Origin of the sequence: Marinobacter sp. UBA2688 (assembly GCF_002352785.1) — a bacterium.
GTDB lineage: Bacteria > Pseudomonadota > Gammaproteobacteria > Pseudomonadales > Oleiphilaceae > Marinobacter > Marinobacter salarius.
Genome location: NZ_DELU01000023.1, coordinates 160,721 through 211,745, shown reverse-complemented (window position 1 = coordinate 211,745; position 51,025 = coordinate 160,721). Strand labels below are relative to the sequence as shown.

The 51,025-nt window shown below is 58.2% G+C and carries 46 protein-coding genes (1 of these 46 only partly in view); 26 read left to right on the top strand and 20 right to left on the bottom strand.

The window, feature by feature from the left end:
• The 6 genes from B3M52_RS12605 to B3M52_RS12580 all read left to right on the top strand — a co-directional run.
• Window positions 1-1,138, top strand: a 1,138-nt coding sequence (locus B3M52_RS12605; RefSeq protein ID WP_286749647.1) for an HDOD domain-containing protein, incomplete at its 5' end; no start/stop codon positions are given.
• A 216-nt stretch (window positions 1,139-1,354) separates the two neighbouring features.
• Window positions 1,355-2,008 carry an adenylate kinase gene (gene adk / locus B3M52_RS12600; protein ID WP_075195973.1) on the top strand — a complete coding sequence of 218 codons (654 nt, stop codon included), beginning with the start codon at window positions 1,355-1,357 and terminating at the stop codon, window positions 2,006-2,008.
• Window positions 2,009-2,012: 4 nt separating this feature from the next.
• Window positions 2,013-2,708, top strand: coding sequence for a tRNA (adenosine(37)-N6)-threonylcarbamoyltransferase complex dimerization subunit type 1 TsaB (tsaB, locus tag B3M52_RS12595; RefSeq protein ID WP_075195972.1), 696 nt, complete (start codon window positions 2,013-2,015; stop codon window positions 2,706-2,708).
• 36 nt (window positions 2,709-2,744) lie between these two features.
• Window positions 2,745-3,542, top strand: coding sequence for an undecaprenyl-diphosphate phosphatase (locus tag B3M52_RS12590; RefSeq protein ID WP_036204238.1), 798 nt, complete (start codon window positions 2,745-2,747; stop codon window positions 3,540-3,542).
• Between the two features lie 85 nt (window positions 3,543-3,627).
• Window positions 3,628-3,990 (top strand): UDP pyrophosphate phosphatase, encoded by a 363-nt coding sequence (locus B3M52_RS12585; RefSeq protein WP_075195971.1) that lies wholly within the window; start codon window positions 3,628-3,630, stop codon window positions 3,988-3,990.
• Window positions 3,990-4,799, top strand: coding sequence for a class I SAM-dependent methyltransferase (locus B3M52_RS12580; RefSeq protein WP_075195970.1), 810 nt, complete (start codon window positions 3,990-3,992; stop codon window positions 4,797-4,799). Before B3M52_RS12585 ends, B3M52_RS12580 begins: the two co-directional genes overlap by 1 nt.
• Window positions 4,800-4,813: 14 nt before the next feature.
• Here B3M52_RS12580 and plsB read toward each other — a convergent pair whose 3' ends face one another.
• Complete coding sequence (gene plsB / locus B3M52_RS12575) at window positions 4,814-7,282, bottom strand: glycerol-3-phosphate 1-O-acyltransferase PlsB (RefSeq protein ID WP_036204246.1); 2,469 nt, start codon at window positions 7,280-7,282, stop codon at window positions 4,814-4,816.
• 142 nt (window positions 7,283-7,424) lie between these two features.
• Between plsB and nudC the strand changes: the two genes are divergently transcribed.
• Together nudC and murI are read left to right on the top strand one after the other, a co-directional pair.
• Window positions 7,425-8,246 (top strand): NAD(+) diphosphatase, encoded by an 822-nt coding sequence (gene nudC / locus B3M52_RS12570; RefSeq protein ID WP_075195969.1) that lies wholly within the window; start codon window positions 7,425-7,427, stop codon window positions 8,244-8,246.
• Window positions 8,243-9,094, top strand: a complete 852-nt coding sequence (gene murI, locus B3M52_RS12565; RefSeq protein WP_075195968.1) for a glutamate racemase — start codon at window positions 8,243-8,245, stop codon at window positions 9,092-9,094. Before nudC ends, murI begins: the two co-directional genes overlap by 4 nt.
• On the opposite strand, the gene B3M52_RS12560 is transcribed toward murI, so the two are convergent.
• From B3M52_RS12560 to B3M52_RS12545, 4 genes are all read right to left on the bottom strand, one after another.
• Window positions 9,072-10,079, bottom strand: a complete 1,008-nt coding sequence (locus tag B3M52_RS12560) for a DUF2156 domain-containing protein (protein ID WP_036204254.1) — start codon at window positions 10,077-10,079, stop codon at window positions 9,072-9,074. The genes murI and B3M52_RS12560 overlap by 23 nt on opposite strands.
• Window positions 10,080-10,128: 49 nt before the next feature.
• Complete coding sequence (locus tag B3M52_RS12555; RefSeq protein WP_007152042.1) at window positions 10,129-10,782, bottom strand: class I SAM-dependent methyltransferase; 654 nt, start codon at window positions 10,780-10,782, stop codon at window positions 10,129-10,131.
• 239 nt (window positions 10,783-11,021) lie between these two features.
• Window positions 11,022-13,196: an EAL domain-containing response regulator gene (locus B3M52_RS12550; RefSeq protein WP_075195967.1), complete on the bottom strand. Its 2,175-nt coding sequence runs from the start codon at window positions 13,194-13,196 to the stop codon at window positions 11,022-11,024.
• A 23-nt stretch (window positions 13,197-13,219) separates the two neighbouring features.
• Window positions 13,220-15,196, bottom strand: a complete 1,977-nt coding sequence (locus tag B3M52_RS12545) for an HDOD domain-containing protein (RefSeq protein ID WP_151981600.1) — start codon at window positions 15,194-15,196, stop codon at window positions 13,220-13,222.
• Window positions 15,197-15,515: 319 nt separating this feature from the next.
• On the opposite strand from B3M52_RS12545, the gene B3M52_RS12540 reads away from it, so the two are divergent.
• The 4 genes from B3M52_RS12540 to B3M52_RS12525 all read left to right on the top strand — a co-directional run bounded on the left by B3M52_RS12540 (window position 15,516) and on the right by B3M52_RS12525 (window position 21,578).
• The gene (locus tag B3M52_RS12540) at window positions 15,516-16,829 is read left to right on the top strand and encodes a MinD/ParA family ATP-binding protein (protein ID WP_036204262.1); all 1,314 of its coding nucleotides are present in this window, start codon (window positions 15,516-15,518) and stop codon (window positions 16,827-16,829) included.
• Between the two features lie 252 nt (window positions 16,830-17,081).
• Window positions 17,082-18,620 carry a fatty acyl-CoA reductase gene (locus tag B3M52_RS12535; protein WP_151981598.1) on the top strand — a complete coding sequence of 513 codons (1,539 nt, stop codon included), beginning with the start codon at window positions 17,082-17,084 and terminating at the stop codon, window positions 18,618-18,620.
• A 301-nt stretch (window positions 18,621-18,921) separates the two neighbouring features.
• The gene (gene acs, locus B3M52_RS12530) at window positions 18,922-20,868 is read left to right on the top strand and encodes an acetate--CoA ligase (RefSeq protein WP_151981596.1); all 1,947 of its coding nucleotides are present in this window, start codon (window positions 18,922-18,924) and stop codon (window positions 20,866-20,868) included.
• 44 nt (window positions 20,869-20,912) lie between these two features.
• Complete coding sequence (locus tag B3M52_RS12525; RefSeq protein WP_007152036.1) at window positions 20,913-21,578, top strand: LuxR C-terminal-related transcriptional regulator; 666 nt, start codon at window positions 20,913-20,915, stop codon at window positions 21,576-21,578.
• An 83-nt stretch (window positions 21,579-21,661) separates the two neighbouring features.
• On the opposite strand, the gene B3M52_RS12520 is transcribed toward B3M52_RS12525, so the two are convergent.
• Entirely contained in the window at window positions 21,662-22,645 is a 984-nt protein-coding gene (locus B3M52_RS12520; protein WP_075195962.1) for a D-2-hydroxyacid dehydrogenase, read from the bottom strand.
• Window positions 22,646-22,904: 259 nt separating this feature from the next.
• On the opposite strand from B3M52_RS12520, the gene B3M52_RS12515 reads away from it, so the two are divergent.
• The 3 genes from B3M52_RS12515 to B3M52_RS12505 all read left to right on the top strand — a co-directional run bounded on the left by B3M52_RS12515 (window position 22,905) and on the right by B3M52_RS12505 (window position 25,014).
• Entirely contained in the window at window positions 22,905-24,131 is a 1,227-nt protein-coding gene (locus tag B3M52_RS12515; protein ID WP_036204271.1) for a pyridoxal phosphate-dependent aminotransferase, read from the top strand.
• 5 nt (window positions 24,132-24,136) lie between these two features.
• Window positions 24,137-24,328 (top strand): CPXCG motif-containing cysteine-rich protein, encoded by a 192-nt coding sequence (locus B3M52_RS12510; protein WP_007152033.1) that lies wholly within the window; start codon window positions 24,137-24,139, stop codon window positions 24,326-24,328.
• Window positions 24,329-24,444: 116 nt separating this feature from the next.
• Window positions 24,445-25,014: a DUF1439 domain-containing protein gene (locus B3M52_RS12505; protein ID WP_036204273.1), complete on the top strand. Its 570-nt coding sequence runs from the start codon at window positions 24,445-24,447 to the stop codon at window positions 25,012-25,014.
• On the opposite strand, the gene B3M52_RS12500 is transcribed toward B3M52_RS12505, so the two are convergent.
• Entirely contained in the window at window positions 25,001-26,167 is a 1,167-nt protein-coding gene (locus tag B3M52_RS12500; protein WP_075195961.1) for an isocitrate/isopropylmalate dehydrogenase family protein, read from the bottom strand. The genes B3M52_RS12505 and B3M52_RS12500 overlap by 14 nt on opposite strands.
• Window positions 26,168-26,329: 162 nt before the next feature.
• Here B3M52_RS12500 and B3M52_RS12495 point away from each other — a divergent pair, with 162 nt between their 5' ends.
• Window positions 26,330-26,686, top strand: a complete 357-nt coding sequence (locus tag B3M52_RS12495; RefSeq protein ID WP_036204277.1) for a hypothetical protein — start codon at window positions 26,330-26,332, stop codon at window positions 26,684-26,686.
• Between the two features lie 9 nt (window positions 26,687-26,695).
• Here the strand turns inward: B3M52_RS12495 and B3M52_RS12490 are convergent, their stop codons facing one another.
• Window positions 26,696-27,589 carry a LysR family transcriptional regulator gene (locus B3M52_RS12490; protein WP_085681464.1) on the bottom strand — a complete coding sequence of 298 codons (894 nt, stop codon included), beginning with the start codon at window positions 27,587-27,589 and terminating at the stop codon, window positions 26,696-26,698.
• A gap of 120 nt (window positions 27,590-27,709) precedes the next feature.
• Here B3M52_RS12490 and B3M52_RS12485 point away from each other — a divergent pair, with 120 nt between their 5' ends.
• The 5 genes from B3M52_RS12485 (at window position 27,710) to B3M52_RS12465 (ending at window position 32,529) form a co-directional block, all read left to right on the top strand.
• Window positions 27,710-28,921 carry an acyl-CoA dehydrogenase family protein gene (locus B3M52_RS12485; protein ID WP_036204281.1) on the top strand — a complete coding sequence of 404 codons (1,212 nt, stop codon included), beginning with the start codon at window positions 27,710-27,712 and terminating at the stop codon, window positions 28,919-28,921.
• Between the two features lie 210 nt (window positions 28,922-29,131).
• Complete coding sequence (locus B3M52_RS12480) at window positions 29,132-29,947, top strand: SDR family oxidoreductase (RefSeq protein WP_085681462.1); 816 nt, start codon at window positions 29,132-29,134, stop codon at window positions 29,945-29,947.
• A gap of 41 nt (window positions 29,948-29,988) precedes the next feature.
• Window positions 29,989-31,053 carry a phosphotransferase family protein gene (locus B3M52_RS12475; RefSeq protein ID WP_151981590.1) on the top strand — a complete coding sequence of 355 codons (1,065 nt, stop codon included), beginning with the start codon at window positions 29,989-29,991 and terminating at the stop codon, window positions 31,051-31,053.
• On the top strand, window positions 31,053-31,742 hold the full coding sequence (locus B3M52_RS12470; RefSeq protein ID WP_151981588.1) for a histidine phosphatase family protein: 690 nt from the start codon (window positions 31,053-31,055) through the stop codon (window positions 31,740-31,742). Before B3M52_RS12475 ends, B3M52_RS12470 begins: the two co-directional genes overlap by 1 nt.
• Before the next feature lie 16 nt (window positions 31,743-31,758).
• Window positions 31,759-32,529 (top strand): SDR family oxidoreductase, encoded by a 771-nt coding sequence (locus tag B3M52_RS12465; RefSeq protein WP_036204289.1) that lies wholly within the window; start codon window positions 31,759-31,761, stop codon window positions 32,527-32,529.
• A gap of 16 nt (window positions 32,530-32,545) precedes the next feature.
• On the opposite strand, the gene B3M52_RS12460 is transcribed toward B3M52_RS12465, so the two are convergent.
• The 4 genes from B3M52_RS12460 to dacB form a co-directional block, all read right to left on the bottom strand.
• Window positions 32,546-33,415: a DUF6279 family lipoprotein gene (locus B3M52_RS12460; protein ID WP_075195957.1), complete on the bottom strand. Its 870-nt coding sequence runs from the start codon at window positions 33,413-33,415 to the stop codon at window positions 32,546-32,548.
• Between the two features lie 156 nt (window positions 33,416-33,571).
• Entirely contained in the window at window positions 33,572-34,387 is an 816-nt protein-coding gene (locus tag B3M52_RS12455; RefSeq protein ID WP_041336782.1) for an OmpA family protein, read from the bottom strand.
• Window positions 34,388-34,414: 27 nt separating this feature from the next.
• Window positions 34,415-34,789 (bottom strand): DUF4398 domain-containing protein, encoded by a 375-nt coding sequence (locus B3M52_RS12450; protein WP_036204295.1) that lies wholly within the window; start codon window positions 34,787-34,789, stop codon window positions 34,415-34,417.
• Window positions 34,790-35,103: 314 nt separating this feature from the next.
• A complete protein-coding gene (dacB, locus tag B3M52_RS12445; RefSeq protein ID WP_151981582.1) occupies window positions 35,104-36,681 on the bottom strand; it encodes a D-alanyl-D-alanine carboxypeptidase/D-alanyl-D-alanine endopeptidase in 1,578 nt (525 codons plus the stop codon).
• 213 nt (window positions 36,682-36,894) lie between these two features.
• Between dacB and B3M52_RS12440 the strand changes: the two genes are divergently transcribed.
• Both B3M52_RS12440 and B3M52_RS12435 read left to right on the top strand, forming a co-directional pair.
• Window positions 36,895-37,818, top strand: a complete 924-nt coding sequence (locus B3M52_RS12440; RefSeq protein WP_286749641.1) for an aldo/keto reductase — start codon at window positions 36,895-36,897, stop codon at window positions 37,816-37,818.
• The gene (locus B3M52_RS12435; RefSeq protein ID WP_151981580.1) at window positions 37,818-38,504 is read left to right on the top strand and encodes a DUF6064 family protein; all 687 of its coding nucleotides are present in this window, start codon (window positions 37,818-37,820) and stop codon (window positions 38,502-38,504) included. Before B3M52_RS12440 ends, B3M52_RS12435 begins: the two co-directional genes overlap by 1 nt.
• Here B3M52_RS12435 and dkgB read toward each other — a convergent pair.
• On the bottom strand, window positions 38,473-39,282 hold the full coding sequence (gene dkgB, locus B3M52_RS12430) for a 2,5-didehydrogluconate reductase DkgB (protein WP_286749640.1): 810 nt from the start codon (window positions 39,280-39,282) through the stop codon (window positions 38,473-38,475). The two genes, B3M52_RS12435 and dkgB, sit on opposite strands and share 32 nt — an antisense overlap.
• Window positions 39,283-39,405: 123 nt before the next feature.
• Here dkgB and B3M52_RS12425 point away from each other — a divergent pair, with 123 nt between their 5' ends.
• Window positions 39,406-39,819, top strand: a complete 414-nt coding sequence (locus tag B3M52_RS12425; protein ID WP_126810470.1) for a GFA family protein — start codon at window positions 39,406-39,408, stop codon at window positions 39,817-39,819.
• Window positions 39,820-39,843: 24 nt separating this feature from the next.
• On the opposite strand, the gene B3M52_RS12420 is transcribed toward B3M52_RS12425, so the two are convergent.
• The 6 genes from B3M52_RS12420 to B3M52_RS12395 form a co-directional block, all read right to left on the bottom strand.
• Window positions 39,844-40,971, bottom strand: coding sequence for a PQQ-dependent sugar dehydrogenase (locus tag B3M52_RS12420; RefSeq protein WP_151981576.1), 1,128 nt, complete (start codon window positions 40,969-40,971; stop codon window positions 39,844-39,846).
• 319 nt (window positions 40,972-41,290) lie between these two features.
• Window positions 41,291-43,321 carry a Fe(3+)-hydroxamate ABC transporter permease FhuB gene (gene fhuB / locus B3M52_RS12415; RefSeq protein WP_151981574.1) on the bottom strand — a complete coding sequence of 677 codons (2,031 nt, stop codon included), beginning with the start codon at window positions 43,319-43,321 and terminating at the stop codon, window positions 41,291-41,293.
• The gene (locus tag B3M52_RS12410) at window positions 43,311-44,243 is read right to left on the bottom strand and encodes an iron-siderophore ABC transporter substrate-binding protein (protein ID WP_151981572.1); all 933 of its coding nucleotides are present in this window, start codon (window positions 44,241-44,243) and stop codon (window positions 43,311-43,313) included. The genes fhuB and B3M52_RS12410 overlap by 11 nt, the downstream gene beginning before the upstream one ends.
• Entirely contained in the window at window positions 44,233-45,006 is a 774-nt protein-coding gene (locus B3M52_RS12405) for an ABC transporter ATP-binding protein (RefSeq protein ID WP_151981570.1), read from the bottom strand. Before B3M52_RS12405 ends, B3M52_RS12410 begins: the two co-directional genes overlap by 11 nt.
• A gap of 85 nt (window positions 45,007-45,091) precedes the next feature.
• Window positions 45,092-46,882 (bottom strand): ABC transporter ATP-binding protein, encoded by a 1,791-nt coding sequence (locus B3M52_RS12400; protein ID WP_151981568.1) that lies wholly within the window; start codon window positions 46,880-46,882, stop codon window positions 45,092-45,094.
• Window positions 46,883-46,952: 70 nt separating this feature from the next.
• The gene (locus B3M52_RS12395) at window positions 46,953-47,405 is read right to left on the bottom strand and encodes a YaiI/YqxD family protein (RefSeq protein ID WP_041336161.1); all 453 of its coding nucleotides are present in this window, start codon (window positions 47,403-47,405) and stop codon (window positions 46,953-46,955) included.
• A gap of 123 nt (window positions 47,406-47,528) precedes the next feature.
• Between B3M52_RS12395 and B3M52_RS12390 the strand changes: the two genes are divergently transcribed.
• Window positions 47,529-48,113 carry a histidine phosphatase family protein gene (locus tag B3M52_RS12390; protein ID WP_091641784.1) on the top strand — a complete coding sequence of 195 codons (585 nt, stop codon included), beginning with the start codon at window positions 47,529-47,531 and terminating at the stop codon, window positions 48,111-48,113.
• A 38-nt stretch (window positions 48,114-48,151) separates the two neighbouring features.
• Here B3M52_RS12390 and B3M52_RS12385 read toward each other — a convergent pair whose 3' ends face one another.
• On the bottom strand, window positions 48,152-49,156 hold the full coding sequence (locus B3M52_RS12385) for a glycosyl transferase family 90 (RefSeq protein WP_041336153.1): 1,005 nt from the start codon (window positions 49,154-49,156) through the stop codon (window positions 48,152-48,154).
• 105 nt (window positions 49,157-49,261) lie between these two features.
• Here B3M52_RS12385 and B3M52_RS12380 point away from each other — a divergent pair, with 105 nt between their 5' ends.
• Window positions 49,262-51,025, top strand: partial view of an alkaline phosphatase family protein gene (locus B3M52_RS12380; protein ID WP_151981565.1) — the 5' portion only. 207 nt of this gene lie beyond the right edge of the window; only the first 1,764 of its 1,971 coding nucleotides appear in the window; it begins with the start codon at window positions 49,262-49,264; its stop codon lies off the right edge, out of view.

Below are 51,025 nucleotides of genomic sequence, written 5' to 3'. Positions count from 1 at the left end.
CCTGCAGCCGTTAACGGCTCGCCAGTCCGCCCGGCTGTTTGCCGACTGTGATCCGGGCTTCCAGCCGCCGGTCGGGGCTGCCTACGATCTGCCGGTACTCGTTGATGAGGATATCCTGGGATACCCCCGCACCCTCATGTGCTGCGGGACCGACAACACGCTTCTCGAGTTGGACCGCACCTCTCTGGCAAGGGCCCTGGCGGATGCCACTCAGGGCCACCTGGCGATTCGCGGGCAAAACAACGATGAGCGTGATGCCCTGACGCTGGAAGAAGTGGCCGACAAGCTGCAGAAGCTTTACCGTCTGCCGCCCATGCCAGCGCTGGCGCTGCGCATTCTCCGTTTGACGGCCAATTCCGAGGCGACCGCCCGCGAACTGGGCGAGCTGATAGAGTTTGATCCCAGCCTTACCGCGCAGATCATGCGCTATGCCCGTTCTGCCCTGTTCAACTATCCCGGTCAGATCAACTCGGTACAGGAAGCGGTGACCCGGGTTCTTGGGTTTGATCGTGTGGCCCATATCGCGCTGGGTATTGCGTCCGTGCGCGCTTTCGAAGTGCCCCGTCAGGGCATGCTGGGGATGGACCAGTTCTGGCGCCACTCTCTGTATAACGCGTTTGTTTGCCAGCGTATGGCGCCAAAGTGCCATTCCGATAAAGGCCTGGCGTATCTGTGTGGCTTGCTGCACAACTTCGGCCTACTGCTGATCGGCCACCTGTTTCCCCAGGAGTTTGACGAGCTGAATTCGCTGCGGGAAGCCAATCCCGACGCCAGCATGCATTCGCTGGAGCAACAGGTGTTCGGGGCCAGCAACGATCAACAGATGCTGGCGGTTGGCCACGGCGCCATTGGCGGCATCCTTCACCGACTTTGGGAACTGCCTGACCCGGTGGTCAAGGCCGCGGGCATGCATCAGCAGGAGGGCTACCACGGCGAGCATGAGCAGTATGTGCTCATGGTCCAGCTGGCCAATGGGCTGCTGAAGGAAAGGGGGATTGGGGATGAGTTCAACCCGGATGATGTCGCCTCCCTTGCGTCGTCCCTCGGGCTTTCCGAAGGGGACGTTGCTCGTTTGAACGAGGAGATTGACAGCGTTTCCGGGGAGCTGGACGCGCTGGCGTTATCCCTGTCATCCTGACCGTCGAGCTCTATCAGCTACAGCCGCAACTCACAGCCCGATGTAACCTTTTGGTGCATGCTACGGAGGTCCACTTTCTATGAGGGGGCTGAGTTCGTATAATGCGCCTTCCTTGGCAGGGGCTGCGGGCTCGTTGCTGCCGAGAAGCTGTCGCAAAGCCGCCGGGTTTTGCAACAGCTTTTCAAATGATAATGACTACAACGGGAGCACAGCGTTATGAGAATCATCATGTTAGGCGCGCCAGGCGCAGGCAAGGGTACGCAGGCCCAGTTCATCACCGAACGGTTTGAAATCCCGCAGATTTCGACCGGCGACATGCTTCGCGCGGCGGTGAAAGCCGAGTCCGATCTTGGCAAGCAGGTCAAGGAAGTGATGGCTTCTGGCGGCCTGGTGTCTGATGACATCATCATTGCGCTCATCGAAGAACGGGTTAAGCAGCCTGACTGCAAGAACGGCTTCCTGCTCGACGGTTTCCCCCGCACCATTCCCCAGGCCGAGGCCCTGAAAGATCAGGGTATTGTTATTGACTATGTGGTGGAAATCGCCGTTGATGACGAAGAAATCGTAAGCCGTCTGTCAGGTCGTCGGGTGCACGAGGGCAGTGGTCGCATCTATCATGTGAAGTACGATCCGCCCAAGACCGAAGGTAAAGACGACGAGACTGGCGATGCCCTCATCCAGCGCGAGGACGACAAGGAAGAAACCGTCCGTAAACGCCTGAAGATCTACCACGAGCAAACCGCGCCACTGGTCGGTTACTATCAGGACTGGGCGAAAGAAGCCCCTACCGCTGCGCCGAAATATGTGCGCGTAAAAGGCGTGGGCAGCCTGGATGACATTCGCGACCAGATTCTTACCCAACTGAAGTAACCCTGTGAAACTACTGGCACTGGATACCTCATCAGAGGGCTGCTCAGCAGCCCTGCTGGTGGATAACAGCCTGGTGGAGCGGTTCGAGCTGGCTCCCCGCGGACACACCCGCCTGTTGATGCCGATGATCCGCGAGCTTCTCGCCGAGAAGGAACTGGTGCCGGCGGACCTCGATGCGCTCGCATTTGCCTGTGGTCCGGGCTCGTTCACGGGCCTTCGCATTGCTACGGGGGTTGTCCAGGGCTTGGCCTATGGTCTCGGAATCCCCGTTATTCCAGTGTCATCCCTGGCAGCCGTTGCGGAGGATGCGATACAGCATTGGCAAATGCTGGACGGCGACGCCGTTGCAGTGGCCTTCGATGCCCGCATGGGTGAAGCCTATTGGGCCTGTTATATGTGCCGAGATGGGCAACCGGAGTTGATGGGTCACGAGCAGGTCTGCGCTCCGGCGTCTGTGACTCTGGCCGATGGCGCATCCCGGTGGTTTGGTGCCGGTCAGGGGTGGAGCCTGAAAGAAAATTTCCCGGCCGATGTTGCCGCAACCATGGACCGCATCGACGAGACTCTGGTGCCCAGGGCTTCCAGAGTGGCGGAGATCGCCGCCCGTGCCTTTCATGCGGGAGCCGGGGTACCGGCCGAACAGGCACAACCGGTATACATTCGTGATGAAGTGGCCTGGAAAAAACTGCCCGGCCGCTAACAACAACCTCACTGCTACCACCCGGAATCACTGCCGATGGAACTGTGGCACATTATTGTATTGGCCGTTATACAGGGGCTGACGGAATTTCTTCCGATCAGCAGTTCGGCCCATCTGATCCTTCCCTCACAGGTATTTGGCTGGCCGGATCAAGGCCTTGCGTTCGATGTCGCCGTGCATGTAGGGACGTTGGCAGCGGTGATCTGGTACTTTCGCGCGGAAGTGGGCCGTCTCACGGTTGCCTGGGTTGGAGATACGGTTCGGGGCCGTGTCGGGCAGGATAGTGGCCTTGCGTGGGCGGTCATCGCCGGCACCATTCCAGCCGGACTGGCTGGTCTGTTGCTTAATGATTTCATTGAAACCTCCCTGCGTTCCGGGTTGGTGATTGCGGTTTCGACCATCGGTTTTGGTTTGGTGCTGTGGTGGTCGGACGCGGTGGGACGTCGTAACCGGGACCTGCCGGCATTGACCATGAAAGATGCAGTGATCATTGGCGTGGCCCAGGCGCTGGCTCTCATTCCGGGCACCTCCCGATCCGGTATTACCATCACGGCGGCTCTGTTTCTCGGGTTTGGACGGGAGGCCGCCGCCCGATTCTCGTTCCTGTTGTCGATCCCGCTGATTCTCGCCGCCGGTCTGCTGAAAACCCTGGAGCTGGTGGAGCAGGGCGGGGCAACCGACTGGGCGGCTATTGCCCTGGGTGCTGCGCTGTCATTTGTCAGTGCCGTGGTCTGTATCCACCTGTTTCTCAAGTTCCTTGAGAGACTTGGCCTGATGCCGTTCGTTATATACCGCCTGGTACTTGGTCTGCTGTTGCTTGTCATGCTCTGGTAGTGCAAACATTGAACAGCCTGCTTTAAAATTGCTCCAGGATCTTCCATAATCCACTACCTGTGGTCTTTTTAACCGGTGTACCAGAATGATCGGTGGTGTTAACCCAAACAGCAGTCTTCCTTTCCAGTCCGGCAACAGCAGCCCGGTTCGTGAGCGCAGTGACATCGCTCGTGCGCCTGCGTCCGCCCCCGATAACGATAGCCAGGCCGTTCGCCGTGATCTCACCGATGCACGGCCCCCCAACGCCGAACAACGGCCGGTTCCTTCTGCTGAGTCGCTAGAACGCCGTGTCGAGGCACGTCAAGCCGCGGAGGACGTGCGCCTGGAGCGTTTCCGTGCCGATGAAGTTTCCCTGAGCACCTCCAGAGCCCTGTCCACGTTTGCCGATGTCGCCGCCGGAGGCGATGTTGCGGATGCAGGGCTCTCAGGCATCGATATCCTGGTTTGATGTCGCCAGGAAACACCCTGTCTGAACTTGCCGTTGGCTGCAGCCCCCTTGGCGATCTCCACGCTGCACGTTCCCTGTCTGAAGCATTATCGTTGCCTTTGCTGGGTACGCTTCGTCCGCGAGACGTGCGGGATTACCCAGTGCTGCTGTTTCTGGATGAAAATGGTCTTGGCCTGCAGGTTACCGGCAAGGGGGCTCCAGGGCCTGTCAGAGCCGAGTTCGTGACCGGAAAGGCGGGATACCGGAGAGAACACGGCGGTGGCACCGGACAACTGATTGCCAAGGCTGTTGGCCTGAAGAAAGCCCGCCAGCCCCTTCATGTTCTGGATGCAACGGCCGGTCTTGGCCAGGACGCGTTCGTACTGGCCTCCCTGGGCTGCAGGTTAACCCTTTTCGAACGTTCGCCGGTTATCCATGCGTTGCTTAGTGATGGACTTTCCCGTGCGGCCCTGAACGAGCAGAGCGCGCCCATTGTCGCCCGGATGGCATTGCAGTCGGGTAGCAGTATCGACTGGTTATCGCAGGCGGGCGCGGGCGCCGCGGATGTGATCTACCTTGACCCGATGTTTCCCCATCGCGACAAGTCGGCCCTGGTCAAGAAGGAAATGCAGGTGTTTCGCACGGTGGTGGGAGACGACGATGATTCACCAGCGTTGTTGAAGGCCGCGTTGGCAGTGGCAACCTATCGGGTTGTCGTCAAACGCCCGCGCAAGGCGGAGCCAGTGAGTGGCCCCGAACCCACCACCCGTATTGAAGGAAAGAGCAGCCGGTACGATATCTACTCCATCAAGGCGTTTCCTGCCGGATAGGTCACCGGTCGCGTTCAGGCCCCAAGCATGGTCACCTGCTGAATGGCCTGGCGTTTTTCCACACTTAGCACCAACCGTGCGTCTTCCGCTACTTCATCCAGGCCGTCGGTGTAGCACAACAGTCCGTCGTCATCGGTGGTGATAACGCCATTGTGCTGCATGTTGGCGATGAAGTTACGGAACAGGGTCTTGTCGAAGAACTCCGGCGCATTGAGGCCGAACAGGATGGACATACGTTCGGCCAGAAGCGTGCTCTGCTCTTCCAGTTCGCCGGCGGTAATCTTACCCGATCCGTATTTGCGCAGGATGCCGATGGCAATGTGATAGCGTTCTAGGGTCTGGATGATGAACCGTGACAGCACCCGCAGGCGCAGCATGGCATCGGTGCCTTCCTCAGGGCGGCTGATCCTGTCTTCCTCTTCTTCGAACAGCAACCCTTTCTCCAATAGAACGTCGATCCATTGGTTGATGACCCCGTCAATCTCCTCGGCGTCGTATTTGAGGAACAGTTCGGATTTCAGATAGGGGTACGCCACGCTGGCCAGGAACTCAATTTTGTCCCGGCGCAGGGAGTTCTTGTTCTCAAACAGGCTCGCGATCAGAGACGGCAGGGCAAACAGATGCTGGATATTGTTGCGGTAATAGGTCATCAGGATCGCGTTGCTGCCTTCCAGCGCGATGATGTCACCCAGTTTCTGGGGCTGGCGCGTGATCAGGCCCATGTTTTCGCAGTAGTCGACCCAATCCTTGCCACTGCCTTCCGGCAGCGTGATGGTGTCGGCGTAGGGAAAGGCTTTCAGCAGGTCGGCATACTGGTCCATCAGGCGAATCAACTGGCCTTCATCCATAGCCAGGCGATCGGTGCCCAGCAAAACCGTTGCAGTCATGCCAATGGGATTGACGGCGACAGATGCGTTAATGCTGGACGCAACACGATTGGACAGTTCAGACACCGCCTGATTGAGCCATTTTGGCCGGTATTCGGAATCGTAGGCTTCTTCCCGCCAGCTTGGTTCGACTTCGTTCAATACCTCAGCAAGGGGAATGGCTTCACCGAAGTTTACAGCGACCTGGCCAAACGAGTTGCTCAACTTGCGAACGGTCTTGGCAATCGCGAACACGCTCTCTTTCTGTTTTTTCTTGCCCCGTAGTTCACCGAGGTAAGAACGGCCTTCCATCACCTTCTCGTAACCAATGTATACCGGGACGAACACGATGGGCTTGCGATGGTCTCGCAGAAAGCTGCGGACGGTCATGGACAGCATGCCGGGCCGAGGCTGGAGCATGCGGCCCGTGCGGCTGCGCCCGCCCTCCACGAAGTACTCAACGGAATAGCCGCGGGAGAACATCACGTGCATGTATTCGTTGAACACGGTGGCGTAGAGCGGGTTGTCACGGAAGCTCCGACGCATGAAGAACGCGCCGCCGCGTCGCAGGATGGGGCCAACAATAGGCATGTTCAGGTTGATGCCGGCGGCAATGTGCGGGGGCATCAGCCCGTTCTTATAGAGCACGTAGGACAGCAGCAGGTAATCAATATGGGAGCGATGGCAGGGAACATACACCACGGCATTGTCCTGGGCTTCTTCCTTGGCAACGCGGATGTTGTTGATAGCGATGCCGTTGTAGATACGATTCCACAGCCAAGACAGCACCACTTCCAGGAAGCGTATGGTCACGATGGACATGCTGGCAGCGATCTCGTCCGCATATTTGTACGCCTTGGCGCGCACCTTTTCCGGGGGGATGTCATCCTTTCGGGCAGTTTCCCGGATGGCTTCCTTGACCGCCTGGGTCCGCACCAGTCCACCCACCAAGGTGCGGCGGTGAGACAGGTCCGGGCCGAGCACGGCTTGGCGCACCCTGCGGAAATGGGTACGGAGAATGCGGGCGAGCTTACGGTTGGCGCGTTCCTCGCTATGGCGGTATTCGTCAATCACCTGCTTCAGGGACAGGGGCTGATTGAACTGCACGTAAGTGCTACGCCCATGCACCATGATGATCAGGAATTTCTGCAAACGTCCAGCCACGGACCAGGTGTCGGACAGCAGCAGTTTGACCAGCGATTTTTCCTTGTCCGGGGAGCGCCCCCAGAACAGCGACACAGGGACGATCTGAACATCCTGCTCAGGGTGTTCCAGGCCATGGCGAACCAGCGCCCGGAACTCACCGGTGGGAACGGGCGTCTGGCGACGACGGAAAAGACCACCAATCCGACGGTAGAGAAAAAAGAAGGAGTGGTTCGGACCGTTCTTGACCGGCAGGGACGACTCGGCACCAGGCAGGCCAGCTCGCAGCACCTCCTGTTCCAGGACCAATCGGCTGGACAGCGAGCTGTACTGCAGTACGTAGCAAACCGGTTTTTCCGGGTCTACTCCCAGGGCTTCCACGCTGTTGCCGCTCACATCCGTCCGGACCCACAAAAACAGGATTTTGCGGAAAAGGGTCAGGATCAGGCTGCGAAGGCCCAGGAAAAAACGCATAAACGGTCGCTCCGGTTCACAAAACAGGCGGTAAGTTTACTTGGTTGCGTGCAGTGCGGAAAGCCATGCGGTCGTTCTGTTGTGTTGTGCCGCTGTGATACATTTCCAGCTCTACCCACATAATAGCTTCTGGACACGGATTATGGCGTTATGGACTCCCGGCTGGTCTTCGAAAGGGCCCGACGATGACGATCTTGTGTTGGCCATCGACGGTGATGCGGTGCTGAAGCCCGACGTTGGCTGGCTGAAGCCTTGGCGGATGATTGCCCCTAGTACGCACGGTGATATCGGGCCGGTGTATGTTGGCCAGATGGACGGCAAGCCTGTCTACGTAGCCGAAGCCGACGCGGCCAGACTGGCGGGGTCTACAGAACGGGTGACGCTTCGGGAAGCGCTGCTGCTGATGGAGGATGCTCCCGCGGAAATGCTGGGCACCGCGTTCCAGGTGCATCAGTGGTGGCGGGATCACCGCTTCTGCGGCCGCTGTGGTGAATTGACAGAGCTGCACCCGTTGGAAAGGGCCAAGTGGTGCAAGCCCTGCGGCATTCCCTGGTATCCCAGGCTGGCGCCCTGCGTAATTGTGGTTATCCGCCGTGGTGAACGCATGTTGCTGGCCCGGTCATCGCGGACAAAGCGTCATTATTTCAGCCTGATTGCGGGCTTTGTGGAGCCGGGTGAAACCATTGAAGCGGCGGTTGCCCGGGAAGTGAAAGAGGAAACCGGCCTTGAGGTTAGTGGGGTTCGCTACCACTCCTCTCAGCCATGGCCGTTTCCCCATCAGTTAATGCTGGGCTTTTTTGCAGACTACGCCGGGGGCGAGCTGGTGCTGCAGGAAGACGAAATTGCGGAAGCGGACTGGTTTCTGCCGGGCGATATGCCACCTGTGCCGCCGGTGACCACCATCTCTGGCGGCCTGATCCAGGCCATGGTGCGGGAAATTAAAGGGCAGGGGGCATCGTCGTGACTGCGCCAAGAGTGCTGGTCTTTGATTCAGGCGTTGGCGGATTGAGCGTTGCTGCTTGTATCCATCAACAATTGCCGGGGGTGAAGTTGGTGTACCTGGCTGATAACGCTGGCTTTCCTTACGGCGCCCAGCCGGAAGCGGTGGTCATTGAGCGCAGCCAGACACTGATCCGGCTGGCGCTGTCGGAATTTCCCTGTGATGTCATTGTGGTGGCGTGCAACACTGCGAGCACTGTGGTATTGCCGCATCTTCGGACCATGACACCGATACCGGTGATCGGCGTGGTGCCGGCGGTAAAGCCTGCGGCGGCGGTGTCTGAAAACCGCCGTATTGGTCTGCTGGCCACCCCCGCCACTGTTCGTCGGCCCTACCTTGCCGACCTGATTGACGAGTTTGCCAGTGATTGCACGGTGGAACGGCTGGGGCATCCGGACTTGGTGCAATGGATCGAAAATCTGGTGTCCGGTTCGCCAGTCCCCGAACAGGCCTTGTCCGTGGCATTGCAACCATTCCGGGACGTGGGTGTGGACACTGTGGTTCTGGGCTGCACTCATTACCCGCTGATAAAGGATCTGCTGCAGAGCCAGTTGCCGACCGTAAAACACTGGGTGGATTCCGGAGAGGCCATCGCCCGCCGAGCGGCCTGGTTATTCGAACAGCAGGGGCTGGAAGTGAAAAGTCTTATGGCCCTCAACAGCGATGGGGATGTGGTTGATGCCGCCCTGTTTTCCGGGGACATCCCACGAGGTATCGGGGAGTTCCTGGATGGGCTCAGCCTGGCCACCAACGACATCCGTGGTAACTGGTCCTCGTCGGTAGTCGGTGCTATAGCAAGCGGGTCAGCTTGAACATGGCCAGGAACTCCAGTGCCGGTAAGGATCGGCGGTGGCAACAGTAGGTTTTAAAGTTGTCGCCACGGAATCGTGACTTGGTAAATTCCAGGCCCTTGAAGTTGTAAAGGAAGTTCCCCTTCTCATACAGGCCGTGCATGATGCGCTTGAGCAGTCGGCTTTCCTGGTGCTCGGTAGCCGGGTCCAGGGATAGCGGAATTAAACCCAGGTCCAGATAGGGCACGCCTTCGGCCTTGAACACATCCATGGCATGGGCCATCAGGGTGTAGAAAATACCCTGGCGGAAATCCGCGTTGGCCCTTGAGATGTTGGGCACGTAACTGATGATCTCGTTATTGCGGTAGATGGGGTCGAAGTAGATAAAGCCCACGGCCTTGCCATCCTGGTACGCGTAGAAATGGCGTTCGTTCTCCCGGTACTCCATCTCCATGGGACGTATCAGGAAACGGATCTCCTTGCTCTTGCATTTACGGGTGCGAATCCAGGCATCGGAAATTTCGCGGGTGTGGTCATCGCTGAAGCGCTCCTTCACGGTAATGCCGTTTTTTTCCGCCTGGTTGAGGGCCGTGCGCAGGATCTGTTTCTTCTTCCCGCTGAGCGACCAGTTTTTCAGGTTGATACGGGATTCGCTGCCAAACTGGGTGCCAAACAGGCCAAAGCGGCGGTAGAGGTAGTCCACGACAGGTTTGGATACCTGGATGTAGCAGGCGGAAGGGAAGCGTTGGTGAAACTGTTCCAGGATCACCTCAAAGTGTTCCGGTGCGGTGACAGGATCGGAGAGCACGAACGTGCCGCCCCATTTGCGCATATACGCCAGGTAGCCAACGCCGGGCACATCGAAATACTGCATCTCAGGTTGCAACGTCGAGAACGACTGGGAATGGGTGCCGTACTTCTTGAGGTAACTGATGCGCTCCGGAAAGGTAAATACACCTTCGTCCAGAGAGCGTACGCCATCGAGTGAAAGGATCTGGTCTGACATTGTGAAACTCCCCCGTTTATTGTTTTAAATCCGGCGTGAGGCCTCGTGTCTACACCTGTTTCCGTCCCAGGATCGACCAGTAACAGTTCATGTTCAGCAGCTTGAAATGCTTTTTCTCGGTAACGTGCAGGCCAAGGCGCTGCATGTGTTCGGGGTAGTTGTAAATCTTGTGGAAGGCATTGTTGGCGAACAGCCAGAAGATGAAGACGGCCATGTACCAGTACATCTTCTTGAACAGGCGGGCCACAATGTTGCCGGTGGGGTAGCAGAAGTCACCCACAACCACCCTGGCGTCGGCCTTGCCCAGACGGATCAGATGCTCCAGCACCCGCACCATCATGTCTTCGTCAAACACGTTGAGGAAAAAGTTGGCGACCACCATGTCGTACTGTTCGAACTCATCGACCTTCATGATGTCGCTGTGAATGCGGCGGATGGTCAGGTGCGGCGCCTCTTTTTCCTGGGCTTCGGCAAACTTGCGCAGCATGGTCTCGGAGAGGTCCACCACGGTCACGTCCGCGCCCAACTCTGCGGCACGGATCGCGTCACGGCCATGGCCCACGCCTGCAAACAGGATGCGGGCGCCGGGCTTGACGGTTTCCACATCGAGCATGGCAGTCTTGCAGCGATGGATGTTCTTGCCGCTGTAGAGGTTGCTCAGAAAATCGTATACCGGGCCAATGTATTTGTATTTATCGCGCATGGTGACTTCTGCCTGTCCATATCCTGGGGATGCTTCCATTCTTCTTGTGATTGTTGATTCACCGTCAGGTGAATTGAAGGAAGCGCCTGATGGATTTGAGCTTAGAGAAGCCGGTGGGGGAATTATGTGCAGTACCGCGCATTTCCAGATACATAACGTAACGAACAGCAACACTTTGCAAACCAGATCAACATTTTAGATCTGACTGTCCGACAATGGAGTATCGATAATGCGGTAGGTTAGAAAGCGACGGCGCGCGCCGGGGTATGTCCGAGGGTTTTGCCGATGACGTCTGCAGGCCGCGCCGGGCCGTAGAAGAATCCCTGAACCTGGTGGCATCCCAGGCTTTTGAGGTAGGTGAGCTGTTCGTCCGTTTCCACACCCTCCGCCACGATCTGAAGTTTCAGTCCATGGGCCATGGCGACAATGGCGTTTACAATACAGGCACCATCTTCGCCTCTGCGAATGGCTTTGACGAAGGACTGATCCACTTTCAGGGTGTGAATGGGCAGCCGGTGAATGTAGTTCAGGGAGGAGTAGCCGGTGCCGAAATCATCAATGGCAATTCTGACGCCCAATGACGCTAATTCCCGGAGTTTCTGACTGATCTGCTCAAGATCGTTCATGATCACGTTTTCAGTGATCTCGATTTCCAGGTTTTGGGGCGGGAAGCCGTGGGCCTGGAGTTGAGCCATCAGGGTCTCTACAAACCTTGGGTGCTCCACCTGGACCGGGGACAGGTTTACGGCCAGTCGCAGGTCGCTGTGTCCTTCTCGAATCCACTGGCCGACATCATGGCAGGCCTGGTCGAGTACGCATTCACTGAGTTTGGCAATGAGTTTGGTTTCTTCTGCCAGCGGCAGGAAGTCCCGTGGATAGAGCAATCCCCTTTCCGGATGTTGCCAGCGCACCAGCGCTTCCAAACCCACCACGCGATTGCTCGAGGAACAGACTTGCGGCTGATAGAACACCCGCAACTCATCGCGCTCAAGTGCCATCCTAAGGTCTCTTTCCAGGCTCAGGCGGTTGGCCGTGTCAATGCTCATGCTCTCCGAGTAGAAGCGGTAGCCATCCTTGCCCCGTGCTTTGACGTGATACATGGCAATGTCGGCGTTCTGGATCAGTTGATCCATGGATTCGCCGGCTTCCGGGTAGGTGGCAATGCCAATGCTCACACCTACGAAAACTTCGTGTTCGCCCAGTTGGAAAGGCGCGCGCAAGGCCTTGATCAACTTCTTTGAAATCTGTCTTGCGTCCTCGTAACCGTGGATCGACGGCAACAGCAGAGTGAATTCATCGCCACCGAAGCGTGACAGGGTATCCCCTTTGCGCAGACACCGTTCCAGTCGCTGTGTGACAGCCTGCAGCAGGCGATCGCCCATGGCATGTCCCAGCGTGTCGTTGATAACCTTGAAGCGATCAAGGTCCAGGAACATCACCGCCAGCTTCTGCTCACTGCGGCGCGCGTGGGTGATGGCCAGGTCGAGCCGGTCCTTGAACAGGGCGCGGTTTGGCAGTCGGGTCAACAAGTCGTGGTAGGCCTGGAAGTTGATAAAGGCTTCCGCTTCCTTACGCTCGGTCACATCGCGGGCAGTGCCGTAGTAGCGGGCCTCGCGACCATTGTATTTGCCGTCGTCGTGATTGGTGTGGGGCCAGGTTTCCGGGTCAATCGGAAACGCGGTAATTTCAAAGTGTCGGGTGGCTTTGCGGCTGCCTCGGGTCTTGAGCCGAACTTCCAGTGTCCGGGGATTGTCGGCGCTGATATTCGGGCCTTTCAGGGCATAGGTTCCCCGGGCGATGTCCCGGTCATCCAGGATGTGGCGAAAGTGACGCCCGCACAGCTCAGCGGGTTGGTAGCCAAGCAGGCTCTCAATCTTGCTGTTCACAAAACAGAAATGCCCGTCGCCATCGAGCATGAAAACGATATCGGGTGAGCTATTGACGATGTAGCGATGCAGTTCCTCGGACTTTTCCAGGCGCATTCGTATGTGCTCGTGGGCGCGAAGCAGAGAACGCTTGCCGAGCACGCCGTCGACCGTTGCCAGCAGTTCTTCCGGGTCGAACGGTTTGCGGATATAGTCCAGTGCCCCCCGGCGCAGGGCACGGCTGACGGCGCTGAACGAGCTTTCACCGCTCACGACAATCACGCCACATTCTGGTTGTTCCGATGACAGGCGTTCCATCACACCGAATCCGTCCACATCGGGCATGCGAAGATCCAGCATTGCCAGGTCGAACGATTCGGTCTCAAGGATGCGACAGGCCATGCGCCCACCTTCCGCTTCGGTGACCTCGTACCCCTTGCTTCTGAGCAGTGAAGCAAGGCCGGAAAGCAGTCTCGGATCATCGTCGACGACCAGGATGCGCGCCTTTCCGTCGTCGCCGTAAGTCCACTCGGTGCTCGCAGGTTTCATGTCAGTAGCCCGTCGTTTCTTCGTCATTTTTCATCGTTTTTTTTATTTGCCGCCGCGGGAAACAGAATTCGGAATGCTGTCCCTCCGCGCCCCGTGCGGCAACTAATGATGCCCTCCATGTCATCAATCAACTGTTTGACCACGCTCAGACCCAGGCCGCTATGGCCCTTGCCCTTGGTGGATTGAACCGGTGAAAACAAGTGTTTTCGGACCTCGTCGGGAATTCCATTACCGGTGTCCGCCACTTCCAGTTCCACCCAGGTTTTTCCGCTCTGCCAGACTGGTGCCTGTGTGTGAATAGCCACTTCGCCACCGTCAACAAGGCATTCTGCCGCATTACGGACCAGGTTGATAACCACCTGCCGGATGACCGCACCGGGCACGGTAACATCGGTGGGGTCCGCGCACAGGTCAAGCTCCAGCGCCATGTCGTCGCTGCTGAACAGGCTGTCTTCCAGCAAGTCCCGCAGAATTCTCAGTTCGTCATTTAGATTGCAGACGCCGGTCGGGTTTGCTGCATCATGGCCCGGACCCCGGCTGATCTGCAACAGGAGATCTCCCGCGCGATCGAGTTCGTCACGTATGACGTCCAGCTCTTCCTGTACTTCGTCATCATCCAGCCGGTTCCGTAGCTGATAGATATATTGCCGGATGATGGTCAGCGGGTTGCTCACCTCATGGACCTGGCGACGAATGGCCTGTCGGGCCAGTTCCGACTCCATACTGTCCTGGGTACCACTATTGGCTAGCGTGGCAGTGACGGCGTCAGACAGTTTGGCGCTGAACAGGCGACCGATTTCTTCTGTCTGACCGGAACTGTCATGGTCGGTACCGACGACAAAGACGCCAGCACATTGATCTTCCCCCCGAACGGGAATAGCCACCAGAGAAGGGGTTTTCAAGAGAGAAAGCAGCTGGCGGTCCAGCACAGTCGTTGTGCGGTCACCAAGACACAGGGCGGTGCCGCTGCTGTAGGCCTCGGTCAACACGCTGGTGGCCGGCCCGCTGGCAACTGTAAGGTCGGGAGTATCGCCGTTGCTGGCGGATAGCAGTGTCAGCCCGTCTCCGGCCTGGCCAAAATACAGTGCCGGCAGGCCGGTGATCAGTGTCAGGCTGGTGACGGTTGCGGCCAGACTCTCCTGGGCACTGCCGCGAATCGGCGACAGTTCCAACGCCTGGCTGGCCATGGCCTGTTTCAGTATGGTCTGTTTGAGTTTGTGGTTGGAATGGTGGGCGTCGTAGTCTTCCGATAGCGGAATGCCCAGTGACTCGGCCACGCCGCTCACTTCCTGGTCGATCCTGCGGTTGATCTCTCGCGTGAGCTCTTCATTGAGCCCAAAAATGGTCCCCGCCGCCGCAATGCCCGCCGCGTCCGAGAGTGCCAGGCGCGTTGCCAGACTGATCAGTTTGACCAGGTGCCCGGCATCCTGTATTTCCGTTGGCATGGCCTGCTGATAGCGCATAGCGTCAACCGCCATGGGGCCCAGCCCCCATGAATTGACCAGTTCGGCAGCAATATCGGACTGGTGGTCAAAGTAGTATTGCTGGGTTTCTCCAGGCGGTGTTTTCAGTGCGATCAGCTCGCCTACGTTGTGCAACATACCCAGCATGAACGCCTGGTCGGGTTCGGGGTAGCGGGTCAGTGTTGCCAGAGCCCTGGCCGTCAGGGCGGTGGTCAGTGAATGGCGCCAGAAGTCCCGCAGCTGTTGCCACTGGTCTGCCCCGAGTTCGTAAAGAATCTGGCGCAGTGCAGCAGTCAGAACCAGGGTGTGAAAACGTCGGGTTCCCAGCCGGAGCAGGGCCTGGTCAATGGAACGTATTTGCGAGGTGGGGCCGTACAGTGCCGAGTTGGCGAGGGCGAGAACGCGAGTGACCAGAGCGGTGTCGGCAGACACAATGTCACTTATTCGGCGATAGTTTTCATCCTGATGGCAGGCCTCAAGCGCCCGAAGGGTAACCTCCGGGAGACTCGGTAGCTGTATGTCAGGGGCAATCTGCATAGGCCTGCCTGTGTAACGCGCCAGATATTTCGTTAGTATCTGACGACTTGTTCATAAACATTAACCCGATGGAGCTTAGTCAATAACCTGCATTTATTAAACAGTTATTGGTCCTTTTTTAAGCAGAGTATTACCCGTGTTGTGATGTGTGTAAACTTTTTACAGGTTAAATGTCGCAAAACCGTCCATGATCGGGCATTCAACCCGTCTCTTTTTGTCTACAGTTAGAACTCCGTCCGGGTTACACTTTGACACAGTACTCAAATTTTACCCGGATCACGTGTCAGTCGACGGACAAGACAGCGCCTATTAAGCATTCATGACCGATTCCCGCACTTCCAGGCACATTCCGAAGCAACCCAGAACACTGGCCATAACCGGTGGCAAAGGTGGCGTCGGAAAAACATCGGTGGCACTGAACCTTTCCCTGACCCTTGCGCGAGAGGGTTACAGAGTATTGTTGCTGGATGGTGACACGGATCTGGCTAATGTCAGTATCATGCTGGGCCGGTATCCGGAGCGCACCCTGGCCAACGTAATGGCCGGTGAGTGCTCTCTCCGCGACGTGATTATGGAAGCGGAGTGGGGTTTGCACATCATTCCCGGCGCCTCGGGAGTTGAACAATGTGTGGATATGGCCGCTGAAGAAAGCCTGCGTGTTCTCAAGGCTTTGTCGAGGCTGGAGAAAAACTACGACTACGTGATCACAGACACGGCCTCCGGTTTGCAGAAGACCGGCATGCACATGATTGCGGCGGCGGAACTGGCCTGCGTCGTGGTCACGCCAGACCCTGCATCGCTGACCGATGCCTTCTCCCTGATAAAACTTCTGATTCGCCGTGGCTACCGGAGGACGCCGAGCGTGTTGGTGAACATGGCCCAGGGTGCAAGTCAGGCTCGATCCGTGTTTCAGCGCCTTGATGCTGCTGCAGTTCGGCACCTGGGGTTGCAGTTGCATTACCTGGGTGCGATCTGGCGTGACGAAACCTTGCGCCAGTCAGTGATGAATCAACGCCCTGTGGCACTGTTGCCGGCTTCTGATCCGTCCAGCCGTCAATTCCGAACATTGGCTGACATGCTGAACGTGCGGCTGCGCCAGCTGCCGCCGCGAAAGGCGGGGATTGCGGCGTATTGGCACCGGGTGTCGTCCGGTTCAGCGGATACGGCGCCTGCGTCCGGCGGTGGCCAGGCAAAAACGCCAAAAGACCCGGCCCAGGAATGCAAGCGGCTGACTGCAGAACTCGGCGAAATACTGGCTGACAGCAATGACAAGCCGCTGCTGCGTTATGAAGCGTTTCAGGGGCTTTTTGCACTGTTAGGGCGCAAAATGGATGCAGATGCCATCGAGATTATCCAGACCGGTTTAGCCTCTCTCAATTGGGACAAACTGGAAAAGGAACAACGAGAACATATGGCGACTCATCTTCGCCATCTCGCTGCAGAAGTTGACCCTGCGGCAGTTCCCCGTAAGGCGGAAGCAATAGTAAATAAGCCAGAGCGGGAGCCGTACTACGACCGTATCAGTTTTGGTGAACAAAGCCGGTTGATTCGGGCGCTTAAGGAGCAGCCGTCCAATATCTCCCTGGATCAGCTTCTACGCTCGCTGGCGGACACCGACAAGAACGGTTCCTGAGCGCCTTTTGCCCGGTTTTTCTCCATTCCTTGTTTTTGCATTTAGTCACCTTATTTTATGGTCATTTTATTGTTGCAGTTTGTAGCGTAACTTTGCTCTATGTCACCGCACTGTCATTTGGTCTGTGCAAAAATCAGCCCTATCCCCGGAATCGTGGCCCGCAAAATGCAGAGGTAGGAGGCAGATAGTCTCTACTCTGAAAACCTACTGCATTTGATGGTTACACTGTGAATTTGAGAAGGAGTTCTCGCCATGGCAACACAGCAGCAAAAAAACGGAGCGTCAGCGTCCGGTGTTCTTGAGCAACTACGCGGTAAACACGTGCTGATCACCGGCACCACCGGTTTTCTCGGTAAGGTGGTACTGGAAAAACTGATTCGCACGGTGCCGGATATTGGCGGGATCCATCTGCTTATCCGTGGCAATAAAAGGCATCCGGCAGCGCGGGAACGATTTCTCAATGAGATCGCGAGTTCTTCCGTGTTCGAGCGCCTTAGGCACGATGACAACGAGGCGTTCGAAAGCTTTCTTGAGGAACGCGTTCATTGCATCACCGGCGAAGTGACTGAACCCCGTTTTGGGCTTACGCAGGAGCGGTTCCGTGCTCTTGCCGGGCAGGTCGATGCGTTTATCAATTCCGCAGCCAGCGTAAATTTCCGGGAGGAGCTCGATAAGGCGCTGAAGATCAATACCCTTTGCCTCGAGAACGTTGCCGCTCTGGCGGAGCTCAATAGCACTATGGCGGTCATCCAGGTATCCACCTGCTACGTCAACGGAAAAAATTCCGGTCAGATCACGGAGTCCGTTATCAAGCCGGCGGGTGAGTCTATCCCCCGCAGCACCGACGGATACTATGAAACGGAAGAGCTTGTACACCTTCTGCAGGACAAGATCTCCGACGTGAAGGCCCGATACTCCGGCAAAGTGCTTGAGAAAAAGCTCGTGGACCTGGGTATTCGCGAGGCCAACAACTACGGCTGGAGCGACACCTACACGTTTACCAAATGGCTGGGTGAGCAACTCCTGATGAAAGCCCTTTCCGGGCGCTCACTCACAATTGTTCGCCCTTCCATCATTGAAAGTGCACTGGAAGAACCCTCGCCGGGATGGATTGAAGGCGTGAAGGTGGCGGATGCGATCATACTTGCCTACGCCCGTGAGAAGGTCTCCCTGTTTCCAGGCAAACGCAGCGGTATTATCGACGTGATTCCGGTGGACCTGGTGGCCAACAGCATCATCCTGTCCCTGGCTGAAGCCATTTCCGAGCCTGGGCATCGCCGCATCTATCAATGCTGCAGTGGCGGTTCAAACCCAATTTCGCTGGGCACGTTCATTGACTACCTGATGGCCGAAGCCAAGTCCAACTATGCAGCGTATGACCAGTTGTTCTATCGACGGCCCACGAAACCGTTTGTGGCGGTCAATCGCAAGCTGTTTGATGTTGTGGTTGGCGGGATGCGCGTGCCGTTGTCCATCGCTGGCAAGGCACTGAGGCTGGCTGGCCAGAACCGTGAGCTAAAGGTTCTCAAAAACCTCGATACCACGCGTTCACTCGCCACCATCTTTGGTTTCTACACGGCACCGGATTACATCTTCCGTAACGATTCGCTGATGGCCCTGGCTTCCCGCATGGGTGAACTGGATCGTGTCCTGTTCCCGGTGGATGCACGCCAGATCGACTGGCAGCTGTACCTGTGCAAGATCCACCTCGGAGGTCTTAACCGTTACGCTCTCAAGGAGAGGAAACTGTACAGCCTGCGGGCTGCCCAGACCCGCAAGAAAGCCGCCTGACACCCGGTCAGTCGGCTGTCCTTTCTACCCGTCCCCCCCGGTTCCCGGGGGGGCGGAACCTCACTTGTTGTTTCCGCTGGCGGGTCTATCCTTTAGGGCAGGCTCCAGAACATAGGGTCACCCCTCGTGAGACCGTCATTCTAGCTAAAAGTGCTGGCGGATTGGGACGTTAGTCTAATTCATTGTTCACTGGCACGCGTGTTGAACTATGGGTATCCGTCTTCAGGGCTTTTTTGCCCGTCACGCTCTTTATTAAATAACCGATAATGACAACAGACTCTGACTAATAAGGGGGAGCACAATGACTGATAAACAGGTTTATCCGGTAAGTCCGGACGTGGCCAAACGGGCCCTGCTAAACCGGGATCAGTACGAGAAGATGTACCAACAGTCGGTGAATGACCCGGAGACCTTCTGGGCTGAACACGGCAAGCGACTGGACTGGATCAAGCCCTTCTCGAAGGTGAAAAATACCACCTACGACTACGACAACCTATCCATCAAATGGTTTGAAGACGGCCAACTGAACGCCGCCGCTAACTGCCTGGACCGTCACCTGGAAAAGCGCGGTGATCAGACAGCCATCATTTTCGAGGGCGACGACCCGGCCGATTCCCGCAACGTGACCTACCGCGAACTGTACGAAGAAACCTGTAAGTTCGCGAACGTTCTGAAAGATCAGGGCGTCAAGAAGGGCGATGTTGTCACTATCTACATGCCCATGATTGTTGAAACGGGTGTTGCCATGCTGGCCTGTGCCCGCATCGGCGCTATCCATTCTGTTGTCTTCGGCGGGTTTTCTCCGGAAGCACTGGGTGCCCGGATTGCTAATGGTAAATCCCGATTCGTGGTAACGGCTGATGAAGGTGTCCGCGGCGGCCGCAAGATTCCTCTCAAGAAAAACGTCGACGCTGCGTTGAGTAAGGAAGCCGGCGCAGATGTGGACAAGGTTATCGTGGTCAAGCGTACCGGCGGTGATGTGCCCTGGAAAGACGGTCGTGACGAGAGTTACGAGGAGCTGATGAAGGGCGCGTCCACGGATTGCCCTGCAGAACCCATGAACGCCGAAGATCCGCTGTTCATGCTGTACACCTCCGGCTCCACTGGCGCCCCGAAAGGCGTATTGCATACCACCGGTGGCTACATGGTCTTTACCTCCATGACCCACGAATACGTCTTCGATTACCACGATGGCGACGTCTACTGGTGTACGGCGGACTTTGGCTGGGTCACCGGTCACAGCTACATTCTGTACGGCCCGCTTGCCAATGGTGCTGTCACCGTCCTGTTTGAAGGTGTACCCAACTACCCGGATACCTCCCGTATGGGTCAGGTGGTGGACAAGCACAAGGTCAATATCCTGTACACCGCACCTACCGCCATCCGTGCCTTGATGGCCGAAGGTGAGTCCTGCATGAACGGCACCACCCGCGACAGTTTGCGCCTGCTGGGTTCGGTGGGTGAGCCGATCAACCCGGAAGCCTGGGAGTGGTACCATCGCGTAATCGGTAACAGCAAGTGCCCGATTGTAGACACCTGGTGGCAGACGGAAACTGGCGGCATCCTGATTTCGCCGCTGCCGGGCGCCATCGATCTGAAACCGGGTTCCGCGACTGTGCCGTTCTTCGGCGTCAAGCCGGCACTGGTGGATAATGACGGCAATATCCTGGAAGGCAAGACTGAGGGCAACCTGGTGATCCTGGACAGCTGGCCTGGCCAGATGCGCACCATCTACGGTGATCATGAGCGCTTCAAGCAAACCTACTTCAGTACCTACAAGGGAATGTACTTTACTGGCGACGGTGCCCGTCGTGATGAAGACGGCTACTACTGGATCACCGGCCGGGTGGACGATGTTCTGAACGTGTCCGGCCACCGCCTGGGGACCGCTGAGGTTGAGAGCGCCCTGGTAGCCCACAACAAGGTTGCCGAAGCAGCTGTGGTTGGTTACCCCCACGAAATCAAGGGGCAGGGCATTTATGTCTATGTAACCCTGGTTCATGGCGAGGAACCCAGCGACGAGTTGAAGAAGGAACTGGTCCAGTGGGTGCGCAAGGAAATCGGGCCGATTGCGTCTCCGGACGTAATTCAGTGGGCGCCTGGACTGCCCAAGACTCGTTCTGGCAAGATTATGCGTCGTATTTTGCGTAAAATCGCATCCAATGAGCACGATCAGCTGGGCGACACCTCCACTCTGGCGGACCCGGGCGTGGTGGATGACCTGATAAGCGGTCGTGCGAACAAGTAAGGCCTGCTTGCTATCAGGCTGTGACCCTGTGAGGAATCTGTTGAATGACACAAACTATTATCGTCGCCGATGATCACCCGCTGTTTCGGGCAGCTCTGAAACAGGCGGTCAGTCAGGCGGTACCTGATGCCAAGACAGTGGAAGTGGACAGCATCAAGGCGCTGCAGGCGGCGGTAGAGTCGCATCCGGATGCGGATCTGGTGTTGCTGGATCTGAACATGCCGGGCGCCCACGGCTTTTCGGGGCTCGTGTTCATGCGCGGGCAGTACCCCGGCCTGCCAGTGGTGGTGGTGTCAGGATCGGAAGAAATGCAGGTGATGCGCCGTTCGATCGACTATGGGGCGTCGGGCTTTATTCCGAAGTCGGCGCCTCTGCCAACCATCACCGAGGCGATTCAGGCAGTCCTGGAAGGAGACGTCTGGTTGCCGGAGGGTGTGGCGGACAAGATCGAGCGGATGCATTCGGACATGACGGACTTCTCCGAAAAACTGGCGTCACTGACGCCGCAGCAGTTCCGGGTGCTGGGTATGCTGGCTGAGGGGCTTTTGAACAAACAGATCGCTTATGATCTGGACGTCTCAGAGGCTACCATCAAGGCCCATATCACGGCGGTGTTCCGGAAGCTGGGGGTTCGCAACCGGACCCAGGCGGTAATTGCGATCCAGCAAATGGAGATAGATCCTTCGGATACGTCGTTGTCTGGTAGCTGATTGGCCCAGAGGTTCTATTGAATTGAAAAAGCGGAAATCCCTGCGAATGGGATTTCCGCTTTTTTTTGTTTGAGCGGGCGTGCTCACTTTTTACTGGCATACCCCAATTTCTTATCCACCAGATTGAACAGCTCCTCACCCTGATGCCAGCGGTCCAGGTTCTCCAGGAACTGGTCGGTCAGCGCCCGTTTCCAGCCGATAAAATCGCCAGACATGTGGGCGGTCATGATGACATTTTCCATATCCCAGAGCGGATGATCCGCCGGTAGGGGTTCTTCCTCGAACACGTCTAGCGCCGCGCCAGCGATGTCGCCGTTATTCAGGGCGGCAATCAGGTCGTCGGTTTTCACCACGGGCCCGCGACCAATGTTGATCAGGCGGGCGGACTTGCGCATGGCCTTGAAGGCTTTTTCGTTGAATAGGCCTTCGGTCTGGGGGGTCAGTGGGGCGGCGATGACTACGAAATCCGCCAGGCCCAGTTGCTCGGTGAGGTCGTCATTGCCGTGAACCGCGACAAAATCCGGATCGTCTTGGCGGGGTTTGCGGGCAATACCGTGGGGTTTCAGGCCGGCGGCCTTGCATAGCCGGGCAATCTGCCCGCCGATGGAACCGGCGCCAACGATCAGTACCTGTTTGCCTTCAGCTCTTTCGGTGTCCCGGTGCTGCCATTTGTGCTCTGCCTGCAGGCGCAGGGAGCGGGGAAAATCCTTGGCGAACATCAGAATCGTGCACAGCACGTACTCGGCAATGGTGCGGTCGAAGATGCCCCGGGCGTTGGTCACGGTGACATCGCCTTCAATAAGGTCCGGGAACATCAAGGCATCCACGCCGGCACTGGTGGCGTGGATCCACTGCAGTTTGTCCGCTGACGGCCAGGCGGCGGCCAGGGCCTCGGTACGAAAGTCCGTCACCATCATTACGTCGGTGCCCGGCAAGGTGTCCCGCAGAGTGGGCTCGTCAGAGGCAAAGCGAACCTCTGCTCGTGCCCGCAGGGCATCCATGCCAGGAGGCTCGTTTTCACCGGGTGCTGTCAGAACGGTTACAACCGGTTTGCTGTGTTGGGTCATCTGTCCTCCGCCAATGCAGTTTGTCCGCGTCCGGCCGCGGGAATCGACAGTCCGGATGTCGAGTCTACAGTCTGGTATCTGAGCCTGAACTGGTCAACCTGACCCCATATAAGATAAAGGTCGTAGCCCTTGTTATAGCGGGTACTACGGCGTTTCGTTCCGGTAATCCAATCTTTCTGTTTTATGTCTTGTACGGCCCCTGTTTACTGACTAACCTGCAGGAGTAGCTACTATTTTGCCCCGCGTCCAGGAGGTGTTTATGGCAGAAGCCGCCAATCGAGAAACCGGCCAGACCAAACCGCGTAAAGTGAAATACCGGAAGAACAAGGCCAGTTGGAACCCGGCGATGCAGGCGGTTCCGGTGCCGGGCATTCGTCGCATGGTGAATATGGCGGCCACCATGAAGGATGTCATTCATCTTTCCATCGGTCAGCCGGATTTGCCAACCCCCAAGCATGTCATTGACGCTTATATTGACGCGCTCAATGCCGGGCAGACGGGGTACACCATGGACGCGGGCCTGCCCGAGTTATTGGTTGCCCTGCGGGATTACTACGGCGCACGCTACGATCGCAAGCTGACCCGGGACAACATCCTGATCACCAGCGGGGCGACCGAGGCGATGTACCTGGCGATTTCGGCGACGTCTGCGCCAGGCCGGCAGTTCATCGTGACTGACCCGTCGTTCCTGCTTTACGCACCGCTGATTCGCATGAACGGTGGTGAGGTCAAGTTTGTGCCCACCCGGGCGGATAACGACCACCAGTTGGATCCGGACGAAGTAATCCGGGCCATGGGACCGCGCACGTTTGCGCTGATCCTGAACAACCCCAATAACCCCACCGGGGCCGTATACCCCCGCACTACCGTCGAGACCATTCTGGAAGAGTGCGCCTACCGGGGAATCCAGGTATACGCCGACGAGGTCTATGATCACCTCATCTTTGACGATGACGACTTCGCCAGTGTATTGAACTGCTCAATGGACCTGGACAACATCATGTGCATCAGCAGCTTCTCGAAGACCTACAGTATGGCCGGGTTGCGGGTAGGTTGGGTGATTGCAAGCCAGGCGGCGATCAAGTCGCTGCGGCGTTTCCACATGTTCACCACCTCTGTCGCCAACACGCCGTCCCAGTTCGCGGGCGTCGCGGCACTCACCGGAGACCAGCAATGCGTCAAGAACATGGTGGACATCTACCGTGAACGCCGCGACAAGGTGGTGGAATTGGTCGACCAGACACCGTATCTGACAGGGTACAAACCCGGTGGCGCCTTCTTTGCGTTCCCGGATTTGCCGCCCCACGTGGACGGCTCCGATCTGGCGCTGCGAATGCTCAAGGAAACGGGTGTTTGCCTGGTGCCGGGAGATGCCTTCGGGGAAGGGTGCACGAACGCCGTTCGGATCAGTTTCTCGACCACGTGCGAGAAACTGGATGAAGCCTTCGACCGGATCATCCCCTGGATGGCCAAGCAGCAGTTCTGACCGTCATGTCGGCTCTGGACTCAGTGCTTGTGCAATGCCCCTACTGTTGGGAGACGCTGGATCTCAGCGTCGACCCTTCGGTGGAAGATCAGGAGTACGTGGAGGACTGCCAGGTGTGCTGTCAGCCCATCCTGGTCCACGTGGTCCTCGACGAGAACCTGACCCCCTCCGTGACCGTCCGGGCCGAGAACGAATAACCGCCCGCCAACCTTCGGCGGTGTCTATTCATTCCTGAACGATGATTAACCTGCCCGGCTTGCCCGGGCAGCCACCTTGGCTCAGGATAGGAGGAACTGCAAAGGAGAGTCTTTCGATGGTCAACGCATCAACCCGCCTGTTTTCGGCCGTTATTCTGTTATCCATGTTTGTTCTAGGCGGCTGTGCCAGCCTGTCACCCTATTCCATTTCCGAAGCGACGTTGGAGCGCCACTTTCAGGATACCGTCAGTGACTTTGATCGCCGGCAGCTGCAGAGCGGGTCGCCACTTAGCCTGAGCCTGAGCAATGCGGACATTACCCTTGGCCCGGATGGCCGTGACGTGGCGGTCATTGACCTGAGAGGACAGGTCGCCCTGAATGCGCTGATGGCAAAGCTGCCAGTCGATATTGCCCTGAAAGTGGAAGGAGCGCCTGTTTACGACAGTAAGGAGAAAGCGATCTACATTCGGCGGCTGCAACTGTTGGAAAGCAGTATCGATTCGTCGTTTTTCAAAGGGGATCTCAAACCGGTTACGGATAACGTCATGAGGGTGGTTGCCCAGATGCTGGAAACCATGCCGGTGTATCGGCTGGATGAAGCGGACTTCACCCAGCGAATGTTCGGCATGGTGCCCATGGACGTGAGGGTTGCGCCCGGGCGGCTTGAGTTCGTTATGGCCGAGTAAGTGACTCCAGGCGCTCGCGCACGGCGGCGCCGATTTCCTGTGTACCCCTGGATTTGCCGGCGTTCTCCGCCAGATCAGCGGCTACTGCGTCAAACAATTCCCGCCCGGCCGCGGCCACAGCCGGGTCCTTCCGCCCCAGCCACTCCAGCATGCGTGCCGTGGTGAACAGCATTGCTGTGGGGTCGGCCAGGCCCTGGCCGGCAATATCCGGTGCGCTGCCATGGGTTGGCTCGAACATCGAGGGCATGCCGTTTTCGTCGGGATTCAGGTTGCAGGAGGGCGCCACGCCCATGCCGCCGGACAATACGGCTGCCAGGTCGGTCAGGATGTCACCCTGCAGGTTGCTGGCCACCACCACATCGAACGCCCAGGGCGCCTGGACGAACTTCATGCAGGCCGCATCCACCAGTTCGTGGTGCGTTGCTACGTCGGGGTACTGTTTCGCCATTTCTTCGAAGGCTTCGGTGTACATGTCGCCCCAATAGCGCAGGGCATTGCGTTTGGTCACGATGCACACCTGGCTTTCGCAGGTTTTACCTTCCAGAGTACGGAAGTGTCGGGTGCGGCCTTCTTCGGCGCGTGCGGCGGCTCGCAGGCGGGCCTGCTCGAAGCCATAGCGGATAATCCGGTCGGTTGCCCGGCGGGTGAATACTTCCATCTGGGTAGCCACTTCATCCGGTGCGCCCTTACGGAGCCGCCCGCCCTGGCTAACGTACTCGCCCTCGCTGTTTTCTCGAATCACCAGCATGTCGATGTCTTTGGCGCGCTCATCCGCCAGATACTGACGGGCACCGGGAAGCAGTCTGGCGGGCCGTTCGCAAACCCACTGATCAAATCCCTTGCGCATGTCCAGCAGGGGGGCCAGGGAGATGCTGTCTGGCAGCAGGTAACGGTCAGGGTCGTCGACCGGGCCGGGGTCGCCCAGGGCACCCAACAGAATCGCATCATAGGATTTTAATTGGTCCAGAGCATCAGCCGGCATGGATTCGCCATTCTCTTCGTGCCAGGCATGGGATGGCCAGGGAAAGCGTGTCCACTCCATCGGCAAATCGTGTCGTTTGCGCAGGGTCTCCAGGCAGTGTACCGCCTCGGCAACCACTTCAGGACCGATGCCATCACCGGGGGTCACCGCAATTCGGGTTTTCTGGGCCATTCCGGATACTCCTTCCTGTTGCTGTGATCGTAGAGTCAGTCGTGTGATTCAGTGTAGTCATGTGCCATGGGGATTCCACACCATTTAATCCCTCGTTTGTTTTACCAGTTATGGATTGCTGGTTATAGTGCTGTGGTTGACTAATTTTACTGAGGATTTGCCTTGTTCTATCGCCTGATTACCGTCGTTGGCGGACTGTTGTTTGTCATCATCCTGTTCGCGCTGATCTGGTTCTTCTGCAAACAGTTCCTGCTTCGCCATGGCGTCAAGGAGCAGGTATCTGATCGCGCCACGGTGCTGGCCACCTGGACATTTGCGGGCGTCAGTGTGGGGCTGGTGTTTGCGGTGTTGGGTGCCTTTATTCTTGGCCCCTGGGCGTTCTACCGCACCTTGCGAGGGCACGACACTGAGGTGTCTGATGGGGCCGCGATCTGGTGGGGCTTCGGCATTGTTGTAGCGTCACTGGGTATTACCGCCGCCGGATTTCTTGGTTTCCTGAAATTGGTGGGGGCCTACTGAAGGTGGCGCTCACACGATGCTGGCCAACTGCTCCCGGAACCAGATGAGCGCTGGCTCCCTTTCATAGGCCTTGTGCCAGTATAGATGCACATCGATACCGGGTAGGTCCACCGGAGTGGTCAGAATATCGATGTCAGCCCGTTCCGCGATGATCCGCGCGTAGTTTTCCGGCATGGTCAGCAACAGGTCGGTTCCCTCAGCCACCCGGCAGGCGGCGTAGTAGTGCTGGCATCGCAGGCGAATGTTTCGCTGCACTCCGAACCGTGAAAGCTCAAAGTCCTCAATGCCGGGGCCCTCCGACCGGGACGAAACCAGTACATGCTTGGCTTCGAGATACTTGTCCAAGGTCAAGCCGCCGCCGGTAAGCGGGTGGCCCTTTCTCGCCAGCACCACCAACCTGTCGTGTCGCAATAGTTCATGGCCCGTCTGATTGCTGACCGGCAACAGCACATCCACCGCAAAATCCAATTTGCCCGCTGCTAGCTGGGTTTCCATATCCCGCCGGGGCACCCGCTGGCTGACAATCTCCAACTCAGGGTAGCTTTCCAGCCGGCCCATCAGTTTGGGCAGGAACGTCGACTCGAGGATGTCCCGCAAGGCCAGCGAATAGGTTTTGCGCTGATTGGCCGGGTCGAAGGCGTGGAACTGGTTCACCGCACTCTGTATCTGGGTCAACCCTGGGCGCATGGACTCCAGGAAACGACGGGCCAGGGGAGTGGGCACCATCTGGTTGCCCTGACGACTGAACAATGGGTCATCAAAATGCTCCCGCAGACGTGACAGGGAATGGCTGACCGCCGGCTGGGTGAGGTGGAGGGCCCGGGCGGCACGGGTCAGACTGCCCTCCCGGTAGATGGTGTCGAATACATGCAGCAGGTTCAGGTCCAGTCGATTCAGTGCCATAAGCATCTCCCCTTCGCGAATAAGCCAGTCTTATGATAGATGATAAGAATTATTCAGTCGCGTAATAGTGGATAGAAAACTAGACTGGCTCGATATCGGTCAAACCAAGAGGACATGGCAATGGATTTCAGTATTTCCGAGAAGGGCCAGGACTATCTCAAGCGCGTCAAAACTTTCATGCAGGAAGAAATCTTCCCGATTGAAGAGCAGTACCATAAGGAACTGATGGCGCAGGAAAACCGCTGGGTGGTGTTGCCCATCATCAAGGAACTGAAAGCAAAGGCCAAAGCACAGGGCCTGTGGAACATGTTCTTCCCGGATGAGAAATACGGGTGTGGGCTTCTCAACTCCGACTATGCCCTGATTGCCGAAGAAACTGGCCGCAGCTTCATTGCCCCGGAAATCTTCAACTGCAACGCGCCGGACACCGGCAACATGGAAGTGCTGATCCACTACGGCTCCGAAGAGCAGAAAGCCGAGTGGCTGCCCCGTCTGCAAAGCGGTGAAGTACGCTCCGCTTTCTGCATGACAGAGCCAGCTGTGGCATCTTCAGACGCCACCAACATGGAAGCCACGGCCACTGTGGATGGCGACGAGGTTGTTCTCAACGGTCGCAAATGGTGGAGCACTGGCGTTGGCCACCCGGATTGCAAGGTTGCCATTTTCATGGGCCTGACCGATCCGGATGCCCACAAGCACCGCCGTCATTCCATGGTGTTGGTGCCGCTGGATACCCCTGGGGTCAAAATTGAGCGAATGCTGCCGGTGTTCGGCGCCTACGACGAGCCCTACGGTCACGGTGTTGTGTCCTTCGACAACGTGCGCCTGCCCAAGACTGCATTTATTGCGGGCCCCGGCCGTGGCTTCGAGATTGCCCAGGGCCGTCTTGGGCCGGGGCGTGTTCACCACTGTATGCGTGCCATCGGTGCGGCGGAGCGTACTCTGGAACTGATGATCAAAAGGGCGACCAGTCGTGAGGCGTTTGGTCGGCCGATCGCTAAACTGGGCGGTAATCCGGATGTGATTGCCAATGCCCGTATGGCGATTGAGCAGGCGCGTTTGCTGACGCTGAAATGCGCCTGGGCATTGGATACCAAGGGTATCTCTGGAGCCTTGCAGGAAGTGTCCATGATTAAGGCGGTTATTCCGAAGATGCTTCAGCAGATTGTGGACGATACGATTCAGATTCACGGTGGTGCGGGTGTCAGCGACGATGATTTCCCGCTGACCCAGCTGTTCGCCTATGCTCGGGTTTTGCGCCTGGCTGATGGCCCGGATGAGGTTCACCGTGCGATGGTTGCTCGTCTGGAGCTGGCTAAATACCGGAACTGAAGCTTGGGTGCCTGGGGACGGAGGGAGGCTGTTTCAGAAACACGCTCCTTCGGCACATCCATGTGGCGCTTGGACTCCGCCATCCATGGCTCCGTACAGTTTCTGAAACAGCCCCCCTCCGTCCCCTGCTAACTCAGGGAGTCGGCATGTGGGGCCATCGCGGGCTCTTGCACCGAAACTAAAAACGATAGAAAACAGCGGAAGACAACGATGACACAGCGAGTATTTATTACCGGCGGGGCCAGCGGCCTGGGCCGGGCTATTGCATTGCGGTATGCCAAAGAAGGCGCCAAGGTCTGTATTGGCGATATTAATCCCGAGCAGGGCATTGCCGTAGAGCAGGAGATCAACAACGCGGGTGGCGAAGGTTACTTTGTTGAGTGCGATGTGCGCCGGCTGACCGACCTTGAGAAGATCTGCGAGGATCTCACCGGCAAATGGGGCGGGGTAGACGTGGTGGTGAACAACGCTGGTGTCGCTTCCGCGGGCTCGATTGAAGACACCACCATGGCCGATTGGGAATGGATCATGGACATCAACGTGTTGGGTGTCGTTCGTGGCTGCAAGGCCTTTACCCCGCAGTTCAAGAAGCAGGGCTCCGGCGCGTTCGTGAACATCGCCTCCATGGCCGGGCTTATGCTCGCGCCGTTGATGGACAGCTACAATGTGTCTAAGGCCGGTGTGATTGCGCTCTCGGAAACCCTCAGCCAGGAGCTGCGAGACTCCGGTATACACGTTAGCTGCGTATGCCCGGCGTTTTTCCAGACCAATCTGACCAGCAGCATGCGGTCGGATATTCCGGGCATTCAGCAGAACGTCAACAAACTGATGAAACGCTCCACCATCACTGCTGAAAACGTGGCCGAGGATATTGTCCGCTCGGTAGAGAAAGGCGATTTCTGGGTGCTGCCACACGCCAAAGAGCGTCGCATGTGGGTACTCAAACGCCACGCGCCCAAGGCGTTTGACTGGTTGATGTACCAGGAAAGCAAGCGCTGGATGAAGAAAATGGGCGGCAAGGCCTAAGTCATTATTTAACACAGAATCAGGAAGTAAGGGAGAGCCGTATGACCCAGATCGACCAGGCTGTTGATATCCGCGAAGGTGAAGAGCTGGATATTGCGGCCGTTGACCGCTTCATGAAGCAGGCCATCCCGGACCTGGAAGGCGCGCCTGCGATCAAACAGTATCCCGGTGGTGCATCCAATCTGACGTATCAGGTGGATTACGGTGAGCGTTCCTACGTGTTGCGGCGCCCGCCGTTTGGCCATATTGCCAAGTCTGCACACGACATGCTGCGGGAAGCCAAGGTAATGCGGGCTCTCAAGCCCGAATTCCCGTATGTTCCGAACATTGTCGCCATCTGCGACGATCACGACGTTCTGGGTTGCGATTTCTATGTCATGGAGCGCTTGAAAGGCATCATTCTGCGCCAGGACTTTCCCAAGGACTTCGAGCTTAGTGAGGGCGATACCCGCAAGCTGTGCCTGAATGTGATCGACAAGCTGGTGGATCTCCACAATGTCGACGCCAAGGCCACCGGCCTGGATAAGCTGGGCAAGGGTGCCGGTTACGTGCAGCGGCAGATTGGTGGCTGGAGCGACCGTTTCCGCAAGGCCAAGACCGACGATGTCGGCGACTTTGAAGCGGTGATGGGCTGGCTGGATGACAAGATGCCGGACGATGTCGCCCAGGTGGTCATCCACAACGACTTTCGCTTCGACAACGTCGTGCTCAACCAGGACAACCCGTTCGAGGTCATCGGTGTACTGGACTGGGAAATGGCCACCATTGGCGACCCATTGATGGATCTGGGCAACAGCCTGGCTTATTGGATCCAGGCCGACGACGAAGGCCCGTTCCAGATGTTGCGTCGCCAGCCCACCCACCAGCCGGGCATGCTGACCCGCAAGGAAGTGGTTGCTTACTACGCGGAGAAATCCGGCCGCAAGATCGACAACTTCGATTTCTACGAGATCTATGGCCTGTTCCGGCTGGCGGTGATCGTCCAGCAGATCTATTACCGTTTTTACCACGGCCAGACCAAAGACAAGCGATTCGCCGCCTTTGGCCATGCCGCGAACTACCTGGAAAAACGCTGTCAGCGACTGATCGAGGCGAGTGACCTGTAATGGCAACGATCTATCTGATTCGCCACGGGCAGGCCAGTTTCGGCAAGGAAAACTATGACCAGCTTTCTCCTCGTGGCTGGGAGCAGGGGCGTGTCCTCGGCCGGTGGCTTGCGGGCAAGGTGACGCCCAACGCGGTCTTCGGCGGCAACATGGAGCGCCATAGGGAAACGGTAGAGGCGATCGCCAGTGGTTACGGTGATGCACTGCCAGACATGCAGGCGGTGGATGGCTTCAACGAGTTTGATCATACCCAGGTGGTGGAGCGTTTGCACCCCGAGTGGCAAGACCGCGAACGCATGGCGCGTGATCTGGCAGCCTTCCCCAAGCCGGCAAGGGCGTTCCAGCAGGTGTTCGAGGAAGCGATGCAGCGCTGGGTCAGTGGCGGACACGATCACGAATACACCGAAAGTTGGCAAGCGTTCCGTCAGCGGGTGATTACGTCGCTGGAGCAACTGATTGAGTATGCCGATGGTGGCGAGACCCTGGTATCCACATCCGGCGGCCCGATTGCCGTGATCGCCCAGCATCTTCTGGAACTGAGTGATCGCAAGGCCCTGGATATGAATTCCGTGATTGCCAATACCAGTGTTACCCGGGTTCTGCATTCCGGGGCCCGGCGCAGCCTGGCGGTGTTCAACAATTACAGTCACCTGGAAGCCGAAGATCCCTCCCTGGTGACCTTCCGATAACGAACTGAGGTGAAGAATGAGTAAGCAAGACCTGTTTGATCTGAGTGGGAAAGTGGCCCTGATCACCGGCGCCAGCCGTGGCATCGGCGAGAGCATCGCCCGCACCCTGGCAAACTACGGCGCCCATGTGATTGTCAGCAGCCGCAAGATTGACGGTTGCGAGGCGGTTGCCAGTAGCATCCGCGAAGCTGGGGGCAGCGCCGAAGCCTATGCCTGCCACATTGGCGAAATGGATCAGATTGAAGACATCTGGCAGCACATCGAATCGAAACACGGCAAGCTGGATGTTCTGGTGAACAACGCCGCAGCCAACCCCTATTTCGGCCCCATCGAAGACACGGATCTGGGCGCCTACCACAAGACGGTGGACGTGAACATTCGCGGCTATTTCTTCATGTGTGCCCGCGGCGCACAGATCATGAAGAAGAATGGCGGTGGGTCCATTATCAACGTGGCCTCGGTCAATGGCGTCAACCCTGGCCATTTCCAGGGTATCTATTCCGTCACCAAAGCAGCGGTGATATCCATGACAAAGTCCTTCGCCATGGAACTGGGGCAGCAGAAGGTTCGGGTAAACGCCCTGCTGCCGGGGCTGACCGACACCAAGTTCGCCAGTGCGCTGACCAGCAACGAAGCCATCAAGAAGCAGGCGATGGCCCACATCCCCATGAAGCGGGTGGCAGACCCGGACGAAATGGCCGGCACGGTCCTTTACCTGGCGTCGGGTGCTTCCAGCTATACCACAGGCACCTGCATTAACGTGGACGGCGGTTACCTGACGATCTGAGCCGGGCGTCCTGACGTTAGCCGTTAAGGCTTCCGGTACCCTCGCTGGTGCAGGCGAGGGTATCGAAATCGCCCTGCATGGTTGCCGCCTGTTCCAGCAAGTGGTCAAGGTGGCGCTGGTCGGCCTGCTGCAGTAAATCGGTCATCAGGCCGGCCATGGCTGCCCGGCTTTCCGACATCATCCGCTGGTATCGTTCCCCCCGAACTTCCTCGTAGTTGCTCATTAGATAATGGACTCGATCTGAAAAATCGTCGCTGTCTCGCGTTGCCAGGGCATCGATTAACGCCTGTTGCCAATTCCGACGCCCCTCCAGCCAGATTTCAGTCTGCTTGCCCCGGCCTTCCGACCAGGCGTTGACCGTGTCACGCTGTCGCTCGTTGAGGGACCCCAGCCAGCGTTCAACCCGTTCCATCGTGCGCTCGGCCCGGGCTTCCCGGGTTTGTTCCGGGTTGTCCGCCAGGAACTCGTCTTCCAGCTCTTTTTGGCTCTCTTCCATATTGCTGGCCAACTGTTGAACCTGTTCATCGCTGAGGCTTGATAACAGGCGTGTGGCTGCCGGCCTTGCGCGCTCCATGAGTGGGGGAAAAAAGGAAAGCAGCTGTTCCTGGTGGTGGGTAACGGTGGATTGACTCAGGTTGCCAGAGCGAACATCGCTTTTTAACTGGGCAAGCCACTCGGAATAGCGTGGCAATTCAGTGGCGCAATGCCATTGGCGGAGGCCACGGATGTCCTGCTCAAGCCGGGATTCCTGTTCGGCGGTCATGGGTATGTAGTCGTCCACCCACCAGACGATGCCCCAGTCCGCATAGCGATACGCCATCTTGGTGGAGCTGCAGCCGGCCAGGAGTGCCAGGCCCAGCAGCGCAATGGAAACAATCCGAATCATGACCGGTCCTCGGGAAAAGCGGGTAACCTGATCCAAAAGTGATGAACGACGTATAACACCTTAGAATCAGGTTGAAGCGTTGATTCTTTGCATCTTTTGAAAAAACTTGCCCCGGTTGAACCGGGGCTTTTTTATGGGTAAGTGGCAACGGGGTGATCAATTCTCCCGCGCTTTGATATTGCCCTCTTCGTCGGAGATGACAATCTCTACCCGGCGATTTTGCTGTCTTCCGCCAGAGGTGTCATTGCTGGCAACGGGGAACTGCTCACCGAACCCTTTTGTCTCAACGCGGCTTCTGCTGATGCCCATATCGACAAGGGTATCGCGAACGGCTTCTGCACGACGCTCGGACAGGCCCTGATTGTAGGAGGCCTCACCGGTGCTATCGGTGTAGCCTTCCACCCGCACACGCCGGTTTTCATACTCGGCCATGAACTCGGCCAATCGCCTGACAGTGGCTTCACCGGAAGACTTCAGTTCGGCCTTGTTGAGATCGAACAGCACATCTCCGAGGGTCAACACCATTCCCCGGTCGGTTTGCTCTGCCTGCATGGCTTCCATTTGCAGGCGAAGCTCTTTGGCTTCCCGCCTGGCCTGTGCCGCTTCGTCAGCGCGCATCTGCAGTTCCAGCTCCTTGCGACGCGCTTCCGCGGAATCAATCTGCTCCTGCAGCTCTGCGCGCTCTCCCTGCTCACCGGCTATTTGTGCATGCCGGTTGGCAAGATAAGCCGCGTGTTCAATCTCGGTAACGTCCGCACCGTCCGCGAGCAGAGTTTCAGCACGGGACAATTGCTCCCTTGCGTTCCTCAACTGGCGATCACCACTGCGGGCTACGTTCGGGTCGTTGCGGATTTCCTCATAGGCGGCCCGTGCTTCATCGACCTTTGCGTTATCCTGGGGCGTGCTGGCGCAGCCTGCCACGAGGACAGAAACGCTTACTGCCATACCCAAAGTCATGTTGCGCTTATTCATAACCATCTCCCGTTTCCGATGAGGCCTTTACTGGCGTTCGTCGATTCGCTTGCGAAGAGACTCAATATTGCGATTGACCTCATCAACCGCTTGTCTTGCTTTCGCGGTTTCCGAGCGAGCGCCGGCCAGTTGCGCATCCACGGCTGCCTTTTCGAGTAAGCGGCTTGCTTCAAGGTATTGTTCGCGATTGATCAATTCCTCGGCATCCGCAACCCGGTTCTGAGCCTGATTCAAGAGTACGGGTTCAAAATCCCTGGCATCGGACGACACCGCCTGCTGAATGGCAGACTCGGCGGACCGGAGTTCACCATCCGGCCGCTCAACCGAACTGGCGCAGCCCCCGGCAATGACAGCGATGCTGATTACACCTGCAGCACCTAACATCGAAGTATGCTTGCTCATGCACAATCTCCTTCCAGTGAGGAACGGGGCAATATAGCCCCGTCCAGACTCTTGTTGGTACTCGTCTGTGGCGACGCTCCTGAAGGCTTCGCCGAATTAAAGCACCTACAGCTACTGCTACGTATAAGATTAGCAGCGGGATCTGATTACGGCATGAAGGTATGGAAATAAACTTGGTAAGGAGAGGCGTCGCTACAACGGATCTGTTGCCGAATGCGCCACAAAAGGTTGCGGGTGCGGGGGGTGGGCTTTGGGCCGGTAAATGACAGAACGGTAACCACCGAAACCCGGCAGCTACCGCTTATTGGTGTGGTTCAGCGTATTTTTGTGCCGCTGGATTGGGCCCTGGAGAGGGTGGTTCCAGTGGGCGGACGGTAGTGAAGGGAGTAGATAATCCGGTCCAGCACGGCCTGACCATTCCAGGCAGGGTCGTTGTTGACCATGCCGACAATGGCCCAGGTGGTGTCGGTGTCGTCGCGGGTGAAGCCTGCAATGGAGCGCACGTTCTCAAGGTAACCTGTCTTGATGCGCCCTTTGCCGTCCAGGCCGGAATTCCGCAGCCGTCTGGCCATGGTGCCATCCATCGCAATCAACGGCATGGAGGCCATCAGGTCCGAAGCGAAAGGGCTGTTCCAGGCGTGCTGTAGAATCTGCGCACCCTGGCGCGCTGTAATACGGCCGTCGCGTGTCAGACCCGCACCGTTTTCGATCACCAGGCCAGCGGTATTGACGCCTTTTTCCTGTAGCCACTCGTTAACGACGCGAATACCGGCCACACGATCGTCTTCTTCATCTTCCAGGCGATTCTCGGCACCGATGGTAAGAAGCAACTGGCGAGCCATCACGTTGCTGCTCCACTTGTTGATGTCCCTAACCATCGTTACCAGATCCGGAGACGTGGTCCTCAGCAACAGGCGGGCGTCATCCGGCGTTTTGGCCAGCAGGCTCTTACCGTTGATGTCGATACCCATGTCTGACAGCAGTGAACGTATCATGGATGCGGTGTACTGTTCGTGAGGCAGAAGCGACAGATAGGCCGTGGTGCGGCAGCCCTGCGGTAATTCGCCTGACACCCGAACGGTGACCCGGTGATCCTCGTGAAAAAACGGCTCCCAGGTAAAATGACGGCGAGCGGGGCAGGGGGCTTCCGCATTAGCGATCACTCGATTGTCGATCACCACGTCGTTCAGTGAAGGCGCGCTCCAGGCCTGTGTTCCGCGTTCATCTGCGCGAACCTGAAAGTGAACGAGGTTGAGATTGCTCAGGTATGGCGACGGCTTTACCAGAAACGGAGCGTGGGGGTTGTCACCGTTGTCGTCGAAAACGGGTTGCTCGTCTGCGATGCGGAACACATCACCGTCCAGCACCAGGTTGCCGTTGATGGCACTGATACCCATCCCGCGAAGCTCGTTCAGGGTGCTCCAGAGCCGTTCAATGGTCAGCTTGGGATCACCCCCCATGTCAACGTAGAAATTGCCGTTGAGGGTATCGCCCACAAGCTCGCCATCGGTGTAGAAGCTGGTGTCCCAATGATAGGTCGGCCCCAGTATTTCCAGCGCCGCATAGGTGGTGACCAGCTTCATGATAGAGCCGGGGCTCATCAAGGCATCCGCATTGATGTACTGCTCGATGCCCGGCCCGTTCATGGGGATGGCCGCGAGGCTCAGCGCCTGTTCGTCGTTCAGGGATTCGGTGGCGTAATCCCGCACCTGATTGCTCCAGGTCTTATTGGTGCCACCAGCCTCGGCTGACTCCGAAGCAAAGGCACCGGCAGACCCGACTGCCAGGACTGTAGCCATGGTGGAAACTACCATGCCACGGGCCACCCGACCATGCTGGCGGATAGTTCCATAACGGGACGTGTTCGGGTGGCGTCGTGCCTTCAGCAACATGGTGTGGCGCTCATTGATTCCAGGTGCATTAACAATAGCCCATATTCTAAGCGTGTACTATGTGGAAAGGCTCTACATGACGTTAAAAAATGCCAGTAGGGGCGTTGTTTATATTGCGTTTTTGTTAACGGATGTAAGCGCCCATGCTAATCAACTGGTTAGCATTTGTACAACCTCTTGATTAGTATGATGGAAACAGAAAATGGAGTGAGTATGGCGCACGAACTGACTCGACGGCGATTTCTGGCTGCCATGGCCGCGGCAGGTCTTTCATGTCGAATGCCTGCGCTGATGGCTGCTCCGAAGGGGGATGTGATGATGAATCCCATTCCTTCCTCCGGCGAACGGTTGCCTGCCGTTGGCATGGGCACCTGGCGTACCTTCAATGTCGGCGGTGACCAGTACCTGATTGATCAGCGTACCGAGGTACTGAAAACCTTTTTCGATCTCGGTGGCACCCTGGTGGACTGCTCACCCATGTACGGCTCGGCGGCAGAGGTGATGGGTGAGGCACTGGACACCCTCAATGCCCGTGAAAAACTGTTTTCCGCCACCAAGATCTGGACCGGAGACGGCGATGCAACCCGACAACAGGACCGGGAATCCCGCAGAAAGTGGGGTACAGAGCGTTTTGACCTGCAGCAGGTACACAACCTGGTGGCCTGGCAGCAACATCTGGCAACCTTACAGCAAATGAAAGCCGATGGTGACGTGCGCTATATCGGCATTACCACCTCCCATGGCCGCAGGCACGGAGACTTTGCCCGCATCATGGAGACGGAACCGCTGGACTTTGTGCAGCTGACCTACAACGTGCTGGACAGGGAGGCGGAAGACCGACTGCTGCCTTTGGCGAGGGAACGCGGGATCGCCGTGATTGCGAACCGGCCCTTCCAGGGCGGGCGACTGTTCCGGCGCTTCCAGTCCGAAGCACTGCCGCCCTGGGCCGATGAGGTGGGCTGCCGCAACTGGGCGGAGTTTTTCCTGAAGTACATCCTTTCCCACCCGGCGGTTACCTGTGCCATTCCGGCCACCACCAGCGTTGAGCATATGAAGGAGAACATGGGCGCCCTATACGGTGCTTTGCCGGATGAGAAACAACGGCGCCGAATGGCGGCCTATGTCGCAGGGCTGTGATGGAGACCACTTGGCTCAGCTATTCCCTGTCGGATTTCCTGATGTTCGGGCCAGAGGTGTTTCTTCGGCTCTTTGTTCGCATCAACCAGGATATCTGGCCATGGCAGGGTGTTGCGGTGGTGATGGTGATCGCGATTGGCGCCTTACTGGTACGTGGGGACGCGATGGCGAGGCGCAGTGCACTGCTGCTGGTGGCCGCGGCGTGGCTATGGAGCGGGGCCGGCTTCCTGATGCATTACTATGGGCCGATCAATCTGCCGGCAATCTGGTTCGGCTGGGCCTTTGTCTTGCAGGGTGCCTTACTGACGGTGGCGGGGCTGTTCTGGCCCTGGAATGCGGCAACGAACCGGCCGATATGGTCTCGCTGGCTGATGGGCACCGGCTGGATCGCGTTGATGGGGCTGTCGCCTCTCCTCGCAGTCGCTCAAACCGGCAATGGTCAGGCCGCAGCGCTGTTCGCCGTTACGCCGGACGTCACGGCGTTGGGCGCGGTGCTCTGCATGCTGCTGTTTCCCCGCCGGGTGCGGTGGCTGTTTCTATTATTACCACTGATATGGTCACTGTTCAGCGTGGCGACCCTTTGGACATTAGGCACCTGGGTGCTGGCGGTCATTCCGGGTACCACGCTGGTGTTGGCGGCGATGGCCTGCTTCGTCAGTCCCAGGCAGGCGCGAAATCCGGATTAGCGATCCGATCACCACGGTCCAGGCCGTCAATTTTCGCAATTTCATCCTCGCTGAGCGTGATGTTCAGCGCGTCGAGGTTGGACTTCTGGTGCTTGGGCCGGGTTGACGACGGAATCGGTACCACCCCTCGGGAGGCCACCCAGGCAATGGCAATCTGCGCAGCAGACGCATTGTGTTCGCGGCCAATGCGCGCCAGGGTTTCATCGTCCATTACCTTGCCCACCGCCAGCGGCATGTAACCGGTTACGGTAATGCCCAGCTTCTGGGCATGCTCCACCACCTTGCGGTTGGCCAGGAACGGATGCACTTCCACCTGGTTGGTGAAAATCGCCGTGTCACCCAGTATTTCCTTGGCCTTGTCCATTTGCGCGCAGGTGAAGTTGGACAGCCCGATGTGGGTGGTTAGCCCTTCGCGTTGCGCGTCGCGCAGTGCACCCAGGTATTCCTCCATGGGGATGGCGTCGCCCGGCGATGGCCAATGAATCAGTGTGAGGTCGACATGGTCGGTCTTCAGTCGCGACAGGCTGTCGTGCAGACTGTTGATCACGTCGCTGTGCTGGAGCTGGTCGTGCCACACTTTTGTGGTCAGGAAAATCTCCCGTCGTGGAATACCGCTTGAGGTAATGCCATCGCCTACTTCAGCCTCATTCCCGTACATCTGGGCGGTATCGATATGCCGGTAGCCAAGGGAAAGGGCACTCTTCACGGCGTCTCTTGCATCGTTGCCCTTCAGGCGGAATGTACCCATACCGATGTTCGGAAGTGTGCTGAATGCCATAGTGTCCTCCTTCGTGAACGCTGTGACTTATATGTGGTGCCCGCCCGCTGGTTCTTCAAGTGGCGGGTGGTTATCATACCGGCCTTCGGAACCCGCAAGCGAAACCATGGTTGAGGTCACGTTATGCTGACAGGGCAATGCCTGTGCGGCGATATAAAACTTGAATACGACGGCCCTCTGGGGCCGATTGCCCTGTGCCACTGTAGCCAGTGCCGCCGGGCTCACGGCAGTGCATTTTCCGCCAGTTCGCCGATCCAGAAAATCCGTACCCGTTTTACAGCGGGTGAGGACCTGATCCGTGAATACGAATCCCGGCCGGGAAAGTACCGTGGGTTCTGCCCCAGGTGCGGTAGCCAGTTATACAGCCGCGTGGATGCCATCCCCGGTATACTGCGCCTGCGGGTGGGCGTGATCAATGAGCCCCTGGAAAAGCGGCCGGCATCACACGTTTATGTGGGCTCCAAGTCGGACTGGTTCACCATCACCGACGATACCCCGCAGTTTGAGAAAACCGAGAGAACCAACGATCCTCACTGACGCATCGCTGGTTTCCTCGTCGAACTATTCTGCTGGAACTATCCGGTAGACCTTGCCGTTGTCCGCGTCCGTCAACAGCCACAATGCACCGTCGGGCCCCATTCGCACATCACGGATGCGTTCGCCCAGGTCTTCCAGAAGATCTTCTTCTTCCCTGACCGTGCCGTTCTCAATGCTCAGGCGCACCAGCTTCTGCATTTTCAGGGCACCCACAAACAGATCTCCCCGCCACTCCGGGAATTCGTCACCGGTATAGAATGCCATGCCCGAGGGGGCAATGGACGGGTCCCAATAGTGCAGCGGGTCGGTCACACCCTCCATGGTGGTTTTGCTGGTGATGGGCACCCCGGAGTAGTCGATGCCATAGGTGACGTCTGGCCAGCCGTAGTTGTTACCCGCACGGATGATGTTGATCTCGTCGCCACCCCTGGGGCCGTGCTCATGGCTCCAGATGTCGCCTGTTTGCGGGTGAATGGTCATGCCCTGAATGTTGCGGTTGCCGTAGGTGAAGAAGGTGTCATTCACTGACGGGTCGTCGACAAACGGATTGCCCGGCGCGGGGGCGCCGTCAACGGTCAGGCGGTGAACGCCGCCGGCATCGTCATCGGTGGCCTGGGCACGATCCATTTCACCCCGGTCGCCCACCGCGACGTACAGATTGCCATCGCGATCAAACTCCATGCGGCCCGCGAAATGACGGCTGGTGTTGCCTCGGGGGAGGGCCTCGAAAATCACTTCAACCTCTGACAGCCGGTCGCCGTCCAACGTTGCACGAGCCACTCTGGTCGTCAGCCCGTCGCGGCTGATCTTATGGGCGTAACTCAGGAACAGAGTGCGATTGTTTTCGAAGTCCGGATGCAGGATCACATCCAGCAGGCCACCCTGGCCGGAGACCACCAGCTTGGGAACACCGGCAATTGGCTTGTCCTGCAATTCACCATTCTCGATTCGGCGTAGCCGGCCTTCGCGCTCGGTCACCAACTGTGAACCATCGGGGAGAAAGGCGAGGCTCCAGGGATGTTCCAGGCCTTCCGCGACCGTATCCAGATGAAATTCGGCTTTGTCTGAGCTGAACGTTTGCCCGAAGGCTGGCCCGGCCGCTGCCAGCCCAGCCAACGCCAGTAGAGTCGCGATGTTGCCGAGTCGGTTCATAGAATGATCTCCCTCCGCCAGGTTATTCCTGCATCGATAAAGTCTAGCATTTGATACGAACGGAATGGCCGGCAGTATCAGGCGATAACATTACGACCATGACGTTACCAGAACGATAATGATAACTATTAACATTTGGGCGAGTATCATGTACTGTTACTTCAATATCAACGGGAACCATCCATACCCATGGACACAAGGAGACGTACAATGACCCCGGAAGAGGAAGCGATTGAAGGGCTGAAACTGGCCGCCGGCGCCGGTGTGTTTGTTCTGATCATAGCCAGCCTCCTGGTGCTCTGGTGACACGTCCCGTCGGTCACGCTTTACCGTGCCGGCTTAGCCCCCACAAGAAGTAGACGCCACCAACCAGCGCAGCCAGCAAGCCCGCCGGTAACTGGTTGGGGAAGACCACAATGCGTGACAGGTAGTCCGCCAGGGCCAACAGAAGGCCACCCACCAACCCGGCCACGATCAATTGCCTGCCAACGGTTTGCTGCCCCAGTACCCGTGCCAGGTGCGGTGCAATGAGCCCTACGAAACTCAGAGGGCCAATCACCACCGTAGCCGATGCAGTCAGTACCGCGGCAAGCAGCAGCAATAGCAGGCGGGCTTTAGTGACAGGAAGCCCGAGGGACGATGCCGAAGTATCTCCCAGAGGCAAGAGCGTCAGGGGTCTTACGATCAGCGCCAAAACGCCGCAGATAAGAAGGATGAATCCCAGCAGCCCAAACGCTTCGGTTTCGGAAACCAGCCAGGTGGAACCGTACATCCAGTTCAGCAGTTGTGACGCGACGGTGCCGCCGGAGGCCATGACCAATCTCAGCCCCGCATCCATGAATACATACAGGGCCAGGCCGCCCAGCAGCAGTTGGTTACCGGCGAATCGATGTTTTCGGGCCAGGAGAATCAATAACCCGAGTGCGCCGGCCGCGCCGAGCGTCGCAGCGCCAAGCTGCCCGGCCCGGCCTACATCCGCGCCGGTGAGCACGATAAGAACCATGGCCAGCGCGGCGCCGCCGCTGATACCCAACATCTCCGGGCTCCCCATTGGATTACCTGTCATCCGCTGAATCAGCGTGCCGGCGAGACCCAATGCGACCCCTGCCAGCATGGCGGCCAACAGGCGCGGGCCGCGCCACACCCAGGCATTGTCCCATTGGGTGACAGGTGTCCAGTTCCAGCCATCCAGGCCTGGGGACCAACCCATGGAAACGACAACGGTCAGTGCGATCAGTCCGGTCACGATACCACTGACCAGCAACGGCGCGCGCCGCCTGGGCTGGAAGCCCGCAAGGTTGGATTCCTGCCCGGGCATGTGATGGGTGTTTCTGAAACCCTGTAACGCCAGCAGGATGATGGGGCCGCCAATGAGGGCCGTGGTGGTTCCCGTCGGCACCAGGGAGCCATCACCCCAGGTAGATGCCCAATGAGCCAGGGTATCCGCCAGCAGCAATAGCCCACCGCCCATGAGCGTGCTCCACAGGATGCGACTGGCTAATGTACGCGCGCCCAGCAGGCGTGCCAGTACCGGCGCTGCCAGCCCCACAAAGGCCACGACGCCCACCCGGCTGACAACCGTTGCCGTCATCAGTACCACCAGGAACAGAGCCAGTGCCCGAATAAGCCCGACCCTGGCACCCAGTGAACTGGCGGACGACTGCCCCAGTTGCAGCACCTGCAACGGGCGCATCAGCAGCAATATCAGCACCGAGATGACCAGCACGCGGGGCCACAGCTCCATGAACGGCCCCCAATTGTTCTGTACCAGGGAGCCGGCGCCCCAGATGAAAAGATTGCCCAGCCACTCACCTTTGAGCAGCAGAAACGCCATGTTGAGGGCGCCCAGGAAGAAGGTGATGACAAGGCCGGCAAGGATCACTGTCACGGGTGAAAAACCAAGCCGCCACGTCAGGGCGATGACCATGCCGATGGCGATGAGGCCACCTGCAATGGCCACCAGATCCGGGCTGAAGGCCAGTAAACCGGGCGCGAACAGCGTGGCAACGGTCACCCCGAATTGGCCACCCGCTTCCACACCGAGGGTGGTGGGCGAAGCCAGTGGGTTGCCCAGCACCTGTTGGGTAACCGCCCCGGCCAGACCCAGGCCGCAGCCAATCAGAATGGCGATGGATACACGTGGCGCCCAACTGAAGTGAGCCAGAACCGATGAATAGTCGTCCGGATTGAAGGCCCAGAACGCTGACACCACAGCACCGGCATCCAACTGGTTGAGCCAGGGAGCGGCGCTGGCAAGTAACGCGCCCAGCCAGAGGAGTGTGGCGGCGATGGGCAGCCTGGCGGGCATAACCGGCCGGGAGGCAGGCATGCCGGAGGTGCTAGCGTACATTGTCAGCGCCCCCGGCCAGCAGGCTGTCTGTCAGCATGGTGGCCAGCCGTTTCACCGGAAAAACCCCGCCAAACGGCCAGATGGCGTCGATCTCGTAAACCTGATGGCGGTTGACCGCTGGCAGGTACGTCCAGAACGGGCTGGCGGCCAGGGTGTCTGCAAGCCCGGGGGCGGTGGGCGCAATCACCACAATACGGCTGTCTTCATAAGGGGCTATGGATTCCAGGCCCACCACCGAGAAGCCCCAGAAGTTGCCTTGCCGGGGCCAGGCGTTTTCCAGCCCGAGGGCATTCAGGGCACTTTGGTAAAGGCCGTTGGGGGCATAAATACGCACGTGGCGGGCGTCCATGAAATTAATCAGTGCAACCGGCCGGTCTGTCAGTCCCGCCGCTTCCAGCCGGCGGCGTTGCGTTTCCAGAGTGGTGTCAATATCCGCCAGAATCGATTCGGTGCGAGCCTCGCGGCCCAGCATCTCGCCGAGGGTGGTCAGCATGTCACTGGCTTTCTCGAAGGGTTGACTGCCCTCTTTGTACACACTGATAACGTAAGTGGGGGCGATACGCTCCAGCAGTTTTGCGGCGGGCGCCATTTCGGCACTGGTAACAATCAGATCCGGTTTGAGTTCGGCAATGGCTTCGAGGCTGGGGGCGACGCGGGTGCCGATGTTGGCAACCTCCTCTGGAAGCTGCGGCTCATTCACCCACACGTCATAGCCATCGCGGTCAGCGACGCCCACGGGCGTCACGCCCAGCAACAGCAAGGCTTCTGTGGCGGCCCAATTGAGGGCAACAACCCGCTCAGGTTGCTCGTCCAGGGTGAGGGTGCCGCCTTCATGCTGCCAGGTGCCGGCTCTGGCGGGCAGCGACAGAGCACCAATGAACACCATGGCAATCAGGGTTTTAGCCACACGCTCAGTGCACATACGAGACCCACTGGCCCGGCGCCCGCTCCATCACCCCCATTGGTACGCCGTAAATGGATTCCAGGATTCCCGAGTCCATGATGTCGCGTGGGCTGCCATCTGCAATCAACCGGCCGCCTTTGAGGGCCACCAGGCGGTCGCAGAAGCGGGCAGCCAGGTCGACATCGTGCAGTACCACAATCACCGTCAGTTCCCGTTCTTCGGCCAGGCGGTGCACCAGGCGCAGGGTTTCCACCTGGTGTTTGACGTCCAGGGCGGAAATCGGCTCGTCCAGCAGCAGGCAGCGAGTTTGTTGCGCCAGCAGCATGGCAATCCAGGCGCGCTGGCGTTCGCCACCGGAGAGTGTGTCCACGGAACGGTGCTGGAAGTGGCCAAGCCCTGTGTCGTGAATGGCCTGATCGATCAGCCGATGGTCTTCGCTGTTGTAGCGACCAAGTGGCCCGCGCCAGGGATAGCGCCCCAGGGCGACGAGTTCACGGACGGTCAGGCCGTCTGTGCCCGGCGGATGTTGCGGCAGATAACCGACCGTGCGGGCGAATTCCCGCGCACCGGTGGTCCGGAACGAGCTGCCCAGCAGGCTTGCATCGCCCGCCGAGGGGGACAGCTGGCGGGCCAGCACTTTCAATAACGTGGACTTGCCGGAGCCATTGTGACCGAGCAGGGCAGTGACCTCGCCTTCACGAAACTCGATGTTGATGTTGTCAAGGATGGCAGCGTCACCAATGTGCACGCCCAGGCTGGATACTTCAAAGAACGCAGACATGCAGGCTCCCATGGATCTGAGGGCCTGCAGAATAATCTAAATGCGAATTACTATCAATGTGTACCTGGCAATGTATGGCGTGCTGTCAGGCCTGACCGGTCTGTACGCGCCATTGTGCGGAATAGGGGCCGTTGTTCTCCAGCAGTTCCTCATGGCGGCCGGATTCCAGAATGCGCCCGCCGGCTACCACGGCAATGGTATCGGCATCCACAATGGTGGACAGCCGATGCGCGATCATGATCACGGTGCGATTGTGCCCGATCCGCTTCAGGGAGCGCTGGATGGCCGCCTCGGTTTCGTTGTCCACGGCACTCGTGGCTTCGTCGAGCACCAGAATGGGCGGGTCTTTCAGCAGTGCGCGGGCCAGTGAAAGGCGCTGGCGCTGGCCACCGGAAAGCCGAACTCCTCGTTCACCCACGGCGGTGGCAAGCCCTTCGGGCAGTGCCTCGATGAATGACCAGGCCTCCGCCGTCCTGGCCGCTTCGATAATCTGTTCGTCACTCGCGCCGGGGGAGCCGTAGGCGAGATTGTCACGAATGCTGCCCTCAAACAGGTATACGTCCTGGCTGACCAGGCCGATGGCCTCCCGCAGGGACTTCAGGCTGACGGACTGGATGAGCTGGCCGTCGATGCGGATCTGGCCGCCCGTGGGGTCGTAGAAACGCAACAACAGCTTGATCAGTGTGGACTTACCGGAACCGGTCGCCCCGACCAGCGCCAGGGTGTTGCCGGCTGGTACCGCTACCGAAATGTCGTCGATACCCGCACCGCTGGACGGGTAGTGGAAGCTCACGCCCTCGAAGGTGACTTCGCCCTTCACCGGCTGTTCCAGCGTTTTGCCGGATTCATCCCGAACGTGAACCGGCTCAGCCAGCAGGTCCAGGATGCGGCGGGTGCTGGCCATGGCCCGTTCAAACAGGTCGATTACTTCCGCAAGGCCGGTCAGAGGCCACAGCAAACGTTGGGTCAGGAACACCAGCACGCCGTAAGCACCGACGTTCAGAGAGCCTTCCAGGGCCATCATGCCGCCAACAGTAAAGGTGGCCAGGAAACCCGCCAGGATCGCCATGCGGATCACCGGAATAAACGCGGAGCTGATGCGAATGGCCCGGCGGTTTGCGTCCACATAGGCTTCACTGCTCGCTTTCAGCCGCTCCGCTTCCCGGTTTTCGGCCGTGAAACTCTTGATGGTGGCAATGCCGCCCAGGTTGTTGGCCAACCGGCTCGACAGGTCACCGACCTTCTCGCGCACGTCGGCGTACAGCGGGCCAGCCTTGCGCTGGAAGTAGAACGCGCCCCAGATAATCAGCGGAATGGGAGTAAACGCCAGCAGGGCAATGAGTGGTGACAACACGAAAAACACAGCGCCCACGGCAACGACCGTCACCACCACCTGAATCATGGCGTTGGCGCCGCCATCCAGGAAACGCTCCAACTGGTTGACGTCGTCGTTCATGGTGGCGACGAGTTGCCCGGAGCTGCGGGCTTCAAAGAAGCTCATGTCCAGCTTCTGGGCATGCTCGTAGGCGTCTTGCCGCAGGTCGGACTGCAGGCGCTGGGCCAGGTTGCGCCAGAGGATCTGGAACAGGTACTCGAATATCGATTCTCCGGCCCAGATAAAGAAGGTCAGCACAGCCAGGATGGTGATCTGCTCCTGAGCGGTCTCAAAGCCCAAGCCCGCCACAAAGCTTTCTTCCTTGTTTACCACCACGTCGATGGCGATACCAATCAGGATCTCCGGTGCGATATCGAACAGCTTGTTGATGATGGAGCAAGTGGTGGCGGCAATGATCTGGCGACGATAGCCGCGAGCGTATTTCAGCAGTCGGCCCAGGGCGGCAAAGCTGCTGGTGGTGTGGGGGGTAGACTGTGTCATGGTTCGCTCCGCTTGCGCCAGAAAGCGGCAAGCGTAGCGGATTTGTCGAGAATTTAAAATGGAATCATTATCACCTACTGGCGTTCTGTTGCAGCCAGCGGTCAAGCTTGTCGGCGAATTCCTTGCGGTCGGTCTGGCTGAAGGGCGCCGGGCCACCGGTGACCTGGCCAGCATTGCGCATTTCTTCCATGAAGTTGCGCATGGCCAGGCGCTGGCGAATATTCTCTTTGGTGAAAGCCTGGCCGCGCGGGTTGAACACGTCCGCGCCTTTTTCGATGGCTTCGGCAGCCAGGGGGATGTCCTGGGTGATCACCAGATCGCCTGTCTCCATCTGGTCAATGATGTCGTTGTCGGCCACGTCGAAACCCTGGGGTACCTGCCGGCGTTTGATGTAAGGGCTCGGGGGCAGGTTAATGGCGTGGTTGGCGATGAAGGTGGTATCGACCTGCCAGCGGGTGGCGGCGCGGCAGAGGATTTCCCGAATGGGCACGGGGCAGGCGTCGGCGTCGACCCAGATTGGCATGTTTGGTTCCTTTGTTGGTTCGGTGCTTGGTGAAGTTTACCTTTTGATGATGTGAGCCTGGTAGGTTTGGGGTGCGTATTAATTACGTGGTTGCATGCTTTGCGGGTGGAGGATCACAAACTTATGAAGACTCACAGTGTTCTTACTGCACTTCTTGTGTTTTCGCTGGGGCTGATTTCCCTTTTTGCAGGAACTGCGTACGCCGATGAATCAGAGGCCTGGGAGGCTCTCCGGGAAGGCCGGGCGGTTTTGATGTTGCGACACGCCCTGGCACCGGGAACAGGCGACCCCGCGAACTTTGATGTCGACGATTGCAGCACGCAGCGAAACCTGAATGCCGAAGGGCGCGAGCAGGCGCTGGCTTGGAAGGTCTATTTGGCGGAGCATGGCGTTGAGGAGGCCAGGGTCTTCAGCAGTCAGTGGTGCCGCTGCCTCGATACCGCGCGGGGAATGGATGTGGGGCCGGTGAAGGAGATGATGTCGCTGAACTCGTTTTTCCAGAACCGTAGCAACTCAGACATGCATACCCAGCAGACCATCGCCATTGTGAATGAAATGGAGCCAGGCCTGCCAGTGGTGCTGGTATCCCATCAGGTAAATATTACGGCACTGACCGGCATATACCCATCGTCGAACGAGGGAGTGGTTATGGCACTGCCGTTGTCAGAAAACCCGACGATACTGGCGCGTGTGTCGCCGGGGAGTTAGGCGCTCAAATCCAGGGCTCGATGTTCCCTATCTATCGGTCAACCGGCCTTCAGGCGTGGGAGGTCGTACACCTCCTGCCCGCTCAGGTGAAGGTATTTCTGGATCACCAGCAGTGCAATGGTCTGTTCCATCTGCTGATCGAAAAACTTCTCTACATACCGGTTGGCGTTGGCAATGATGGCCTCTGCCTGTTCAGGGTGATTCTGGTAATAGCGTACTTTTTCCGGCAGGTCAGAGTGGTCATCGGCCAGTTCTACATAGTGATAACCGGGCACCAGTGAGCCTTCCATGAACCAGGTTTCAAAGCGGGGCCGGCGCATCAGGCACAGGGAATTGGAGGCCATGATCCACTTCAGGTTCGTCGCCACATCAATGCCTTCCACGCTCACCACAAACTGGTGCTGCAGCTGTTCCTCAATGCTCATGAAGTCCTTGTGGTAGGGCTGGGGTGCGGGTTCCTTATGTTGGGTGCAGCCAATATCGCAGAGGGGGTGGTCATTAAAGCGGGTAGCAAATTCGATGCGGTGCTGGCGGTTGGACTTGCCGCGCCACACCGCCAGGGGCTTCTTTTGGCGGAAAGGTGTCGGGTCCTCTACAAACTGGTAATGCCGAACCGAGTTGAGTTTGAGCAATACTGAGTTACGGTTGGAGGCATCACGACGTACCGGGCGGCTTTTCACGAAACGGGGTTCGTTCGGGATTTCGGTTACATCACCGAACTGGTAGTCCACTTTTCGGTTCCGGGGGAAACACTGGATCAGATTGCGAAAATCGAAGCAGTAGGCGCTGCTTTTGCCGGCGAAGGTAAAGTCGCCGGCGGGTTCGGCGGTTGCTGGTAGCGTGAACGGGTTTGAAAGGCGATTGTAGTACGCAACCCTTGCGTCAATCGCCGCTCTGCGTTCGCCCGTCATCGCCTCGTATTCCGACATCAGCAGGTCGCACTGCCATTGCCAGTAGGCTCGAGGAACCAGGGAGCGCACCGCGTTTCCGGAGTAGTAACCCAGTTTGTGCAGGTTCTTGGAAAAATTGTCACCGACTCGCATTGTTGTCACCAGACGTTGGTTGAGGCGCGCCTTCCGCAGCACGCAAGGGCCCGAAATAGGTCAGGTAGACACCACTAAAACAGCAAAGTGTGTCAGGAGGATTAAATGAATGAGCGATCTTCAAAGCCCCTGTCGCCGGTGTTGGCCGGGCCTGTTCTCCGGCATACCTCTCTCAACCGGCTTACGCTCTGGCTGGTCGGCTCCTGTGCGCTCGCCCTGAGATTGCGCCTGTATCTGCAAGATGCGGATGAGCCATGGATGGACCGGGTACTGACGGAGAAGGACGTCACCAGGGTGCGATTCGGCGCCTCCGCCTACCTCTATCTGATCGACGTTGGATTGAACGACCCGTTGCCAGCCAACACGCGCATCGGTTACGACCTGGGCGTTTCGGACGACACCGTGGATTCGGTCGGGAGCGACGAGCGATGGATACGGGAATGGGCGCCACACCTGTGCCTGCCGGGCGCCGAGCGGCCTGACTTCGTGATCCGGGAGCGATTGGACCGGATCGCCCATGGTTCCTGCCGGCGGCCCCATTCCGCCGCTGCCGACGGTTTGGTGAGAGTGGATCAATCGTTACTGGAAGCCGAAGGCGATATCACAGAGCGGCCAGCATTGTTGTTGATGACCGGCGACCAGATATACGCGGACGACGTGGCCGGCCCCATGCTGCGGGCCATACATCACCTGATCGACCGTTTGGGTTTGTATGAGGAAACGCTCTCCGGCGGTTCGGTCAGCGACAGCAAAACCTTGCGGGAAAACGCAGACACCTACTTTCATAGGGAAAAGCTGCTCCCGGATGTGCGTAGCAATGAAGCGCTGATCGAGCGATTCTTCGGCGGTGTGCGAAAACCGGTGTTCACCACTGCCAGTGCCCACAACCACCTGATTTCCCTCAGCGAAGTGATGGCCATGTACCTCTTGGTGTGGTCGCCTGTGTGCTGGGAACTGGTCGAACGGGACCAGCCTGCGCTGGCTTCCAAGGATGCCGCCGTTTTTCAGGACCAGCAGGCCGCCATCGATGACTTCGTCGCTGGCCTGCCACAAGCTTCCCGGGCGCTGGCACACTTGCCTACCTACATGATCTTTGACGATCACGACGTGACCGACGACTGGAACCTGTCTGCCCTTTGGGAAACCACCACCTATGAACACCCGTTTTCCCGGCGCATCGTTGGCAATGCCCTGGTGGCCTACCTGTTGTGCCAGGGCTGGGGCAACAACACCGACGCCTTCGATGACATCATGCCCGCCATCAAGGAACTGGCCGCCTCCGCAGAGCAGGATGGCGTGTTTAATCACGCCGGGCAGGACCAACTGATTGATGATCTGCTGCAGTTTCAGCGATGGCACTACACCCTGCAGACGTCACCTAAAGTGGTGGTGCTGGATACCCGCACCCGCCGGTGGCGAAGCGAGCTTAATCGGGCGCGGCCTTCCGGCCTGCTGGACTGGGAAGCGCTGACCGAATTCCAGCAGGATGTGATGGGCGAAGACGCTGTCATTGTGGTGTCGCCTGCGCCCATGTTCGGTGTAAAACTGATTGAAGCCATCCAGAGTGTGTTCACCTTCTTCGGCAAACCCCTGGTGGTGGACGCTGAAAACTGGATGGCCCACCGGGGTGCTGCCAATGTTCTGCTCAATATCTTCGGCCACTCCCGCACACCGGAAACCTTCGTGATTCTCTCGGGTGACGTACATTACTCATTCGTCTACGATGTTCGACTGCGGCACAGGCCGGAACGGCCTAGAATCTGGCAAATTACCAGCAGCGGCCTCAAGAACGAATTCCCCCACACCCTTATGGAGTGGCTGGATAGGATCAATCGCTGGTTGTACGCGCCCTGGTCCCCGCTGAACTGG

Coding starts and splice junctions, on each gene's coding strand:
- B3M52_RS12475 (WP_151981590.1), top strand. CDS start 29,989: ATGACCCAGATCGACCAGGCTGTTGATATCCGCGAAGGTGAAGAGCTG.
- B3M52_RS12550 (WP_075195967.1), bottom strand. CDS start 13,196: ATGAAACCTGCGAGCACCGAGTGGACTTACGGCGACGACGGAAAGGCG.
- dkgB (WP_286749640.1), bottom strand. CDS start 39,282: ATGGCATTCAGCACACTTCCGAACATCGGTATGGGTACATTCCGCCTG.
- B3M52_RS12590 (WP_036204238.1), top strand. CDS start 2,745: ATGGAACTGTGGCACATTATTGTATTGGCCGTTATACAGGGGCTGACG.
- B3M52_RS12580 (WP_075195970.1), top strand. CDS start 3,990: ATGTCGCCAGGAAACACCCTGTCTGAACTTGCCGTTGGCTGCAGCCCC.
- B3M52_RS12400 (WP_151981568.1), bottom strand. CDS start 46,882: ATGACACAGTCTACCCCCCACACCACCAGCAGCTTTGCCGCCCTGGGC.
- B3M52_RS12395 (WP_041336161.1), bottom strand. CDS start 47,405: ATGCCAATCTGGGTCGACGCCGACGCCTGCCCCGTGCCCATTCGGGAA.
- B3M52_RS12485 (WP_036204281.1), top strand. CDS start 27,710: ATGGATTTCAGTATTTCCGAGAAGGGCCAGGACTATCTCAAGCGCGTC.
- B3M52_RS12420 (WP_151981576.1), bottom strand. CDS start 40,971: ATGAACCGACTCGGCAACATCGCGACTCTACTGGCGTTGGCTGGGCTG.
- B3M52_RS12410 (WP_151981572.1), bottom strand. CDS start 44,243: ATGTGCACTGAGCGTGTGGCTAAAACCCTGATTGCCATGGTGTTCATT.
- B3M52_RS12455 (WP_041336782.1), bottom strand. CDS start 34,387: ATGAATAAGCGCAACATGACTTTGGGTATGGCAGTAAGCGTTTCTGTC.
- B3M52_RS12520 (WP_075195962.1), bottom strand. CDS start 22,645: ATGACCCAACACAGCAAACCGGTTGTAACCGTTCTGACAGCACCCGGT.
- B3M52_RS12385 (WP_041336153.1), bottom strand. CDS start 49,156: ATGCGAGTCGGTGACAATTTTTCCAAGAACCTGCACAAACTGGGTTAC.
- B3M52_RS12405 (WP_151981570.1), bottom strand. CDS start 45,006: ATGTCTGCGTTCTTTGAAGTATCCAGCCTGGGCGTGCACATTGGTGAC.
- B3M52_RS12465 (WP_036204289.1), top strand. CDS start 31,759: ATGAGTAAGCAAGACCTGTTTGATCTGAGTGGGAAAGTGGCCCTGATC.
- B3M52_RS12505 (WP_036204273.1), top strand. CDS start 24,445: ATGGTCAACGCATCAACCCGCCTGTTTTCGGCCGTTATTCTGTTATCC.
- B3M52_RS12545 (WP_151981600.1), bottom strand. CDS start 15,196: ATGCAGATTGCCCCTGACATACAGCTACCGAGTCTCCCGGAGGTTACC.
- B3M52_RS12540 (WP_036204262.1), top strand. CDS start 15,516: ATGACCGATTCCCGCACTTCCAGGCACATTCCGAAGCAACCCAGAACA.
- acs (WP_151981596.1), top strand. CDS start 18,922: ATGACTGATAAACAGGTTTATCCGGTAAGTCCGGACGTGGCCAAACGG.
- nudC (WP_075195969.1), top strand. CDS start 7,425: ATGGCGTTATGGACTCCCGGCTGGTCTTCGAAAGGGCCCGACGATGAC.
- B3M52_RS12450 (WP_036204295.1), bottom strand. CDS start 34,789: ATGAGCAAGCATACTTCGATGTTAGGTGCTGCAGGTGTAATCAGCATC.
- B3M52_RS12460 (WP_075195957.1), bottom strand. CDS start 33,415: ATGATTCGGATTGTTTCCATTGCGCTGCTGGGCCTGGCACTCCTGGCC.
- B3M52_RS12435 (WP_151981580.1), top strand. CDS start 37,818: ATGGAGACCACTTGGCTCAGCTATTCCCTGTCGGATTTCCTGATGTTC.
- plsB (WP_036204246.1), bottom strand. CDS start 7,282: ATGCGTTTTTTCCTGGGCCTTCGCAGCCTGATCCTGACCCTTTTCCGC.
- B3M52_RS12480 (WP_085681462.1), top strand. CDS start 29,132: ATGACACAGCGAGTATTTATTACCGGCGGGGCCAGCGGCCTGGGCCGG.
- B3M52_RS12440 (WP_286749641.1), top strand. CDS start 36,895: ATGGCGCACGAACTGACTCGACGGCGATTTCTGGCTGCCATGGCCGCG.
- B3M52_RS12425 (WP_126810470.1), top strand. CDS start 39,406: ATGCTGACAGGGCAATGCCTGTGCGGCGATATAAAACTTGAATACGAC.
- B3M52_RS12390 (WP_091641784.1), top strand. CDS start 47,529: ATGAAGACTCACAGTGTTCTTACTGCACTTCTTGTGTTTTCGCTGGGG.
- B3M52_RS12585 (WP_075195971.1), top strand. CDS start 3,628: ATGATCGGTGGTGTTAACCCAAACAGCAGTCTTCCTTTCCAGTCCGGC.
- B3M52_RS12515 (WP_036204271.1), top strand. CDS start 22,905: ATGGCAGAAGCCGCCAATCGAGAAACCGGCCAGACCAAACCGCGTAAA.
- B3M52_RS12535 (WP_151981598.1), top strand. CDS start 17,082: ATGGCAACACAGCAGCAAAAAAACGGAGCGTCAGCGTCCGGTGTTCTT.
- B3M52_RS12490 (WP_085681464.1), bottom strand. CDS start 27,589: ATGGCACTGAATCGACTGGACCTGAACCTGCTGCATGTATTCGACACC.
- fhuB (WP_151981574.1), bottom strand. CDS start 43,321: ATGTACGCTAGCACCTCCGGCATGCCTGCCTCCCGGCCGGTTATGCCC.
- B3M52_RS12560 (WP_036204254.1), bottom strand. CDS start 10,079: ATGTCAGACCAGATCCTTTCACTCGATGGCGTACGCTCTCTGGACGAA.
- B3M52_RS12500 (WP_075195961.1), bottom strand. CDS start 26,167: ATGGCCCAGAAAACCCGAATTGCGGTGACCCCCGGTGATGGCATCGGT.
- dacB (WP_151981582.1), bottom strand. CDS start 36,681: ATGTTGCTGAAGGCACGACGCCACCCGAACACGTCCCGTTATGGAACT.
- B3M52_RS12555 (WP_007152042.1), bottom strand. CDS start 10,782: ATGCGCGATAAATACAAATACATTGGCCCGGTATACGATTTTCTGAGC.
- B3M52_RS12510 (WP_007152033.1), top strand. CDS start 24,137: ATGTCGGCTCTGGACTCAGTGCTTGTGCAATGCCCCTACTGTTGGGAG.
- B3M52_RS12525 (WP_007152036.1), top strand. CDS start 20,913: ATGACACAAACTATTATCGTCGCCGATGATCACCCGCTGTTTCGGGCA.
- adk (WP_075195973.1), top strand. CDS start 1,355: ATGAGAATCATCATGTTAGGCGCGCCAGGCGCAGGCAAGGGTACGCAG.
- B3M52_RS12470 (WP_151981588.1), top strand. CDS start 31,053: ATGGCAACGATCTATCTGATTCGCCACGGGCAGGCCAGTTTCGGCAAG.